This is a genomic window from Adlercreutzia sp. ZJ138 (assembly GCF_011038935.1).
Lineage (GTDB): Bacteria > Actinomycetota > Coriobacteriia > Coriobacteriales > Eggerthellaceae > ZJ141.
In genome coordinates this window covers 1-52,795 of the sequence record NZ_JAAKEA010000020.1, presented here as the reverse complement: position 1 = coordinate 52,795, position 52,795 = coordinate 1, and the positions used below count along the sequence as shown (strand labels likewise).

The window sequence follows — 52,795 nt, the reverse complement described above, 5'->3', positions numbered from 1 at the left end:
TTGTGGGTTCATTTTGGCATCTCCGTATGTTTCCGCTTACATGCTAAATGATACCGCTTGGCCCCGCTTGTAACTACACTTCCCACAGTTGGCACCCTGTGCTACCCACTAAAAACCGCGAAGGGCCTTATTTTTGTTGCTGGTGTTGACGTCATTGCGATTACTGTTGTTTGAATGGAGCGAGTGATATGAGTGCTGTGAGTTCTGTGAGTGACGTAAGTGACATGAATGGGCAGCAAGAATCGTTGCGTGATCAGGTTTTCGACGTTGCAGAAAGCCGTTATGGGGCGAAGCTTGTCCGTAAGTGGCCCGACAAGAATCCCGGTTACGTAGTGCTCATTCATCCGGTTAGCCGCAAGTGGTTTGGTCTGGTTGCAGATATTCCTGGTCGCTATATTGGGTTAGATAACATCGAAAAGCTTGACATTCTTAATGTTAAGGCCGACCCGTTGCTTGTTTCTAGCCTGCTGCACGAAGAGGGTTACCATCCTGCATGGCACATGAACAAGGAACATTGGGTTACTATTCGTCTCGATGGCTCGGTGTCATTCGAGCAGATAGAGGGCCTGCTTGATATGAGCTTCACACTTGTTGGTTGATTGCATGCAGGAAAGGGGGTGGCCATGCGAAACGATCCGGCGATGCTGGGGAAAGATGATTCGACGTCCGGTTTGCGAAACGATTCGGTAACCAGTTTGCAGTCACACCCACAAACCGACTTGATACTCGAAGACGGTCTTGTGCTCGAGCCGTGGGAGGGGCCGGCTATCCTGCTTGTTGATCTTGATGCGTTCTTTGCATCGGTAGAGCAGCTCGATCATCCAGGATGGCGGGGGAAGCCGGTCATCGTTGGCGGCGACGCTGACAAGCGTGGCGTGGTATCAACCGCATCGTACGAGGCGCGTGCCTTCGGGGTACACAGTGCCATGCCTTCATCGCAAGCGGCGCGCTTGTGTCCGCAGGCCATCTGGACGCGCGGGCGTTTTACGCGCTATCGCGAAGTATCGAACCTTGTCATGAACATCCTGCGCGACGAGACTCCGCGCGTGCAACAAGTGAGCATTGATGAGGCATTTCTCGATGTGACGCCCACGCGATGCAATCGCGAACACCCCGTGCTCATCGCGCAACGCATCCAGCGTCGCGTTCGTGAGCTGGGGGTAACGTGTTCGGTGGGGGTGGGAACTTCGAAAACGGTGGCGAAAATCGCTTCCGACATGGACAAACCCTGTGGCTTGACCGTGGTCTATCCGGGAAGCGAAAAGGCGTTCTTGGATCCGCTTCCCGTGCGAACACTAAGCGGCGTGGGAAAGGTTGCCGAAGAAAAACTGCACTCGCGTGGTATTGCAACACTCGGCGACTTAAGCCGTGCCGACGAGCGCATGTTGGTGCGTCTGTTCGGGAAAAATGGCCGCACCATGCACCTGCGCGCGCTTGGGGCTGATGACACGCCTCTGATCGATGACAGTACGGTGAAGTCGGTGTCGAACGAAACGTCGTTCGCAGAAGACCTCGTGCTTCGCTCCGACGTAGAATCGGCGTTGGCAGCCATGGCGGCGAAGGTTGGTCGCCGACTTCGCAAGAAGGGCCTTGCCGGAACGTGTCTGGGCTTGAAGCTACGCCTAGGCGATCGGGCGGTCCGGTCGGCGCAATGTCAGCTACCCGTTCCCACCGATGATGAGTTCGTTATGCTGCCCGAATTGCGGCGTCTGCTCTCTGGTGTGTGGCAGGAAGGAATTCCCGTGCGCTTGGTGGGCGTGTCAATGAGCGGGTTTTCCGATTATGCCTGCGTACAGGAAAGCCTGTTTGAGGAAAGCCTGTTTGGCGATGATACCGCTGCTTTTGAAAGCAGTTCTGCCGGCACCACTCAGCGGAAAGAGCCGGCGCTGTTTGATGAACAGCGCCGGCGCGGTTTGCTGAAGGCGACTGACTCGGTGCGTGATCGTTTCGGCGAGAGCGCGGTTGCATTCGGCAGCGAACTGCGCACCACTCAAAACACCACGGGCAGTGCAGCGAAGAATCCAGCCGACTACAAATAAGGGGCAGCATCGTGCATTATCGCGCGCGACCTCGCGTGTTTCCGCTCGCAACGAATTGAAGCGTTACGGACGCAGACCCATGCCGCCTTCGAGCGTGACAGTTTCGCCGCTCATGAACTTGAAGTCGGGGCTGGCGAGCTGCACGACCACGCGGCCGATTTCGGTTTCGACGTTGCCATAATGACCCATGGGCGGCATCTTTACGTTCGCCTCAAATGCCTCGGGATACTGGTTCTTGAAGCCCTCGAGTGCCGCAGTCCAAGCTAGCGGGCACACCACATTCACGTTGATGCCGTCGGGGCCCCACTCGGTGGCAGCTACGCGTGACAGACCGCGGATGCCTTCCTTGGCGGCGGCGTAAGCGCATTGGCCGTAGTTGCCGAACAGACCCGCGCCGGAAGCGAAGTTGATAACCGAACCCTTCGTCTCTTTCAGGTACGGATAGCATGCCTGCATGTAGTAGAAGGTGGCGTAGAGACCCGAGTACAAGGCCAAATCGAACTGCTCGGGGGTGTGGTCGGCCAGCGTGACGCCCGACGCGGAAGCCTGTGCGTTGTTGACCAGCACGTCGATGCGACCAAACTTCTCGATAGCGGCGTCCACGACTCCCTGCGTGACGGCCTTATTGTCAGCCCCTGCATTCACGTCGGCGGCGACGGTCAGCACCTGGATGCCATGCTCTTCCTCCAAACGACGCTTAGCCTCGTCGAGTTTCTTCGTGTTGCGGCCGGTGATGACCAGATTTGCGCCTTCCTTGGCGTAGGCTGTCGCGATGCCGTAGCCGATGGAACCCGCCGATCCGTCGGTGAGCGCCGCGAAGCCAGCGCCGGTGATGATGGCGGTCTTACCCGTGAGAAATCCCATAGTTGTCCCCTTTCAGTGAAGAGATCATCGTGCATTCCAATGCGGTGCGACTGCGGGGCTCCTGCGAAGAGTGCGGGGGTTCTCTCAATCGCTGATCGCGATTATACGTGCATTTCTCACGCCGTTTCCTGTCGGGGGTCGTGCACTCGGCAGACGGGGGGATGCTTTGCGGTGGGCGGGCGCTACGTATGCGGTGGGCGGGCGTCACCTGGCTGTGTGCGCTATACTTATCGCTGTGTGAAAAGCTCGTGAGGAAAGGGAATACCGATGTCTCAGTTCAAGAAGCTGATGCTCATCATCTTGAGTGTGGTTGCCGTAGCCGCGCTGCTGGTGCTGTCGAAGGCGCTGCTGCTGCCAAACGGCATCAATGGCTAGGCGAAGATAAGCGGCTTTTTTGCGGTTTCCCTCGTGTCGGCTCGTGCTGGCCCGTGTTGGCCCGTGTTGGCCCGTGTTGGCCTGCTCGCTTCTCCTATGCAGCAATTCTGGAATCGAGCATCCGAAAAGCGTGGTGCATGCGGTATCGCCTATACTGTCCAAGTTTGGATGAAACCGTGCGCAATGGTGCGTACGTGAGTGAATTGGAAGGTGCGGCGAAACCATGGCGAACAGCTACAAAGGAACCATGAACTTGCCCGAAACCGATTTCCCCATGCGAGCGAATCTGCCCGAAAACGAGCCGAAACGCCTGGAGAAATGGGAAAACGAGCGTATTTACGAGCGCGTGCTCGAGAAGAACAAGGACGGCGAGCCCTTCGTCTTGCATGACGGCCCCCCGTACGCGAACGGGCCAATACATATCGGCCACGCCTTCAACAAGATTCTGAAGGACTTCGTGAACAAAAGCCACGCACAACGCGGTTATTTCACGCCCTACATTCCCGGTTGGGACTGCCATGGTCAGCCCATTGAGCACATGGTCGAAAAGACCTTAGGCCCTGATAAGATGGCTGCTACTAGTCAGCCCGAGTTGCGTCGTCTCTGCCGTGAATGGGCCGAGAAGTACGTGGGCGTGCAACGCGAGGGGTTCAAGCGCTTGGGCGTAAACGCCGATTGGGAACATCCCTATCTGACGTTTCTCCCGAATTACGAGGCCGGAAACGTCGAGATTTTCAAGACCATGTATCTAAACGGCTCGGTATATCGCGGCCGCAAGCCCATCCACTGGTGTAAGCGCTGCCATACCGCACTTGCCGAGGCGGAAATTGAGTACGGCGACGAGGTTTCGCCGTCTATCTTCGTTCGCTTTAAGATGGATACCATGCCCAGCGTCTACGAAGCCGCCGGTGTTACGGGCGAGGCATGGGTGCTCATCTGGACCACTACGCCCTGGACGTTGCCTGCGAACGCCGCGGTGTCGCTTGCTCCCGATGCCGACTACGTGATGGTGCAGGTGGATGGCGTCAACATGATCATGGCGCACGATTTGGTGACATCGGTTGCCGAGATCGCCGGCTGGCAGGGCTTCTCGCTTGTGTCGGATGCTGCAGGCGAGCCAGTGGTGTTGAAGGGACGCGAGTTCTGCGGCATGACGTATACGTGCCCGGTGCGTCGCGACCTGAAGGGCACGATTATCTACGGCGATCATGTAACGCTTGACACGGGCACCGGTTGTGTTCACACTGCGCCGGGTCATGGTCAGGACGACTATCTGGTGGGGCTTGAGTTCGGCATTCCCATTCTCATGCCTGTTGATGACAACGGCTGCTTCACCGATGAGGGCGGTCAGTTCGCCGGAATGAACGTGGATGACGCAAACCCGAAGATCATCGAATGGTTGCGTGAAGAAGGCACGCTGGTCGCCGAGCGTAAGATCGAGCATAGCTACCCGCATTGCTGGCGCTGCCACGAGCCGGTCATCTTCCGTGCTACCGACCAGTGGTTCGTGTCTATGGATGAAAACGACCTACGCGCGAAGGCGCTCGACGCCATTGACAACCAGGTTACCTGGGTACCCGCGTGGGCGAAAAACCGCATTGGTTCGATGGTGGCCGAGCGTCCCGACTGGTGCATCAGCCGCCAGCGCTCGTGGGGTGTGCCTATCCCCGTGTTTAAGTGTGCGAAATGCGGCAGCACGGTGGCAACCGAAGCCACGTTCGACGCGGTGATTGACCTGTTCTATCGCGAGGGTGCCGACGCGTGGTTTACGCGCAAGCCCGCCGAGTATCTGCCGGCTGACACAGTTTGTGAGGTGTGCGGCTGCACTGAGGTGCTGCCCGAGAAAGACATCTTGGACGTGTGGTGGGAATCAGGTGTGTCGCATACCAGCGTGTGTCGCCATCGCGCCAGTGAGGGCATGCACTTCCCGACCGAGTTGTACCTAGAAGGCTCCGACCAGCATCGCGGTTGGTTCCAGTCGTCGCTGCTCACGAGCGTGGGGGCCTACGGGGTGCCGCCCTACCAAAGCGTCATGCACTGCGGGTTCACCGTTGACGAGCAAGGCAGAAAGATGTCGAAATCGCTTGGCAACGGCATCGATCCGGCTGACATCGTAGGCAAGTACGGTGCCGACGTGCTGCGCCTGTGGGTGGCAAGCGTTGACTATTCACAGGATGTGTCCATCTCCGACGGCATTTTGAAGCAGGTATCAGACGCTTACCGTCGCTTCCGCAACACCTTCCGCTTCCTGTTGGGGAACTTAAACGACTACGATAACAGTATCATGGCGGAGGTTACCTGGGACGATCTGGAGCCCATCGACCGCTACGTCATGGCTAAAACCGCCGGACTTTTGCGCGAGGTGGAAGATGCCTACGCCGCATTGCGCTTCAACGCGGTGTACCGCGCTACCTACGATTTTGTGAACGACTTGTCCGCCGTGTACATGGATGTTACGAAGGATCGTCTGTACTCCGAGGCTCCTGCATCTCCGCGTCGCCGTGCGGTACAGACCGTGCTTATGAACGTGCTTGAGGTACTGGTGCGTGTGTTGTCGCCTATCCTGTCGTTTACCTGCGACGAGGTGTGGGAGCACTTCCCGCCGGCTATTCGCGCGCTCGATTCCCACGTGTGCAACGTGCAGCTGGCCGGATGGCCCAAGGTGAGCGATTTCACTCCGGCGCTTCCTGCCGACGGCGGTGCGGCGGCGCTTGCGGCGTTCGAGCCGGCTATGGCCGTACGCGACGTGGTGACCAAAGCGCTTGAGGACGCGCGTACTGCCAAGACGGTAAACAAGAGTCAAGAAGCTGCTATTAAGGTGTCCGCCCCTGCTCATGTGCTCGATTCGCTGCGAGCGTTTGATGAAGCTGTACTCGAAGAGCTATTCATTGTTTCCGGTGTTCAGCTTGAGGAAACCGATGAGCTGTCCGCCACAGTGATGCCTGCAGAAGGAGAGAAGTGTCCGCGTTGCTGGAACTACCGTACACTCGGCGGCAATGCTGCGCATCCCGACGTGTGTGAGCGCTGTGGAAACGCTCTTGACGCAATGAGCTGCTCGGCGGAATGAACGAGCGAATGACAAACGACGCGCTGAGCGAGGACGTGCGGAAAGGCGCGTCCTCGCCGGCGTGTGAGCCGGTGTCCTCTTCGGAAAAAACTGAGGTTTTGGGGAATTCCGCGTCTTCGGAAAGCCCGGTGGCGTCTGCGGAATCCGCAGTTTCGGGCGCGGCTTCAAAGATAGCTGCCGCTTCACCACGCGGGCTATTGCGCGGCGCTCGTGGGCACAGCGTGGTAGTGTTCTCTTTTGTTGCCATTGTGTGGCTTGCTTTCGACATGCTAACAAAAGCGTTTTTCAATACGTTTGAAGTGGGGGAACTCATCGGTGGCCCGTATTTGGGGCTCTTTGAGTTCCGTTTGGTGCACAACACAGGTGCAGCATGGGGTATGTTTGGCGATTCAACATTTGCCCTTGGTGTGTTGTCCGTGGTTGTTTGTGCGATGCTGATTGCATTTTTGTTGTTGGTTGATCCGCCGCTCAATTCGGTATGCACCGTAGGGTTGGCGCTGGTGTTCGCGGGTGGTGTGGGCAATGCGATCGACCGTTTCTCGCAAGCTTACGTGGTTGATTTCATTAACGCGACGTTTATCGATTTTCCGGTGTTCAATATTGCTGACATTGGTGTGACGTGTGGTTTTGCGTTGCTCTTCGTTGGCTTTTTTATTGCTGAGCGCGCTTCGTCGGCGTGCGACGAGGAACGCTCGTGACGCATTACAAGAGTCATACCGTGCGGCGCGAGCAGGCGGGCGATCGCTTGGACTCCCTACTTTCTGCTGTTGGGGCGTATTCCAGTCGCAGTGCTGCGGCGAAAGCTGTTGAGGGGGGTCGGGTTCTTGTCAACGGTGCTGAGGTTGCCAAGAAACACCTCGTGCGCGCAGGTGATGTCGTTGTGTATGAGCTTGATTGCGAAGTGCCCGCAGGTGTGGTGGAAGGTGAGCGCATCCCGCTTGACATCAGGTTCGAAGACGACCATCTGCTGGTGTTGTCGAAGCAAGCCGGTTTGGTGTGCCATCCTTCTGTCGACCATTTCGGTGGCACGTTGGTAAACGCGCTTGTTTACCATTGCGGGTTCGAACACCTATGTAACGTGCAGGGGGACGACGACCGGCTGGGTATCGTTCACCGGCTTGATCGGGATACGACGGGGCTTATGCTGGCCGCGAAAGACGATGCGACTGGCTATGCGCTTATGGCTGACATCCGCGACCGGGCAGTTGACCGGCGCTATCTTGCGCTCGTGCATGGCGTTATCGCTGCTGATACCGGCATGATTGATGCGCCGATCGCGCGTTCCGATCGCGATCGGTTGCGCATGGCTGTGCGTGACGTGCCGTCGGCGCGCGATGCCGTGACAACGTTTCGCGTGCTCGAGCGTTTTGATCCCAAAGGGAAAGACGACGGGTATACGCTGATTGACTGCAAACTGTTCACTGGGCGCACGCATCAGATCCGTGTGCACATGGAATACACGAAGCATCCGCTGGTGGGTGATCCGGTGTATACGGCCTGTGCTCCTGGTAATCCCGCTGCAGGGCTGGGGCTTTACCGTCAGTTCCTACATTCGTTCAAGCTAGGGTTCGATCATCCGATGACGGGAGAGCGTCTCGCCTTCGCCGATCGGTTACCCGACGACTTGCAGCAGGCGTTCGACGGCCTTGCTGACAGAAGTTGCGGTAGAACGGCTGCGGGTGCAGAAGTGTTTGACGAGTTGGACGCAGCGCCCGCCCCGAGCTTGAGTGCCATTGCGGCGATGGACGAGATACGATCTGGCACGTAAACTGCGCACGTTGGGTAGGCATGTTGGTACGGGCGCGATGACACGGTAGCGAGATGCACGGTAGTGGCTGCGAAATGAGGAAGGGCAGAAAGCATGGCTGATTCCCAGAAACGATGCGGGGTGCTGCTGGTGAACACTGGCACGCCATCGGCTCCCGAGCCGCGGTCAGTGCGCCGGTATCTGGCGAAGTTCCTGATGGACAAGCGTATTAGGCCCATGAATGCAGTTGTCTGGTGGTTTATTCTCCATTTTTTCATTTTGCCCAAGCGGGGTCGCGTATCGGCGGAAAAGTACCGCGCTATTTGGAGCGATGAAGGTTTCTTCTTCGCAACCACCCATGAGAAGATTGAAGTAGGGCTTCAGGCAGCACTTGATGCCGCTGGGCACGATGCAGTGGTACGTTGTGCAATGAGCTATAGTGAGCCAACTATTCCCCGCGCACTTCGTGAGATGAAACGCCTGGGTTGTAATCAGCTCGTGGTGTTGCCTCTGTATCCGCAAAGTGCGCACTCCACGTGCGGTGCGGTGCGCGATGGCGTGAAGCGGGGATTGCGAAAGGCGCGCTGGCAGGTGGAACACGACGTCATAGACAATTACCACGACAATGGCACATACATCAGGGCTATTGCCGCTTCGATTCGCAACGCTGGTTTCAATCCCGAATCTGACGATCGGTTGCTGTTTTCGTTTCATTCCATTCCGATGATTGATATCGAAAACGGTGACACGTACGAGCTGCAAACGAGCGCAACGAGTCTTCAGATCGCAAGCGAGTTGGGTATCGAACGACGTCGTTGGACCATTGGTTATCAATGTCGGTTCGACAAAAGTAGGCAGTGGCTTGCGCCGTTCACGCGCGACGTGCTCGCGCGCTGGTCGCAGGTTGACGGGCCGCGCATATTTTGCGTGTGCCCCAACTTCGCTGTTGATTGCCTTGAAACGCTGTACGACGTCGATCACGATTTGAAGCCGTACTATTTCGACATGGTGCGGAAGGCGGGACGCGAGCCTGATTCAACCAAGTTCACGTACGTCCCTTGTCTGAATAGGAGTAAAGCGCACGTGCAGGTGCTGATGAGTGTACTTGGGCCTTATATGAGGTAGCGAGCATTGTGTCGAAGGGATGTATTGGATCAACGCGGGTGAGCCCTTTGACACTCTTCGAGACAGTGACGGTTGTCTTAGTGATGTTGGGGAAGGATAGAAAGAATGGAACAGAAAACAGTCCTCATTGGGGTGACAGGATGCATCGCGGCATACAAGACGTGCGAGATTGTGCGCGGCTTGCAGAAGGCCGGTGTGCGCTGCAAGGTGGTCATGACCGAGCATGCCACCCAATTCGTTGGTCCGCTGACGTTTCGCTCGCTCACGCATGAGCCGGTTGCCGTAGGGCTGTTCGACAACCCCTCCGACCCGATTCACCATATTTCGCTTGCTCAGGAAGCCGATTTGTTCCTCATTGCGCCGTGTACGGCGAACGTGCTGGCCAAGGTGGCAAACGGCATTGCTGATGATCTGCTGACCACGACCGCACTTTCCACAACAGCGCCGCTCGTTATTGCTCCGGCCATGAACGTGCACATGTACGAGAATCCTGCAACCATCTACAACATGGGCAAGCTCGAAGCGCGTGGCGTGCGCATTATCGAGGCGGGAAGCGGTTATCTCGCGTGTGGCGATGTAGGTCGTGGACGCTTGGCTGACGTGAGCGACATCGTGTCGGTTGTACTGGCCGAGCTGGGTATTCGTCGCAATCTCGAAGGACGACAGGTTATGGTGACTGCTGGCCCGACGGTGGAGCCAATAGATCCGGTGCGGTACCTTTCGAACCATTCGTCGGGAAAGATGGGTTACGCGCTTGCTCGCGCTGCTGCCGTGCGGGGAGCACGTGTAACGCTCGTGTCGGGGCCAGTATCGCTACCAAAGCCGGAAGGCGTGCGGGTAGTTCAGGTGCGCACGGCGTGCGAGATGCTTGCCGCGGCCGAAGAGGCGTTTGCTGTAGCCGACCTAGGTGTGTTCGCTGCGGCAGTTGCCGACATGCGTCCGAAGCAGGTCGCAGCACACAAGTTGAAGAAAGGGGAGTCTGATAGCGCGCTCTCATGCATTGAACTTGTGCGCAACCCCGACATCCTTGCCACGTGTGCCGCTTCAAAAGGAAGGCGAGTGATTGTTGGATTTGCCGCCGAAACCGACGACGTGGTGGCGTACGCCAAGGGTAAGCTGGCTTCGAAAGGGGCTGACCTTATTGTGGCGAACGAAGTGGGCGAAGGTAAGGTGTTTGGTGCCGACAGTAATCAGGCATGGTTGATTGACGCACATGGCGCCGAGCAGCTGCCGCTTATGTCGAAGGACCGCCTAGCAGATGTTATCCTCGATCGAGCCGTATCGTTGCTTCCGTAGTGCGCTTGCCTACGCGGCGTGATGCGAGTTCGTTCGTGCGTATGCTTCACGGGTGAGGTGGCGTGCGAAATGGTACGTCGCGTTCGTTGCGTATGTGTCGTGCTGCATATCTTGCGCACGCCACACACTCACATGCTGCACGTGTGGCGTTGACGTGCGATTTGCAGATTTTTCTTCAAATCGCTTGCCAAAGTAGCATGTTCTGGGTAGTATACCGTCTTGCGTTTGAACAAGGCGCGTTTCGGGTTGTGGCGCAGTTTGGTAGCGCACTTGACTGGGGGTCAAGGGGCCGCAGGTTCAAATCCTGTCAACCCGACCAGCTAAAACAGCAGGTCAGAAGAGTAAATCTTCTGACCTGCTTTACGTTTTGCGGGTGAATTGTGCAAGATTGACAATCGTTTGTTCCCTCTGAAACGTGAGAAATCGGTCTGGTATGCAATCTGCACTTATATTGGTGCCGAACATGCATCATAATGGCTTCTTGAGACGTTTCGCCGCTTTTGGCGTTGCTTGTGCGCTGCCTTTGCTGCGTTGTTCGCGCGGCGTGTGGTGCGCAGCGTCTCTCACATTGTCATACGTGCCTGGGACGTCTTGCTAAGGACGGGTTCATCCTGTGCGGGAGAGGCTGGCGTTTTCGATGCCCGCTGCTTTCGGAGTGTGAGTGTGTTCGGGTGCGACCACGTGAAGGATGCGCCTATGTACGAGAATCTGGTCAGACATACTCCCAAAATCAACCAGCAGCTTGCTCGATACGGGGTGAAGTTCGGCATCTATAAGGACAACGTGTTCTCGGAGCGCCTGTTTCCCTTCGACGCCGTTCCCCGCATCATTTCTGCCGAAGCGTGGGATGTGCTCGAGCGCGGGCTTATCCAGCGCGTTGATGCGCTGAACGCCTACCTGCGAGACTTGTACGGTGATAAGCAGATTATCGCCGACGGGGTGGTTCCGCAGGATTTCGCGTTTGCGTCGAGCGGGTATTTGCCACAGTGTGAGGGCATTGTGCCACCAAAGGGTATTTACAGTCATATTTCCGGCATCGACCTGGTTGAGGGTGACGATGGGGAATGGTACGTGCTTGAAGACAATCTGCGCATACCGTCGGGCGCATCGTATCCGCTGGTCGCGCGCAATTTGTGTCGCCGATGCGATGCCGAGACGTTCCGTGGATCGGCCATCCGCGACAACCGCGACTACGGCGAGCGCCTGCGTGCCGTAATGGATAACGTGAATTGCGGCGGCATCAACGTGGTGCTCACACCGGGCCGTTTCAATGCAGCATATTTCGAGCATTCGTATCTGGCCGAACATGCAGGTGCGGTGCTGGCCGAGCCGAGCGAGCTGTTTGTCGATAACGAAACGCTCTATTTCCGTGATGCTACGGCAAACCGCAAAGTGGGTGCGGTGTATCGCCGCTTGTCGGATGAATACCTTGATCCGTTGTGTTTCTTGCCGGAAAGCCTGATCGGTGTTCCCAACATCATGAGCGCCTACCGTGCAGGCAACGTGGCTATTGTGAACGCGCCCGGTAACGGCGCGGCCGACGACAAAGGCATCTACTACTTCGTGCCGAAGATGGTCGAGTACTACTTGGGCGAGAAGCCTCTGCTCAAGAACGCGCCAACGTATCTGCCGTTCTACGATGACGACATGGCCTACGTGATGGACAACGCCGATACGCTGGTCATCAAGGATGTTGCGGAAGCGGGCGGCTACGGAGTGGTGTTCGGCTCGACGCTCGCTCCGGAAAAGCTCGAAGAGTTGAAGGCTCTCATCCGCCGCGAACCGCGACGGTTTATTGCACAGGAGGTCATCGACTTCCTATGTCTGCCCACCTATATCGGCGGGGAAATGGTGCCGCGCAAGGCTGACTTGCGTGCATTTGTGCTGTCGGGCGAGAAGACGAGCGTGTGGCCGAGTGGCTTGACGCGCTACTCGCGCGAAGAGGGTTCTAGTGTTGTCAATTCGTCCCAAGGAGGGGGGTTCAAGGACACATGGGTTCTTTGTCGATAGAGAAGGTTGAACACCTGCTGTGGCTGGGCCGTTACGTCGAACGCAGCTACACCACACTGCGGTTCATCTTGTCAACCTATGATGCCGCACTCGATTCGCTCGAGGGAAACTGGAAAGGTCAGCTCGAAGAACTGGGCTTTGATGCGAGCAACGATGATCCGCTGTCGTTCTTTAACAACTGCTTGTTCGATTTAAGCAACGCATCATCGCTGAAGTACTCCATGAATGCAGCGTATGACAACGCTGTGCTGCTGCGCGACGTAATAGGAACGGAAAGTATCGCCTATGTGCAGATGGCGGCCGACGCGGTTGACGCTGCCGAAGTGTCTGACGCGCCGCTACTCGACCTGCAGCTGGTGCTCGATTACATTATGGCGTTCAAGGGCTGCGTTGATGACTACATTGCCGATGATTCGGCGCGCAATATTATCAAGAGCGGTATTAGTGTTGAGCGCTTAGACTTGTATACGCGCCTGTCGTTTCGGCTTGACCGGCTGCCGAAGGAAACGCATCGGTTGGCCGGCCGCATCGACCGTATTGGTATACCGTACAACAAAGACGCGTTCAAGCGAGTGATTGCCTGTGTGTTTGATCAGGGGTTTCCTGAGAATATGACCTACGAACGTTTGGGTGACTTGCTTGCTGACATAGCGGGCATCTTCTAAGGAGGGCTTGTGCGGATACTTTCGTTCTCCTTCGAAACGACGCTGCAGTTCAGCGATCCGGTAAGTGAGCACAGCTTCGTGCTGCGCTGCTTACCGAAAAGCTGTGCTTCGCAGACGGTGCTCGACTCTCAAATTATCATCACGCCGCATACGACCGTTGCCGCGCAGGTTGACGGGTTCGGCAATTTGTTACAGGTAGGTCGCATCGCTGAGCCTCACAGCGAATTTAACTTCATATCGTCGGGTATGGTGGTGGTCGACACCGAGAACTGTTCGGCGGAACCGGCGCATCCCATGTTCCTTCGCGATTCGAGTTTTGCGGCAACAAGCGGGGCTATCCGCACTTTCGCAGCCGATGCGTTACGGGTGGCGTGCAATGCGCCAGCGTGGGATAAGGCGATGAAGCTATCTCATGCCTTGCACGAGCATCTATCTTACAAGCCGGGCGCTACCGACGTGTCAACGACGGCTGCTGAGGCGTTCGAGCTGGGATGCGGTGTGTGTCAAGATTACGCACATATTCTCATTGCTGCCTGCCGCACGGAAGGTATTTGTGCACGCTATGTGAACGGCCTGATTGTGGGGGAAGGAGCTACACATGCGTGGGTGGAAGTACACGACGGCGACCATTGGCGCGGTATTGATCCCACACATGACTGCGCGGTGACCGATGAGTACATTGCGCTGTCACGCGGCCGCGACTTCTCGGATTGCGCTATCGAGTCCGGCGTGTTTCGCGGTGGGGCGCAACAGAGCCAGAACGTCATCGTGCACGTAGTCGACCAAGCATCACGTCTGTAGCAATCGCCCGTAAAGGCTGTAAAGGTGTGATGCACACGAAGTACACCTTCTACTGTAGCGTGTAGGGGACAACGGGGACGTAGGTTATTGTCCCGTTCTGTTCTGTTTTAAAACAGAACAGAACGGGACAATAACCTACGTCCCCGTTGTCCCACCCCCGTTGTCCGTTGTCCCCTACGTTCTGTTACTGGAGCGTGTACCAAAGGTTGCTTCTAATAAGACCCCTGTTGAACAGGTTGTCGTATTGTAAGATGCGCAGGTTTTGCAGTCGCTCTTCAGCAGTGGCTGCAAACTCGCTCTCGCTGCCTTCGCCGTTGAAGCGATGCCAAGTGCCGTCGGCAAGCAGGTATCCGTTTAGGTTGATCGCGGGTATCAGCTGGCTGGTTTCAGCGAGGCAGCTCTGATACGGCGTAAGCGGCAGCTCCGCTGCGCCTAAAAGTCTCACTCCAAGATAGTTGAGACTGATTCTGTTGGTATGCGTCTCGCCTTCGGGAAGTGTTGGTTCGTTAGGCTCGTCAGATCTTTCTTCACTGGTGTTTTCGCTGGTTTCATTGCCTTCGCCTTCGGTGTCGTTATCGACACTGTCTTCGAAAGCGTATTCCTCGCTGCTTTCTTCCTCATTGTCTTGCACGGCGTTTCTACCGAGAGTTCGTTGTAGCTCAGCAAAGTCGGTCGGCTCGATCTGATGATCTAGCTTTGAGCGTGCGCTCGCGTTAGCCCAGATCATGTATGGGGTGTTCCAGCATTCCTGCAGCGTTTCAAGGTCGGCACTACTAATTCGCTGGCTGTCGTGCGTTTCTTCCCATAAAGCTTCGGTGAACCCTGGTTGGTGGTCGCCGAAAAAGCACAGCACAATGGGTCGCTCGGTTAGCTCGAGTGCTTCTAAGAAGTCAAGCAAATCGAGTTGCGACTGCCTGACAACGCTTGCATATTCGCTGAGTTCGGGCGCGGTTGTGCCAGATGGAGTATCCACGTTCAGGCTCACATTATGGGGAACACCTTTTTCATAGCCGCCATGGTTTTGCATGGTCACGTCGAAGATGAACTGGGGCTGTGTGTTCGCTTCAAGCATTTCGAGGATAACGTTGTAGGTTTCCTTGTCGGTGACCATGTCACGTAGCGTTTCGGCACCTTCGAATGATTCAATGCTGGTGAAACTGTCGAAGCCAAGCTGCTGGTAGATACGGTCACGTCGCCAGTTGGTCGCCTCATTGGGATGGATGGCGTGCGTTGCGTAGCCCAGGTTCGAGAAATACGACACCAGGCTTTCGGTTCCTTCGAGGTTATACTGAACGTACGGGTACGCACCGGCACCCAGAAAACCATTGGTTGAACAGGTAAGGAATTCGAACTCACTGTTGCAGGTGCCGCCACCTTTGGCCGACACATAGGTATAACCGCTCTCTATGGCCCCTTGTGCCAGCTGGTAATACAGCTCGGGTTTTGCCTCGGATGCTTCGAGTGTTGGAAACGATGACAAGTCGGAAAACGACTCATTCATGATGGCGATAACCGTAGGCGTCGCGTTTCCGATGACTCCTGTAGCCTCGGCAATTCCTGTAGCCCCTGTAGCCTCAACAACCCCTGTGACTTCGGCAGGCTCCATCGCCTGCTCAGCTGCCAGGTCTGGCTCAAGCTGATCGGCGTAGGCGAGGGCGGGGGCTAGTGCGGTGTTATCCGGCGCTGATTCGATTGACAATGCAGTGCTTTGCTGGGCCAGAAGAGCGTCGGCGTTCGGAGGGCTGTAGCCGTCAGGTGCCTTGGGAACGAGATCCTGCATCTGCTTCATGAAGCATGCAGCGGAACCTTTACTCTTGTAGGCGTCTGTTGCGTTCCAGACGTCAATTTGCACACCAAAGTCCTCTTCGAAATCAAGGTGCTCGAACGCGGTGTATGCGCCGCCTACAATGCTAGCTGCTACCAGTACGCTAGCAAGTGCGCCGCCGAAATTCGCTTTAACCTTTGGCACGTATGCCAACGCCGCCAAGCACGCAGCGAATACGCAAATCGATTCGAGTAGGGGCCACCCGAGCGTATAGGAATACCCGCCGCTCACCGTAAGTGCCGTTGAGAACGCCATAACGTCGGAAGGCAGGATTGGTTGTCCTTTGAATAACGTGACGAAGTAATTTGCTATACCAATGAACAGGCATGAACCCAAAAACAGTGCAATGGCGGCGCGCGAGCGCTGTAAGAGAACGAAGAGGACGGTAAACACAACCGCCAAAATGGCCAGGCTAACCAGCATGCCTTGAGCCTCCATGAAAGGAAAGCTGTCGTTGTACGGCCGCTCGATCAGGTAAAACCCAATCGGTACTGCTAATACTGCTGCAATGGGGCGGAAATGCTTCCATCGCGAAAGCGGTGCTGCACTTCGAGCATCTCGCGTAAGGCAGAGCATTCCCAAAAAGCTGAACAGCATACAGCTTGCGAGAGTTGCTGGCACCGGCGCGCTCACGAATCCAGCCAGCGCGGCGAGCGCGAGAATAACTGCAGCGGCAACAAAGCCAGCGCAAGCCGCCTTCGACCATGTGCAAGCCTTCTTCCACTGATGGGCAAACCACCGGCTCGGCTTAATTGGGCTGTCGGTGGCGTATCCCGGTTCAACGGCGTCACAAGACGCCGCATTGACGGTGCGCGTGGGGTAAGCCGTTTCAGCGAGCGTTGTTTTATCTGGCACGATGTCGCATACCTCATGAGTCGGTGACGTTGCCGTAAAGCAACCATTGTACCGGTTTTGCAAAGCCTGCGTAACCCAAAAGGAACCAATCGGCCTATTGAGGCATGTTTTGTTAAGGAACGGTTCAGAAAAGGTTTTGAAAAGGTTTAAAGCTTGTGTGGGTATTCCTGTGAGTGTTTTTCCAATGTCGTTCGCGGGAAAGGGGTGCGCGCGAAGGCAAAAAGAGCTAGCTATTCTGATTGTATGCTCCTAAAATGGGCGTGTTGGTCATTTTCCCGTTCAGAATGCCTAACGGAAAGATGACCCGGTTATGTATCCGATCGAGAAGGAGGATTCAAGTGACGTTGTCAGTCGCCTGGATGGCCCCGGTTTGCGCTCTTATCGGCGTTGCTGTGGCTGCGTACCTCGGGTCGTGGGTCTTAAAGCAGGACCCCGGTTCCGACAAGATGAACGGCATCTCGCTCAAAATCCAGCAGGGCGCCAAGGCGTTCCTGATGGCCGAGTACAAGCTGCTCATTATTTTTATGGCGGTTGTCGCCATTATCATGGCTGTGGCGCTTTCGCCGTGGACCGCTGCTGCATTTATTACCGGCGGTGTTATGTCTGCTGCTGCCGGCTACGTTGGCATGCATGTGGCAACTCGCGCCAACACGCGTACGGCTCATGCCGCTGAGGAATCGGTGGCCAAAGCGCTGAACATCAGCTTTAAGTCGGGCTTGACCATGGGCCTGTGCGTTGCGTCGTTCGCGTTGTTGGGCTTGTCATTATGGCTGGTGTTGCTCGTATTTAGCGCTGCTACCGGCGTTGATATTACGGCAGAAATTGCTGCCAAGATGCACACCAACATTGGCATGGTTGAGGGCTTCGCCACCGGCGCCTCTGCTGTCGCTCTGTTCGCCCGTGTTGGCGGCGGTATTTACACCAAGGCCGCTGACGTCGGTGCCGACCTGGTTGGCAAGGTTGAGGCGGGCATTCCCGAAGACGACCCCCGCAACCCCGCCACCATCGCCGACAACGTAGGTGACAACGTGGGTGATGTGGCTGGCATGGGTGCCGACCTGTTCGAATCATATACGGGTTCTATTTTGGCTCCCACCATTTTGGCTGCCACCTTTGGCGCGCTGGGCTATTTCACTAATAGCATCGATCTTGTGTGGGCGCTTGTGACTCCGGTGATCATCGCTGCTTGCGGCATCATTACCTCCATCATTGGATTGTCTGCCGTGCGTGCTAAGGAAGGTGCTGCCCTGCACAAAGCGCTCAACCGTGGCACTTACGTTGCTGCCGGCATTGAGATCGTTATCATCTTCTGTATCTTCCTCATGTGGAACAACTCTGGTACCGACGCTCAGCCGCTGTTCCTGTTCGGTTCTGTACTGTGCGGTCTTCTGGCTGGCCTTGCTATTGGCAAGATTACCGAGTACTTCTGCTCCGATAAGTATAAGCCGGTTCATGGTATCGCTGAAGCTGCCGAAACTGGTGCCGCAACCGTCATCATCGAGGGCCTGGGCACGGGCATGCTGTCCACCATCGCTCCTATTATCTTAGTTTCGCTCGCCATTATCGGCGCGTACACGTTCGGCAACATGGCCTTTGCAGGTGCTGTTTCGGTGACTGAAGGCGGTATTGCTGCTGGTCTTATTGGCGTTGGCTTGGCTGCTACTGGCATGCTGTCCAACACCGCCATTACCATCGGCGTCGACGCGTATGGTCCGGTGGCCGACAACGCCGGTGGCATTGCTGAGATGGCTGGCTTGCCCGAGGAAGTTCGCGACCGTACCGACGCACTGGATGCCGTGGGTAACACCACCGCTGCTATTGCGAAGGGTTTCGCCATTGCTTCTGCTGGTTTGTCTGCCATTTCGCTGTTTGTTTCCTATCAGGCAACCATGCATCACGCCATCCCGGGCTTCGAACTAACGCTCACTGACCCGATGATCGTTGCGGGCATCTTCTTAGGTGCTATGATGCCGTTTATGTTCGCCGCGCTGACCATGGGTGCTGTGTCGCGCGCCGCTCATGCAATGGTTGAAGAGGTTCGTCGCCAGTTCCGCGAGATCAAGGGCATCATGGAATACGAGGCCGAACCCGAATACGACAAGTGCGTTGCAATTTCTACCAGCTCTGCACTGAAGGAAATGATGACCCCGGGTATTCTTGCTATCGTGGTTCCGGTGCTTATCGGCTGCTTCAACCCGGCTATGCTCGGCGGCTTTTTGGCTGGCGCCGTGGCAACAGGCATGTTGATGGCAATCTTTATGAGCAACGCCGGTGGCGCGTGGGATAACGCGAAAAAGTACATTGAACAGGGCTACCATGGTGGTAAGGGCTCTTCGGCTCATAAGGCTGCTGTTGTGGGTGACACCGTGGGCGACCCATTCAAGGATACGTCCGGCCCGTCGATGAACATTCTCATCAACTTGATGACCATTGTTTCGCTGACCTTCACCCCGCTCTTTGTGATCGTTCAGAACCTGCTCTAGTTCCTTGTTGGTGTAATCCGACATAGGTTGGAATCAGGTAGTTTAGCTCGTAGGCCCCGGGTTTTGCCCGGGGCCTACGTATGAGATGACGCTTAGTTTTGCTTGCTGAGCCGTTTTGCCTACGTAGGCGCTTAGTCGTTTGTACTCCCACGCTCTGTTGTTTTTTCGACTTCTTCGACGTCTTCGGCTTTTGCCACCTCGATCTCTGCGGCAGCCGTCCCCTCGCCCTCTCCGTCCACCGTTTCTTTAGCCTTCGCTTCTATGGCTTCGACTTCCACCGTTTCCGCTTCTACAACTTCCGCCTCCACAACTTCCCAGTCTTCTTCGGATTGGTAGGATGGCACGGCGCCGCTTTCTTTCAGCTCGCGCGCTTCCTCAAACTTTGTCTTCATCGTGGGGTTTTTGCGTGTGAGACGCTTTACGGTAAGGTCGTTCAGCTTGTTGTTGGCAAGACGCAGGTTGTTATCGGAGCTCATCAGTTCTTCACGGATCTTCTCGAGCTTCTTGATGGTGGCGTTGATGTCGCGAATGGCATCCTGGAATTTGCGGCTGGCAAGCTCGCAGTTTCTCCCGAATTTGCCTTTGAAGTCCTCAAGCTGATCTTCGAAGTGGGTGACGTCTATGTTTTGCTGGCGCACTTCGGCAAGCTCGCGGCGGAAGCTCAGCGAGCGCGTAGCAGCGTTTCTGATCAGCGTAATCAGCGGAATGAAGAACTGCGGGCGAATCACATACATTTTCTCGTAGCCCGAAGCAAACGACACATCAACAATGCCGGTGTTGTAGTAGTCGCTGTCGCGTTCGAGCAGTGACACGAGCACGGCGTACTCGCAGTTTTTCGCGGTGCGGTCGTGATCGAGTTTCTTGAAGTGGTCTTCGTTGCGCTTGCGGTGGGTTGAATCGTCGGCTTCGTTTTTCATCTCGAACATAATAGACGTAATTTCGTTGCCATCTTCATCGAGTTCGCGGTATATGTAGTCGCCTTTCGATCCGCCCGTTGCGTCGTTGTCTTTCTGGAAGTACGCGTGTTGAAACGCTGTTGCGCGCAACTTGTTAAACTCGTCTTCGCAGAACTGCTCGAGGCTTTCGCCGATCATCTTCACGGTCAGTTCGGCGCGCATGTGCTTAATGTTGTCGATCTCGCGGTCGCGCGCGTCAATTTGTTCTTGCATAACGGCCATGCGAGACGCAAGTTCAATTTGGTGCTGCGCCTCGGCGCGTTCATGTTCGGTGAGCTGCAGGTTAATCTGCGCTTTCAGCTCGTCGCGTTCGCGTTCGATGGTACGGCGCTGTTCTGCGGCAGATTCCGCCGCTTTCTGTAGGGCTATTTCTTGGGAAAGGCGCGCGTTTTCCTCTTGGGCACCCAAGCGCGCTTTCAGTTCGTCACGCTCGCGCTCGGCGTCTTGTGTAGTAGCCAAAAGCGCTTGTTCGGCAGCTTGTACGGCAAGCTGCTTCTCGGACTCGAAGCGGTCGGTCTGTGCAGCAAGCTTTGCAGTAAGGGCGTCTATCTCGCGGCGCGCATCCGCCAGCAGCGTCGCTTGCTCGTCGGACGCTTTTCTTACGGCCAGCTCACGCTCAGCTTCGGCTGATTGCTTCAGTGCGGCAAGTTTAGCAGCAAGCTCGGCCGCGCGTGCATCTTTCTGGGCAATTGTCTCGCGCAGCGTACTTTCGGCTTGTGCGGAAATAAGCGCTTCGCGCGCGGTTGCAGCTTCCTCAACCTGTTTGGCATGGGCGGCTACCTGGCGTTCGAATTCCGCATCGCGTGCCTGCTTGACAAGCTCGGCATAGCCGCTTTCGTCAATAGCGAACGGTTTTCCGCAATTCGGACAGGTAATTTCGCTCATGGCGTGCCTTTCTTCGAGGGAACGTATCTGTCGTTATACCACCAACAAGTTCGTATGCTGCGCAAATGCATCGAAACCATGCAGGGAGGCGGGATGATGGGATGGCAAGATAGCGGTCACTTTGCTTTCCAGGTGGCCACAAAAAGACACTTGACGGTGGTTTATACGCCCTCACTCACGATCCGCTTCTTGATGGTCCATCGACTGTCGAACCGCTTGACGAGCCGTCGACTTTCGGTCCGCCGTCTGACGAGCTGCTGACTGACGGGCCGCTTGACGAGCAGCTTCGCGTTCGGCGCGGTGCTTTTCTTCGTCTTCCCGTGCGATAGCATCCATCACCTGTTCCACGCGGCTCGGTATGCCGAAAAGCGTGCGCTGCGAACACACTACCGGCGGACGGTCGCCACGCGCCTCGACGCCAAGCATATCCTGAATGCGCTTCCAGCGCTTCTCAAAATCGTCCATATAACTGCGCCTTCTTTCCGCTGTGTTTGTTTCCGTTCGGTTAAACGTGCCGCGACGAATGTTTCCACTCGTTTAAATAATCAAATCGCCTATTTATGCCAACCTATAATGCCATTATGACCCAATTAGGCAAGTGCTATAAGGAGGCAACATGGGCTATGTAGAAAACGTGCTTGAAGACCTGAAAGCGCGCTACGGTGCCGATCAGCCGGAGTTTATCCAGGCAGCAACCGAGGTTCTGACCACCATCAAACCCGCCGTCGAGGCTCATCCCGAGTATGAGGCTGCCGGCCTGCTCGAGCGTCTGGTTGAACCTGAGCGCGTGATTATGTTCCGCGTTCCCTGGGTTGACGATGCTGGCAAGGTGCAGGTCAATCGCGGCATGCGCGTTCAATTCAACAGCGCCATTGGCCCCTACAAAGGCGGCCTGCGTTTGCATCCTTCCGTGAATCTGGGCATCATTAAGTTTTTGGGCTTCGAGCAGATTTTCAAGAACAGCCTCACCACGCTACCCATGGGCGGCGGCAAGGGCGGCAGCGACTTCGACCCGAAGGGCAAGTCCGACATGGAGGTCATGCGTTTCTGCCAGTCGTTCATGACCGAGCTGTCCCGTCACATTGGTGCTGATACCGACGTTCCCGCCGGCGACATTGGCACGGGCGCGCGCGAAATCGGCTACATGTTCGGTCAGTACAAGCGCCTGCGTAACGAGTTCGTGGGCGTGCTCACCGGCAAGGGGCTAACCTTCGGCGGCTCGCTCACCCGCACCGAAGCTACCGGCTACGGTCTGGCCTACTTGGTCGAAGAGCATCTGAAGTGCATCAACGACTCCTTCGAGGGTAAGACCGTGTGCATTTCTGGCTCAGGCAACGTTGCTATTTACGCAACCCAAAAGGTTCAGCAGCTTGGCGGCAAAGTGGTCACGCTGTCCGACTCCACCGGTTGGATTCACGACCCGGCAGGTATCGACGTGGCACTGGTGAAGCAGATTAAGGAAGTTGAGCGCGCCCGCATTTCCGAGTACGCCGCTCGCCGCGAAGGCGTTGAGTACCACGAGGGACGCGGCGTGTGGTCAATTCCTTGCGATATCGCGCTTCCCTGCGCAACCCAAAACGAGCTGCTTATCGAAGACGCCAAACAGCTGGTTGCGAATGGCTGCAAGATTGTTGCCGAGGGCGCCAACATGCCCACTACGCTGGATGCCACCGAATACCTGCAGGAAAACGGCATCTCCTTCTTCCCCGGTAAAGCTGCAAACGCCGGTGGTGTGGCAACCTCTGGCTTGGAGATGTCCCAGAACTCCGAGCGCTTGGCCTGGACGTTCGAAGAGGTGGACGCAAAGCTCAACGGTATTATGGTGAATATTTACCACGCCATCGACGACGCCGCGAAGCGCTACGGCATGGAGGGTAACTACGTTGCAGGCGCGAACATTGCCGGCTTCGAGAAGGTTGCCGAAGCCATGATGGCGCAGGGCATCGCGTAAGCTCGAGTAATCTCATCACCGTTGTCGCGCACGACACATGCACGACGCATTTGGAGCCGCCTGCATCATGTGGGCGGCTTTTTTAAGCCGATTTACCTTTACTGTCGATTCGCTCTACGATCCATGATTTGATGATGGCCTGCCGTCCAACACCTATACGTGTTGCTTCCTTGTCGAGTTCATCGACAACCCATTGTGGAAAGTCGACGTTCACTCGCTTCACATCGCAGTTCAGATGCGTAACAGCCGATGTGTCGAAGTATTCGAGGACGTCTGCTCCCGCATCGAATAGCTCTTCGAGATTCTCTGAATTAACGCTGCGAGCTTTCATAGAGAGATACCTCCTTGTCGTGTGATCGTCGGACAGATATGATACGCACGGCTTCTTTTATACTATATAAAATAACAATCAAGAAGGTATAGAAATGCAATAAGAATCTAGTAATCATCAGAGTATTAGCTCGCTTGAAGTCCAGTCTGCCACTTTATTTATGAAATGTACGAATTGCAAGGTGCTATTGGGAATGGTTACGCGATGTGGAAAACGGCATGGCCTTTTGACCAGGGGAAATACATTTCATAGTTCTAGAAAAGGAATCTGTGTGTGATCTTTTACACCTTTGAATCGCGCATTTCGTAGAAAAAGTGGCAGAAGGCGAGGCTAACTTTGAAGAATCGCGCATATCGTGGCTTTTTTGGCAGGTTCTTGGTTCTCTCGGGGTGCGGTGGGTTCGAAGTGTGCTTGCAGAGCTGAATTGAGAGGTTGTTGTACGGACAAGGTGAGGGAGCTTAGGAAGCTTAAAGCATTCTGTTCGTGACGCTTGCGTGGGGGAGTGCTTGAGTGCGGGTGTGAGCGGCTATAATTCTCAGCATGAGAGACACCGAAAAAGACAATGGAAACGATACTGGAATTGGTGGTGAAGTCCCCGCTCCCGACGCTGCGTCTACGCTCGCCACCGCATCGCCCGAGTCCGCCGAAGACAAGCTCGCTCGCATCAAGCGCGAACTTACCGCGGTGCCGACGCTTCCTGGCGTGTACCTGTGGAAAAACGCGCAGGGAGAAGTCATCTACGTGGGCAAGGCGAAGCAGCTGCGCGCGCGCATGCGCCAGTACGTGAACTTCCAAGACGATCGCGCGAAGATCCCGCTTCTGGTCGACCAAATACACAGCTTCGACTACATTGTGGTGGAAAGCGAGCACGAATCGCTGGTGCTGGAGAAAAACCTGATCAACCAGCACAGCCCGTTCTTCAACGCCGACTTTAAAGACGACAAAAGCTACCCGTTCATTGCGCTTACGAAAGGCGATGTGTTCCCGGCCATCAAGTATACGCGCGAAAAGCACAAGCCAAACACGCGCTACTTTGGCCCCTACACCGACAGCCGCGCCGCGCGCGCCATGGTGGACATTGCGCGCAAGGTAGTGCCACTGTGCTCGGCGAGCTGCGCCGACTGGCGGCGCTTGCAGCGGCAGCTGGCTAAAAGCGACTTGCGGACCTTCCTGTCGGAAACGGGCACGCGGCCATGCTTCGACGCTCATGTGGGCCTGGGGCCAGGCGCCTGCTGCGGAAAAATTACGCCCGAATCGTACGCCGAAAACGTGCGCCGCGTCGAGCGTTTCTTAGCCGGACACCATCGCGAATTCGTCACCGAGCTCACCGACGAGATGCAATCCGCCGCCGCCGAACTCGATTTTGAGCGTGCCGCCCGCCTGAAGCAGCGCATCGACACCATCAACGGCTTGGCCTCGCGTCAGCATGCGGTAAGCGCACACAACCTGGATGCCGACGTCATCGGCTTTTTCCGTGAAGAAACGGTGGCCGGCGTGCACGTGTTCATGGTGCGCGAAGGGCGCATTGTGAACAGCAACGAGTTCGTGCTTAACCGCGGCACTGACGTGCCCGATGTCGACCTGCAGCACAACTTCCTGTTGCGCTACTACGACGCCACCACCAGCATCCCGCACGAGGTGATCGTGCGCGACCTCCCTGAAGACGCAAGCGCCATGCAGGTGTGGCTCACTGACAAACTGGCAAGCCCGCACGGCGCGAAAGTGCGCTTCACCGCCCCCCAGCGCGGCGAAAAGGCCGAGCTTATAACCATGGCGGAAACCAACGCCAAGCACACGCTTGCGCGCTACAAAGTGCGTACAAATTACGACGATACGCGCATCAACAACGCGTTACTGCAGCTGGAAAGCGCACTTGCACTCGACGCCCCGCCGATGCGCATCGAATGCTTCGACATATCCACCATCCACGGCTCCTACACGGTAGCTTCCATGGTGGTGTTCACAAACGGCAAGCCCGACAAAAACCAGTATCGACGCTTCAAAATTAAAACGCCGCTCGATGAAGCAAACGACTTCCTAAGCATGCAAGAGGTTATGAGTCGCCGCTACGCACCCGAGCGCATGGCCGACGAGCGCTTCGGAAAAAAGCCCGACCTGATTATCCTCGACGGCGGCAAGCCTCAGCTTTCCGCTGTGATGGACATGTTTGATCGTATGGGCGTACGCGACATCGCGCTTGCTGGCCTGGCCAAACGCGAGGAAGAACTGTTCGTCCCCTGGCAAGACACGGGGCCGGTGGTGCTGCCCGGCGGCAGCGCCAGCTTGTATCTGGTGAAGCAGGTGCGCGACGAGGCACATCGCTTTGCCATCACCTACCACCGCGAACTGCGCGGCAAGGGCATGACCGCAAGCATCCTCGACGAGGTTGCAGGGCTCGGCCCGGTGCGAAAAAAGGCGCTGATGAAGCACTTCAAAAGCTTCCGCAATCTGAAAGCCGCGTCGCTTGACGACATCTTGGCCGCGCGCGTGCTGCCAGCCGAGGTGGCCGAGGAATTATATCGCGTGCTGGCGCAGTATAATGAGAAAAGCAAGGGGGAAACAAGCGGGAAACGCAATGGGGATAATAGTAGGGAACGGAATGGGGAAAACGAAGGGAAGAACGCGGCGCGCTCGGCACCGGTTGGGCAGGGCACGTCGCGCATTGATTACGCCGTCGTTTCGACAGGCGAGAAATCGGAGGACTGATGGATCGAATTGTAGCGCCAGAAGCTATGCCTGAACTGGTTGTTCTTACCGGCATGAGCGGCGCAGGCCGCACCGAGGCCATGCATTCGTTCGAGGATTTGGGCTACTTCTGTGTCGACAATCTTCCTTCAAGCTTGCTTGGCGACCTGGTTGATCTTGAGGGTATGCCCGGGCAAGCCGATGCGCGTCGCCGCATTGCCGTGGTGTGTGACATGCGTAACAGCGAGTATTTCTTCAGCCTGCGCGATGAGCTTGATAAGCTGAAAGAACGCGGCGTGAAGGTTCGCATTTTGTTTCTCGACGCTGACGACGAGAAGCTGGTCGCCCGGTACAAGTCGAGCCGACGCAGGCATCCGCTGTGCGCCGATGGCGGTTCCATTCTGCAGGGAATCCAGCGCGAACGTGAGCTGATGTATGGGCTGCGCGAGCTGGCGAACAACGTTATTGATACCACCGATTTGCTGCCGCCGCAGCTGCGCTCGACCATTCGCGCGCTGTTTGCGCCGGGCTCCGAGCAAGAAGGGCTATCGGTAACGGTATACTCGTTCGGCTTCAAGCACGGGGCACCCGCCGATGCCGACCTGGTCATTGACGTGCGCTTTTTGCCGAACCCGTACTATGATCCAGCGCTTCGCAGCTTAACCGGGCTCGATGCTGCTGTGCGCGATTTTGTTATGCTGCGCGACGAAACCATCGAGTTCACGAAGCGTTGGTATGCGCTACTCGACTGCGTAATGCCGGGCTATGTTTCAGAAGGGAAGCAGCAGCTGGCTATAGCCGTAGGGTGTACGGGAGGTCAACATCGAAGTGTCGCGTTGGCCGAGGCCACAGGGGATCATCTGAAGGCCCGTGGGTACCGGGTGAGCGTGGCGCACCGCGATCTTGCATTCGCCGAGAGCGTAGCGCAAGCTGCCGCACCTGCTGACGCCGGCGACGCGGCAACCAATCCGGCGGCCGTGCAGCGCTAGGGGCCGCCATGGTCAAGCCATTCACCCACGACCCCTCGGCCACAGCCGCATTCGCCGCGTTGAGCGACCGCGACCTCGCCGGCCTGCCGCAATACGTATCCACAGCACCCGGCAACCACGGCGAGCGCGCTCCCATGCGCCCAATCCGCGCGGTCGTCATCGGCGGCGGCACGGGCGCGCCGGTATCCATTCGTACGCTGCTCTCACTTGGTTTCAGCACATCTGCCGTGGTGGCCATGGCAGATGACGGCGGCTCAACCGGCATCCTGCGTGAAGAAGCCGACGTCACCCCGCCGGGCGACGTGCGCAAATGCATTGCAGCCATGGCTGCCAACCCCAACGACCCGCTCACACGCGCGTTCAAGTACCGTTTCTCTTTCGCGCGCAACCATACGCTGGGAAATCTCATGCTGTCGGCGCTCGAGGACGCGGCAGGCTCGTTTCCTGAAGCTATCGCCATCTGCGAACGCCTGCTGTGCGCGCGCGGGCACGTGTACCCCTCAACGCTCAGCCGTGTGACGCTCGATGCGGTCACCTGCGACGGCCAAACGCTGCGTGGCCAGGCGGTCGCGTGCCATTCGGGCACAGCGCTCTCGCGCGTGTGGTTGCGCTCGCATGATCGCATCGAGCCGTACCCGCCGGCTCTGCAAGCCATCCGCGAAGCCGACCTTATTGTGCTTGGGCCGGGGTCGCTCTTTACGTCCATCATACCAAACCTGCTGGTTCCGGGCATTATCGACGCCATCCGGCAGTCGGCGGGCGCCGTGGTGTTTGTGTGTTCGCTTGCCGATATGCAAGGGGAAACCTGGGGCCTTACCGCAGCCGAGCACGTGCAGGCGCTCATGAACCACGACATGCGCGGTTTGGTGGACTACGTGCTGGTGCACACTGAGCACCCGCTGCGCTCGCCCGGCCTGGTAACAGAAATGCTCGATGGCATGGGGCATGCGGAAGTGGTCGACGCCGACGTAACGCCCGCAACCGATCTCCAGCTGTCGGGAGGCGTGCGCCCCGTGCGTATCACTCATCAGGACGCGCGGGCCATTCAGGCGATGGGCGCCGTGGTTATCGCACGCAACCTGGTCGATCCCGTTCGCCCAACGTGGCATGATCCCGCCGCCCTGCAAGACGCGTTTTTGGGGGTGCTGAAACTGTGTCGTTCACGACGGATGTGAAAGAAGAGCTCTCGCACGTAGAACCCACCTGCCCCCACTGCGAACGCGCGGTGCTAGCGGCGTTGGTGCGCATCGAAGGAACTCTGTTTGTAAGCGGACAAAACCGCTACCGCATGGAGTTAGCCACCGACGCGCCACACGCAGCGCGCCTGATCATCAGGTTGCTCCACGAGCTCTATCACCTGAAAACTAACCTGGTGGTGCGGCGAAGTGTACTGCACAAAACGCCGAACTACCTCATAGAAGTTCCCAGCCAGGAAGGTATGACAGAAGCGCTGTCTGACTTAGGTGTGCTTTCCGAAGGGAAGGGGCTTGAGCTAGGCATCAAGCCCGAACTGGTGTCGCGACGCTGCTGTGCGGCGGCCTACCTGCGCGGTGCGTTTTTGGGTAGCGGTTTCGTGGCCGACCCCAAGGGTGATTTCCACTTCGAAATAACGGTGGAGAATAGCCAGCTTGCCGAAGGAATTGCAGGAATCCTTGAGCAGCACGACATCAACGCGCGCATCATGCACCGGCGAAGCTCGTACATGGTGTACCTGAAAAGCGGCAGCGCCATTTTGGAGTTTCTGGCGTTTGCCGGAGCGCACACATCGGCTCTTGCTATGGAAAGCGCCCGCGTGATCAAAAGCGTGCGCAACGATGTGAACCGCCAGACCAACGCCGAGGTGGCGAATCAGGCGAAGGCCGTCAGTGCCTCGGTTGATCAGCTCTACGCCATTCGTGCGGTGCTTGCAGCACACGGAATGGAGAATCTATCGCCCGCATTGCAGGAGTTCATTCGCCTGCGTGTGGCATACCCCGGCGCCACGCTGAAAGAGCTTGGTGAACGGGCGAACCCGCCGCTGTCGAAGAGCGCGGTGTATCATCGAGTCCGCCGCATCGAGCAAATGGCCCGCGAAGTCGCCCAAGCCCGGCGCGGGACAACGGGGACAACGGGGACAACGGGGACGTAGCAGGACAACGGGGACGTAGCCTATTGTCCCGATTTAGATAACGGTTCAGCTTCCTGTTGTTCCATTACAAATCGGGACAATAGGCTACGTCCCCGTTGTCCCTGTCACACACCTACTGCCACACTCATACTCAGCCCCAGAAGCGCGGTAAGGCGCATCCGCCGATCGATAATGCCGTTTGTCGGTCGGTTGCGGGCTCGTCGGTGTAAAATCTGTTCGTTTCCGTGCGCTCGCCTGCGGGCGCTCGGTCATGCTATCCTGTTTGAATCAGGTTAGTTGGCTCCCAGGAACCACTAGTAAGGGCCGCCCCGCAAACGAAGGGCAGTCAACATGAATCAGCGGTTTCCAAGGGAGCATGAACAATAGGGGTATCTGAAAGGAGATACGCATGACAACCAAGGTAGGCATCAACGGGTTCGGCCGCATTGGCCGCTTGGTCTTCCGCGCGATGGTAAACGATCCCGAACTCGAGGTTGTTGCCGTCAACGACCTGGGCGACATCCCCACCATGGCACACCTGCTGAAGTACGACTCAGTACATGGCCGCGTGTTCGACACGGTTGAGGTCACCGAAGACGGCTTCGTGGTGGACGGCCGCGCGGTAAAGGTGCTTTCCGAGCGCGAGCCCTCCAACCTGCCGTGGGGCGAGCTGGGTGTTGACGTGGTAGTCGAGTCCACCGGCATCTTCAAAACTGGCGAACTGGCAAACAAGCACATCGAGGCCGGCGCCAAAAAGGTAGTTATCACCTGCCCGGCGAAGGGCGAAGACATCACCATCGTCATGGGTGTGAACGACGACAAGTACAACAAGGATGAGCACCACATCATCTCGAACGCGTCGTGCACCACGAACTGCCTGGCTCCGTTTGCGAAGGTACTGCTGGAGAACTTCGGCATCCGTCGCGGTTACATGAACACCATCCACGCCTACACCAACGACCAGAAGATCCTCGATCTGCCTCATAAGGACCTACGTCGTGCGCGTGCCGCTGCCATGTCTATGATCCCCACCACCACTGGTGCCGCGCGCGCCGTGTCGCTGGTGCTGCCCGAGCTGAAAGGCAAGCTGGACGGCTTTGCCACCCGTGTTCCCACGCCGGACGGCTCGATGGTCGACCTCACGGTGGAACTCGATCGCGAAGTAACCAAGGACGAAATCAACGCTGCCATGAAGGCTGCCGCTGAAGGCCCCTTGAAGGGTATTCTGGAATACCAGGAAGACCCCATTGTGTCTATCGACATCGTGGGCGACGCGCATTCATCCATCTTCGACTCGGGTCTGACCATGGTCATGGGCGAGAAGAACAACCTGGTGAAGTGCGTCAGCTGGTACGATAACGAGTGGGGCTACTCCAACCGCGTGAAAGACCTCGTGAAGATTCTGCTGTAGTTTTTGTTCCGCTGGCATTACAAACGACCTGTGATCTGCGGTCTACGAAGCCCCCAGGACCGATATCGGTTCCGGGGGGCTTTTCTGTAAAGGAAGTGAACGATGAGTACTATCAACACCGTTGACGCGCTTGATGCGCGCGGTAAGCGCGTGCTCGTGCGCGTAGATTTCAATGTGCCGGTAAAAGACGGCGCGGTTGCCGACGACACGCGCATCCGTGCGGCACTGCCCACGATTTCGTACCTTGTGGAACAAGGCGCGCGCGTTATTCTTATGAGCCATTTGGGCCGCCCGAAGGGCGAGGGCTTCGAGGAAGCCTACACGTTGGCTCCCGCGGCGGCGCGCTTGGGCGAGCTGCTGGGTCGCCCCGTGGCGTTTGCAACTGATACCGTGGGTGCTGATGCCCAGGCTAAGGCGGCCGCGCTTGCCGACGGTGAGGTGCTGGTGCTAGAAAACCTGCGCTTTGATAAGCGCGAAAAGAAAAACGACGCCGCATTCTGCGCCGAACTCGCAGCACTCGCCGATGCTTACGTAAACGACGCCTTCGGCACCGCACACCGTGCACACGCATCCACCGCAGGTGTGGCAGCGCTGTTGCCGGCATACGCGGGCTACCTAATGCAGCGCGAGGTGGCAACCCTTACCGGTATGCTGGATGAACCCAAGCGTCCGTTTGTGGCCATATTGGGCGGCAGCAAGGTATCCGACAAGATAAAGGTCATCGATGCGCTCATGGACAAAGCCGATACCCTTATTATCGGCGGCGGCATGTGCTTTACCTTCCTGCTGGCGCAGGGCAAGGCTGTAGGCACGTCGCTGAAGGAAGAAGACTGGGTTGAGCGCGCTGCCGGCATGATAGCCAAGGCGCAAGAGCGCGGCGTGAAGTTGCTCCTGCCCGTTGACGTGGTATGCGCCGATGCCTTTGCCGAAGACGCCAACACGAAAACGGTGTCGGTGGACGGCATTCCTGAAAACATGATGGGCCTTGACATTGGACCTGAAACCGCAGCACTTTACGCCGAAGCTATTGCAGGTGCGCAAAGCGTGTTCTGGAACGGCCCCATGGGCGTGTTCGAAATGCGCGCGTTTGAGGCAGGCACGAAGGCTGTGGCCGAAGCGGTGGCGGCAAACGAAGCGGCCGACACCATCATCGGCGGTGGCGATTCCGTGGCAGCAGTGAACAAGTTTAACTTGGCCGACCGCATGACCTTTATCTCCACTGGCGGTGGCGCCTCTATGGAACTCGTTCAAGGCGAAACATTACCCGGCGTCGAAGCGCTTAACGTTCCGTTGGCCTAACGGCCAACGGAACGTGTCGACGCTGCGAGGCACCAAGGCGCGCTGTCTTGCCGCTCCAGGCTTGGCTCACGTATAGGAGTACGCTTCACCAAACCTTCGCGGCAATTCAGCACATCTTGGCACCTCTCGCTGACTTTGTCGGATATGTTTCTCGGTTTTTACTGAGAGAGAAGAAACACGTACGTGCTGAGCAATGCATAAGGGATAAGACAATGTGTATTGACCTCGCGCAGCGGCAAGTCGTTCCGCCGTTCGGCAGAACGGCGGAAGGGAATAAAATGACTAGAAGACCAATGATGGCTGGCAATTGGAAGATGAACAACACTTACGGGGAAGCGGTGGTGCTCGCCCAGGAGATTTCGAACCGCTACGAGCCGCGGTGGAGCGACCGCATGGACGTGGTCGTGTGCCCGCCGTACATCGACCTCAAGCCGGTGAACACCGTGCTCGAGTTCGACAAGTCGCACATTGCCGTAGGCGCTCAAAACGTGTACTGGGAGGCGTCGGGCGCGTATACGGGGGAGATTTCGGTTCCCATGCTCAAAGAAGTTGGCTGCACGTACTGTATCGTGGGCCATTCCGAGCGCCGGGGGCTGTTCGGTGAAACGAACGAAGACGTAAACCGCAAGGTGAAGGCGCTCATTGGCGGCGGCATTGCACCTATCGTGTGCGTGGGTGAGTCGCTTGCTGTGCGTGAGGAAGGCACCACCGACGAATTCGTGTGTGCACAGGTGAAGGCCGCGTTTGCTGGCCTTGCCGAACATCAGGCGGCGAAGTGCGTGGTGGCCTACGAGCCCATTTGGGCCATCGGCACCGGCCGCACGGCTACGCCGGAGCAGGCCGAGGCGGTGTGCGCAGCTATCCGCGCTACCGTGGCGGAAATGTTCGGCGACCAGGTGGCTGAAAACATGCGCGTGTTGTATGGCGGGTCCATGAACCCGGGTAACGTGGAGGGGCTCATGTCACAGCCTGACATCGACGGCGGGCTCATCGGCGGCGCGGCGTTGAAGGCCGACTCGTTCGAGCAGCTGATCAAAGCCTGCTTCTAGAAAGGGGAGCACTGGTTATGTCTTCCTTGCAAGCGAAGGACGCAGCACCTCTCGCGCCGGCGTGCCTAATAATCATGGACGGCTTCGGCCTTGCTCAGCCGGGCCCAGGAAATGCCATCTCACGTGCGGCAACGCCGTGCCTCGATAAGCTGTTTGCCGCACCCGGTGCGTTCATGAAGCTTGAGGCATCGGGTGCTGCCGTTGGTTTGCCCGATGGTCAGATGGGTAACTCCGAAGTGGGGCACCTCAATATTGGTGCGGGGCGCGTGGTGTTTCAGGAGCTTACGCGTATTAACAATGCGTGTGCTAATGGCTCGCTTGCGCGAAACGGCGTGCTTGCGGCTGCGTTTGAAGCGGCTCGCAAGCCTGGCGCAGCGCTGCACCTCATGGGGCTGTTGTCCGACGGTGGCGTGCATTCCAGCAATGCTCACTTGTACGCACTGCTACGTGCCGCGCGCGATGCCGGCGTGGGGCACGTGATGGTGCACTGCTTCATGGATGGCCGCGACGTTCCGCCAAAAAGCGGCAAGGGCTATATGGAAGAACTCGTGCGCGAAATACATGCCATTGCCGCAGAAGGTACCGGCGCGGGTGCTGACGAGTCTGCGAGCGAAGGCGCGGCCGCTTCCGCCGCGCCAGCGTGCAAGCTGGAAATAGCCAGCGTGTCGGGCCGCTACTACGCCATGGATCGCGATAATCGCTGGGAACGTGTCGAACGGGCCTGGCGCGCCATAGTGGAGGCAATCCCGCTTGCTAACGTGGCCAGTGTGGGCGACGCGCCCGATGCCAGCGCATCCGCCGTCACCGATGCGGCCACTGCGCCCGAAGCACGTGCCGCAGAAGGCCGCGCCACCCCCGCCCCCGCAGTTACCGCCATGGTCGCTTCCTACGACGCCGGCATCACCGATGAATTCGTAGAGCCAGTGGCACTTTCCAGCCGCGGCGTGCAAGATGGCGACGCCGTGGTGTTCTTCAATTTCAGGCCCGACCGCGCACGCGAACTCACGCGTGCCATAGTTGACCCAGAGTTTTCGGGCTTTACGCGCACGAGTACCCCGCAGGTGGAGTTCGTGTGCCTGACTGAATACGACCCCGAGATTCCCGCACCGGTGGCCTTCGCAAAGGAATTCCCGGCCGACGTGCTGGCCGATGTGCTGGCTCGCGAAGGGCTGCGACAGTACCACATTGCCGAAACCGAGAAGTATGCACACGTTACCTTCTTCTTAAACGGGGGTATCGAAGAGCCGAAGCAGCGCGAACAGCGCTCGCTTATTGCCAGCCCGAAGGTGGCCACCTACGACTTGCAGCCCGAAATGAGCGAACCCGAAGTGGCAAACACGCTAGCCGCTGCCATTGATGCCGATGAAGCCGACGTGTACATTGTTAACTTCGCAAACTGCGACATGGTGGGGCACACTGGCGTAATACCTGCGGCAGTAGCTGCGGTTGAGGCGGTAGACGCAGGTGTGGCAAAGGTGCTTGCCGCTATCGAACGCGCAGGTGGCGTGGCGCTCGTAACGGCCGACCACGGCAACGCCGACAAAATGCTTGCCGACGATGGCTCGCCACACACGGCCCACACTACAGCACTCGTACCGCTTGCTCTGGCCGACTTTACCGGGCGTGGTCGATCGCTGCGTGGCGGGGTAGGGGCGCTTTGCGACATTGCACCCACACTGCTTAACCTCATTGGTGTGGAAGCGCCCGCCGCTATGACAGGAACAAGCCTTATCGCGTAGCGGTCATTGCGCATCAAACAACGCTATCAGAGGGCTTACAAACACATCTTCATAACCCCATAATTTAGAGCGCTTGTGCCGTCTTATCTTGGGCAACACAAGCGCTTATTTGTGTGTAAGCCGTATGTCGCAACGCTTTGAACGAATGCCGAATTTTGTTGACAAACCGTTGTATGCATGCGACATATGCGTATAATATGGCGTTGGAAGTTCTGGAAATGGAACACATGAGCATGTACGTGTTGCGTGTTCGTATGTTTCATTTGTTGTATACAAGCAACAACCAGACACAGCGATCGTAAGGTCGCAGGGGCGTGTAACCCCCCATACATATCTTGAGATGGCGAAATCGTCGCAAAGCGCGTTCCGTCGATCGAAGAGAGGATGAATAGCTTCGTTGTGCTTGGGAAAGCAGCCGCCGCATGGGCGGTAGCGCAGCTATTCACCCTCTCTTTTTTGTTCGACGGACGTTTGATAAACAAACAGTAGAGCAGCAGAAAAGGAGCAAGCGGGCATGTGGTACGTAGCGCAGGTGCAGGCGGGTCGCGAGACCGCCACGCGAAACCTGTGCAAGCTCATGGTTTCCCCTCAGGCCATGGAAGATTGCTTCGTGCCCGAATACGAAACCATGTGGAAAGTGCGCGGCGAATGGAGGCTGGTGCACCGTCTGCTGTTTTCAGGATATGTATTCTTCGTAAGCGACGACCCCAAAGAGCTACACAAACAGCTTTTGCGGGTACCCATGCCTATCCGCATCTTAGGAAACGAGAAAAACGCATACTTCCCGCTTACCGATAAAGAACGCGACTGGTTTTTGTCGTTCATGGACGGAAACCACGTGGTGCGCATGAGTGAGGGGTATATCGCAGGCGACAAGGTAACGGTCACGCGCGGCCCGCTGATGGGGTTTGAGGGCAGCATCCGCAAGATCGACCGTCACAAGCGCCGTGCATACTTAGACGTAAAGCTGTTCGGCCGCACCGTCCCCGCAAGCGTGGGCCTGGAAATAGTGAGGAAAACCGCGTGAGCGAAAATACCCGCATGATCCAAGCGCAGCTCGGGGGGGGCATTGAGAGCCAGCAGCGTACGGTAGCAGCGGAAGCTATGGGGCGCAGGTTACCTGCGTCCTTACTTATGCTCAGGGTCGCCGAAAACCCACAAAGTTCAGAAGTATGACAAGCAAGCTTACAAAACGTGGATTCTTGCGAGCTTTGCCGCTGGTGCTTATCGACGCGGTGGCTACCTTTGCGGCCTACGCCGTGGCGGCGTGGGGCACCCAGGTGGGCACAACGCTGGCGCAACCCAGCTCGTTTGGTCACATCGCCTTCTTCGCCCTGGTAAACGTTGTTGTTTACGCGGTGTGTCGCATGTACAGCTGCCTGTGGGAATATGCCAGTATCGACGAGGCAATGCGGCTTATCTCAGCATCGTTTATCTCGTCGCTCGCAGGAGGCATCTTAGGCTTTAGCCTTTTGGGAGCACGGCTTCCGCTGCGTGTGTATGTGGTTGCATGGCTGCTCTTTTTGGGTGTCACAGCGGCGGCTCGCTTTGCGTTACGTGTATATTCGGGCCGCAAGAGTTGGTCGCTCTTTGGAGCATCGTCCGAAGGTATGCCACGTACACTTGTGGTGGGTGCGGGGGAAAGCGGCTCCATGACAGTGAAGCGTATGCTGTCGTGCGATCAGAGCATCGTGGGCTGTCCAGTTGCGCTCGTTGATGACAATCGAATAAAGCTTGGTACCTACGTGCATGGCGTAAAGGTTATGGGGACGTGTGACGACATTGAAGCACTTTCGAAGCGACTCGGTGTCGAGCAGATTGTTATTGCAATACCGTCTGCAACACGAGAACAGCGCGACCGGGTTTTGGCGCAGTGCATGAAAACAGAGCTTCGGGTGCTCACGCTACCCGATATTAAGGACATCCCCGCAGGAGAGCTAGACCAAGCCATACTGCGCGAGGTTGAAGTAGCCGATCTGCTTGCCCGTGACGAGGTGGAGCTTAACCTGGGCCAGATGGCTTACGTGGCGGGCAAGCGTGTGCTGGTAACAGGTGGGGGAGGCTCTATTGGAAGCGAGCTTGTGCGCCAGCTGTTGCCCGCTAAACCCGAGAAGATTGTTTTGTTTGATATTTACGAAAACACTACCTACGAATTGCTGCACGAGGTGAAAAGCCAGGCGGCTGATTTAGGTGTGCAAACTGCGGTGGAAATCGGCTCAATTACCCACATGCCTGCGCTTCAGAAGTGCTTCAACGATCACAAGCCACAAGTGGTGTTCCATGCGGCGGCTCACAAACACGTGCCGCTTATGGAGGCGAATCCACGTGAAGCCATAGAGAACAATGTGTTTGGCACCCTGAACCTTGCACGCATTACACACGAGCAGGGCTGTACGCACTTCATTTTGATATCAACAGACAAGGCGGTGAACCCTGTAAACGTTATGGGTGCTACCAAGCGCATGTGCGAAATGATTGTGCAGTGTTACGCAAGTATGAGCAACACGGTGTTTGCCGCCGTGCGTTTTGGAAACGTGTTAGGCAGCCATGGCAGCGTGATCCCGCTGTTCAAGCGCCAATTGCGCGAGGGTGGGCCTATTACGGTTACGCACAAGGACATTACCCGCTACTTCATGACTATTCCCGAGGCAAGCCGTTTGGTTATAGCGGCCGGTGCATTGGCACGTGGGGGAGAAATATTCATCCTAGACATGGGTGAACCAGTGCGCATTTGGGATTTGGCGGAGAACCTGGTAAGGCTTTCGGGGCTTAAACCCGGACGCGATATTCAGATTGTCGAGACAGGCTTGCGCCCCGGCGAGAAGATGTTCGAAGAGCTTCTCATGGATGAAGACGAACCACTGCCAACCGATAACCCAGGCATAACCGTAAGCCGTGCATCAGCACCTGAGATCGATGACGTGCGTGCGCGCATCACGTTACTGGAAGGCAGCCTGAACGGCACGAACGACACTATCAAGCGAGCACTCGCCGAAGCCGTGCCGACGTATCGGCCCGAACTGAATGACAAGAAGGCGGGTTCGCATGCTGCGTAGCCTTGAGGGCATTGTTCCTTTCGAGCAGAAGGTGTGGCTGAGTTCTCCCACTATGCACGGAGATGAGCTGCGCTATATCACCGAGGCATACGAGACTAACTGGATGTCGACCGTTGGTGAGAATATCAACGAAGTTGAGCGACTCATCTGTGAGAAGGTCGGCTGCAAGCACTCCGTAGCTCTTTCAAGTGGCACGGCCGCACTACACTTGGCAGTGAAACTCGCCGGTATGAAACCAGGGGATAAGGTTCTCTGCAGCGATGTGACGTTTGACGCCACAGTGAACCCCGTAGTATATGAAGGCGGAGTACCCGTGTTCGTAGATACCGAGCGCGACACCTGGAACGTAGATTCGGTCGCACTTGAGCGCGCTTTCGAGCTGCATCCCGAAGCAAAGGTTGTAGTAGTAGCTCACCTCTACGGTGTGCCCGGCAAGATTGACGAGATAGCGGCGGTAGCGAAGGATCATGGTGCAGCCATTATCGAAGATGCTGCTGAGTCACTCGGGGCTACCTACAAGGGTCAACAGACCGGCACCTTTGGTGATATTAACTGCATCAGCTTCAATGGAAACAAGATCATAACCGGATCATCTGGCGGCATGTTGCTTACTGACAACAAGGAAGCAGCCGACAAGGTTCGCAAGTGGTCAACTCAGGCACGAGAAGCCGCACCCTGGTACCAGCACGAAGAACTAGGCTACAACTATCGCATGAGCAATGTCATAGCCGGCGTAGTTCGCGGGCAGATACCCTACCTCGAAGAGCACATTGCTCAGAAAAAGGCCATCTACGAGCGCTACAAGGAAGGTCTCAAGGAACTTCCCGTCTCTATGAATCCTTACGACGCTGATAATTCTGAGCCGAACTTCTGGCTAAGCTGTTTGCTTATCGATGAAAACGCTATGTGCCGACAAGTACGCGGTGAGCGCGACGTCCTGTATGTGAGCGAGTCTGGTAAGAGCTGCCCACACGAGATCCTAGACGCACTGGCTGCAATCAACGCCGAAGGCCGCCCCATCTGGAAGCCCATGCACATGCAGCCGATCTATCGTAACCACTCCTTCATTACTCGAGAAGGCAACGGCCGCGCCTGCACGAATGCCTACATCGAAGGTAAAACACTCGACGCAGGAATGGATATCTTCCAACGTGGCGTATGCCTACCTTCAGATAACAAGATGACGCCCGATCAACAAGACGTCATCATTGAGGTCATCAAGAGGTGCTTTGAGTAGTCGTGTACGAACGCTACGTGAAAAGAGCACTTGACTTTGCCATCGCATTGGCTTTCCTTGCCCTGTTTTGGTGGCTTTACATCATCTTGGCCGTTCTAGTGAGAGTAAAGCTGGGTAGTCCGGTGTTTTTTACCCAGGAACGTCCCGGTAAGAACGAGAAGATTTTCAAATTGTACAAGTTTCGTACGATGACCGATGAGCGTGACGAACATGGCGATCTACTGCCCGACGAAGTGCGCCTGACGAGATTCGGTAAAGCTCTACGCTCCACCAGTCTCGATGAGCTCCCGGAACTGTTCAACATCCTCAAAGGCGATATGAGTCTCATCGGCCCGCGTCCGTTACTGACAGCGTATCTGCCCCTATACAGCGAAGAGCAGCGGCATCGCCACGATGTGCGCCCTGGCATGACCGGACTTGCGCAGGTGAATGGCCGCAATGCCCTCAGCTGGGAGGACAAATTCAAGTTCGATGTCGAGTACGCCCGCAACTGCACTTTTGCCATGGATGTGAAGGTGTTCATCGCCACGTTCAAGATCCTCCTCTGTCGCACCGGTATCAGCAGCGAAACCTCTGCGACCATGGAGGAGTTTGCAGGGATGTCGTCTGATAAGGCAACGCTATCGTGAGGATTCTCTACGTCACGACTATCGGCGCCACCATGGTGTTCTTCGAGAAGTTGATCAGAGAGCTGATCGCCGAGGGGCATACGGTTGACATCGCCAACGGTGACTCTGGTGCCCCCGTCCCCTCTTGCTATGGGGAATGGGGATGTCATGTCTACCATTTGAGCTGCAGCAGAAGCCCGCTCAGCTGGGGCAATGTGAAAGCCGTGCGCCAAATCAGAAGGCTGGCGGAAGGGCAGGCGTACGACATTGTCCACTGCCATACTCCCGTTGCCGCAGCGTGTACGCGCCTCGCTTGCAGGAAGCTAAGGGGCAACGGTTTGCGGGTGTTCTATACGGCGCACGGCTTTCACTTTTATAAGGGATCGCCGATCCTGAACTGGCTTGTCTACTACCCAATAGAAAGGCTGTGTTCGCGCTGGACGGACACCCTGGTCACCATCAATCAAGAGGACTATGGAAGGGCACAGCGTTTTAAGACCGAAAGCGTAGTTCTCGTCCTAGGCGTAGGTCTCGACAGAGAGAAGTTCCATGAGGGTCTTCTGGGCGAAGAGGAGCGCTCTCTCAAGAGGGGACTCATGGGTCTGGCACCCGACGACGTTCTTATCTTGTCGGTTGGCGAGGTTAACGCCAACAAGAACCACAAGCTGGTAATAGATGCGCTAGTCAATCTGAAGGACGAAAGGTTCCGCTACTTTGTTGCAGGCGAAGGCCCCCTCCTGGGTGATTTGAGAAGATACTCAGAGTCCTTGGGGCTCGGGCACAGGGTTTCTTTTCTCGGTAGAAGGGAAGATGTCGCCGAGCTCTACTCGATCGCGGACTACTACGTGCATCCCTCGTTCAGGGAGGGGCTGCCGGTCAGCCTTATGGAAGCGGTTTCAAGCGGTACGTATGCGCTGGCATCTGATATCAGGGGCTGCCGGGACATACTCCCGGGTGTCCGACTGTTCTCCCCGCGCTCTCCTGACAGCCTCGTTGACCTCATCAGAGCAGGGGAGGCGAGCTCACGGAAAAACGACCTGAAGCTTGACGAGAAGTTTTACCTCGAATCCGTCATTAGCGTAATGAGGACCATTTATGCGACGTCAGGCTAAGAAGGCGGTCCGATGGTCGAAGGCGATCCTTGTTTTGGAAATGCGGGGTCGAAGCAGATTCGGCTTAGAGCATAGGAAGAGGGGGTGTGCAAGTGACTGAAAGCAAAAGAATCATCCCGTGTTTTAGGATGCAAATCCAGCCATCAGCAATCAAACCTCAACTTAGCCTAATGCTCTTATCGAGAGCTTGTTTCTATGCGTTTATCATTTTGAAGCCATTTTACCTAATGAAATCGGGGTCATTTCAACTCGGTGATTTGTTTCTAATGCTGTCTTTGCTAGCCCTGCTGGTTGCGCAGGGGTTCTCAGTTGTCATTAAACGCTCCGATGGCTGGCTCGTTTGCTTTGTCGCATTGACTTTTGTGGTTAATGGCGTCTATGCTGCCCAATATGGGAATATAGGCATTATCGGCGCGTCACTTATGTATCTCTACAATTTGTTTGCCGTTATAGTATTTGGTTACCATGCTGATAATAGGACCTTTTTAAAAGCGACGATCATCCTCTTGCGGTTTGATCTCCTGATTCAGCTCTTGATTTATTTCACCGGACTCGGGAGTACTTATGGCGGCTCTCGGTACATGGGCACGTTTAACGATCCTAATCAATTCGGCGTTTTTGTCTTTTTTGCGTTTCTCATTATTAAGATGGGAGAAAAAAAGCTAGGAAAGAGAAGCACTTTCTTTGATGATGCGGTAGCTTTGTTTCTTGTCTACCAATCTGTTTCGGTCGGCATGTTTCTCGGTTTCGGCGCTTATTACGTCTGCCTTGTCGTGAATGCTATATTGTTTTTGCGTCTTTCCGCAGGAAAGTGGCTATTTCTGGCGTTCTTGGGGATGGCTTTGTGTATTGCTGGCTTGTCTGTTGGGCTGAGTGTCGGCTCAGCTGTATCAGCATTGTTCGGCGATAGCCTTGCCCATAAATTTCTTACCAAGTTTAACGGCGGTTCGTTGGTAGAGAGCTTTATCGCAGATCGTCAGTTGGTCAAGGTTGTTGAGCATCCAGAGTATCTTGTCTTTGGGAGCGGGGAGGGCTTCATGTGGCGTTTTGCCTCAGGTGGGCCTGCCCTTGAGATTCACTCGACACCGATAGGCATCATTTTCTATTACGGACTAATCCCTTCTGTCGTTCTTGCGGTGTGGGTTGCTGCCAAGATCAAAAATGGACGGGTGGGGGGGTACTACATGGGTGTTCCTCATCCCTGTCTTGATCAAGTGCTTGGCTCTCGCGAACCAAAGGCAGCCGCTCTTTTGGATGCTCGTGGTGCTGGCGGGTGCCCAGATGGGTGTCGATTGTGACAGCCTATCTAGTCCTGCTGCTGCTAGTTTTCCTGGTGTTCCTTCTTATAGGAGGGGTAGCAAAAAGGCAAAAGGGCGCCCTGTGTGTCATATTTGCGATGCTGGCTGTCGTGATGGCCTGCAGAGCGCCATCAGTTGGGACCGACACCATGACTGCGATCTCGGTTATAAAGCAGGCGATTATGACTCCGTTTCCTCAGTCATGGCGCTTCGTGGGCGGAGTATTCGAGTACGCGCCTGTTTATGCTCTTTGGTGCAAGGGCGTTTGGGCTGTTGTGCCTTCGGTTCAGGCCGTTTTGGCGGCAAACTCACTTGTGATTTGCTTGTGCTTCGCTTTTTTTTTCCGAGAGTTTTCCGAAAACCCCGCAATGGCAGCGGTCTTGTTTCTGCTGTCTTATACCTATTTAACAGCGTTCAATATTATGCGTCAAGAGCTTGCCGTTGGGGTGTGCCTGGTGGCCTTTGTTCTTTGGTCGAAGAGGAAGAGGGCGGCTGCGATACTCTTGGCTGCTCTGGCTATAGGTATTCACGGCACCGCCGTCGTCTTTGCCTTAAGTTGCGTTGTTTTGCTATCTGTGCTTAGAAAGAGAGATGTTGCTCCGTCAAGAATGCTGGCGTGGGCTTTGGCCATAGGCTTAATTCTGAGAATTGCCTACATTCCGCTGACCTCTGTTTTCTTCGGAATATTTTATCGCTATGGGGAAATGTACTCGATAAGCTCTACCACGTATACATCTCAGGGGAGAGCGTCCGTATTGTATCTCGCTATCCTGATGTACTTTGTGCTTGAACTTGTCAGAAGAAGGGAAGCGTTTCTTGTAGGGGGCGTGCAAAAGCAAGTTCTTTTCTTTGCTTTCTTAGCCATATCGTTGCGACTGCTATTCTTCGACTTGGCGTTGATGGTTAGAATTGCTGGGTATTTCACCCCTTTCTTGCTGTGCTCTCTTTCAAATGCGCTGCAGGAAAATATCAGGCGGGATCGCGATGTCTTCTTACCCTATCTCTTGATTTCATTGATGGTGGCCTATTACGTTGCTCTGCTGCTTTCGAACAGCGGAGGCGTCGTGCCATATGAACTTTGGTCGGGTGTCTGATCTGAATTTTACTTTTGATGCCGCTTTTTTTGGAAGCGAGGAGGCTGAAACGACAACAAGAGCTCACAACGATCTACCGCTCATTAGCGTTGTAGTGCCGGTTTTTAATACGGAGAAATATCTCAAAAAATGTCTCGAAAGCGTAAGGGCCCAGACTTATGAGCATTTGCAGATAATCCTGGTAGATGACGGTTCTTCTGACGCGTCGGGTGACATTTGCGACAGCTATCAGCGCCTAGATGGCCGCTTTGTTGTGATCCACCAAGAAAACAGGGGGTTGAGCGCGGCGAGAAACGCTGGCACTGCGATAGCAGATGGCACGTACGTGGCGTATGTAGACAGCGACGATTATGTCGCACCCGGCTTCATATCGGTTCTCTATGACGCGATTATGACGACTCGCGCGGACATCGCGGCAATTCCAGCGCCAGTTGTATTTTCGGATGGGGAGGAGATAAGTCTTTGGGACGACTTCGGTGCTGCGGCAACGACGCCCCGTGTCCAAAGAGTGCCAAGTGTAGCGTATCAAGAGAGACTCCTGTATCAGCGATACGCCAATGGTGCCCAATTCAGGTTATATCTGACGGACATAATGAAGGAGCACCTGTTTCCCGAAGGTTTATTGTACGAAGACATGGCAACGATCTATCGCGTTATTCGCGCAGTGGATTCTGTTGCTGTCGTTAACGCCCCTTCGCTCTACGCGTATCGAAGCAACCCGATAGGCATCACGCAAATGAAATATACGCGCAAGAAAATGAATTCGATCTTGCATGTCACTCGAACAATGAAAGAGGACATCGTTGATTGGTATCCCGAACTCGAGAAGGCATGCGCATCGAGGTGCTTTGCCTCTCTCCGTGCGGTCTATGCTCAGGTACCTGCGGAATGCGTTTATGACTCGGAATCACTGTGGTTAGAGCTTCAATCGTATAGTGACTATGTAATTAGGGATAAAAGCGCAAGGCGTAGAGAGCGCATTGCGGCTGTTATTTCTAATGCGGGGAGAGCTTGCTTCGATATGTTCTGTAGATGCTGTCGTCTGCTTGGTCTAATGAGGTAGAGAGTATCGAGCTCATGGGCTGTTCAGAAAACGTGCGATTGAATCCAGATACAGATGCGTCCCAGTTGGGGTAAGTCTTAATTCATGTGGGAAAAACAGTCAAATCTAATGACTGAACAGGTAAAACAAAGAGAATCTAACCCCGAGTTGTCACTTGGGAGCAAAAAGAGGGCACACTCACGTAAGCCCCTCACAGAGTAGCTTCAAAAAAGATGACCAAAAGCCAGAAAATCGAACATGTTACAACCTGTGTGGGGGAGACCTTGTGCCCATCGCACTTGACCTATTCGCTAGTTAGCACCCTCCTTTCTCTTGTCGCTTCTTGTAAACAGCGGGATGGGCTTGTTGTGTTCTCGTTTGTGCCCAAGTACCAACAAACAACGGCATTTCAAAGTCTCAAAGCTCATAAAGCCTCGGCACGTGCGAATGGCCGGTTAAGCGAGAGCCTAATCGCTATGCGCTCGTATAGACGCACTTTTACTCCTTCGGTGGTATTGCCTGTGTTCTCCATGATCCTCTTACTTTCCGAGGGTACGGGCTGCCATAGGGGTCTTTGGGGAGGTGCTAGCTTCCCTAAGACCCCGATTAGATCAGCGGACGGGCATGGTATCTCGTCCCTCTATTCGTTGAATAATAACACCCGTCCAGCTTTTCAGACTGTAAGGCTTGGGGGCATGGGGAGACTCAAAAAACGGCCCACCACGCAAAAACAGGGGTGTCCAGGATTTAGTGTGGACGATTTGAGTAAAAGCTTAGCCTGATCTGCGATGATGAAAGCAAAACACATAAAAGTCGATGGTGAGTCACCCAAATTAGCCCGCTATTAGGGCGCACCTACCTAAGCCCCTTGCAGGGGAATTTCAAAAAAGTGGTGTTAAACCTTAAAAATCTAGACCAAATGCCTCACCTCCAACAAGTTGGAGGGTTCGCAATTTGCGGCCTACTTGTTGTGGTTGGGCAGTGTCACTCCTCCCTTATCGAGTGCAGGATAGCCATATGCAAGCAAAAGGCGACGTCTCATGCTCTTGTAGTTTGTAAACCCACAAGCTCGGCGTTTCATGTCCTTGATCTTGCGGTTGACGTTTTCGGCATAAGCGTTGGTCTTTCCCGTCATATAAGCGTTTACGATGTATTCCTTTACGCCCTTGATACTGTTTGCAGCAGTAGCAAAATCTTTAATCCCGCAGTTTTGAGCCTGGCTTATCCAGTTACCAAGGGCTCTTTTCATTTCGCGTTCGTTGTCTCATTTTGGCAACGAACATACAGGTTTTCAACGGCTATGAAATCCTGCACACAGGCTTTGTTTGTCTCCATTCTTTCTAAGGCAAGCTCTTCTCTCGATGTTGCCTTTCGCGGATCCAATACCGCGGTATCAATGTTGACGGTTCCCTTGCGTCCCATATTGGGCTCCTTTTCCGGGATGCAGGGTGCCAGCCCGCGGCGGCGGGTGCTGTCCGCTGCCGCGGGATCAATTATAGGATGCAGGTTTGTGGCGCCTTACACCCCTTGCTTTCAGATGGTGATATGTAGCCCGCATCCGGTGTCTTATGGTAGGACGCATGATGAGGATTTCGCACACACTCAATCCAGAAGGGTTCGGTGTGCACACAAAACCTTATGGGAAAGCTGTGTACGACTTGGAAAAGGTCAGAAATGAGGACTGAACCACATGAAATCCAGAACACCCATAAGAGGGATGGTTCTCTGCAGTCGAAGATGCTTGGATTATGCTGCATGTCCTGGTATTGCAAGAAAAATAAACTCACAAGTTAATGTGTTGAGCAAAGTCGGCGATTCGCTCGACTTGAATACATATGACACTCCTTATTCGATTGTATTGAAGATACTTCATCGGTTACCGGGATGTAGGGGACTTGAAGTTTGGCCAAAGATTTGCGGGAACTCTATTGATTACATTTACATAAGAAAACCGGCTTTAACTGCGTCCTGCATTCAGTTTCTCTCGAAGTTGAAAGGCGACAACCCAGCACTGAAGATCTTGATGGAAATTCCGACGTATCCTTACGATAGTGAGATGAAAACGCTGCGGACTTGGCCTCTTCTAGTGAAGGATGGGTATCACAGACGTTATCTAAAGAACTACGTTGATCGAATTGTTGATTTGTCGGGACATGATAAGATCTTTGGCATACCAACCATTCAGATTATCAACGGCATTGATTTAAGGTCCATTAGTCCCAGGACACCAAGCGGCATATCTTCTGTAGGCACTCTAAACCTTGCGTGTGCTGCAACCTTCGCAGGATGGCATGGTATTGATCGGCTGTTAGCCGGACTCGCTAAGTATAAGCAGTCGAGAGGGGGTCGAAAAATTAGGCTTCATCTGATGGGAGCAGGGTCGGAGCTGCGCCGCTTGAAGGGGATGGCAGAGGGGCTTGCCCTTGACGACTCTGTCGCGTTCTACGGACAGTGCGATCGCGCGCAGATGGACGAGGTATACGATCGCTGTTCTATGGCAATAGCTTCGTTAGGGCTTCATCGAATAGGAATTGATCGCGCTTCGACACTGAAGACGCGAGAGTATTTGGCGAAAGGGATCCCTTTTGTCTACTCTGGGGAGATCGATGTATTTAAGAGCTATCCGGTTGATTTCTGTCTTCAAGTTCCTGCCGATGAGTCTCCCGTTGACGTGGGTAAGTTGGTGGAGTTTCACGACGAGCTCTACCGTCGGGAAACCGAGCGAGGACTTATTTCTCGCATTCGGCACTACGCCGAGGAACATGTAAGCATGGATGCAGCTATGGCGAATGTCGTCGAGTATATCAAGGAAAACTGCCGGTAGTCATGCCGAGTACTTTGACAATCGAATAGGAGGGTTTGTAGATGAAGGAATCGCTTTTGGAGAAGGTGGCGGATCGTGGCTTGATCTGCGGCACGGTGGGGCTTGGCTACGTCGGTCTGCCGCTGGCGGTTGAGAAAGCGAAGGCAGGCTTTAAGACCATCGGCTTTGATGTACAAGCCGAGAAGGTTGACATGGTAAACCGTGGCGAGAACTACATCGGCGATGTTGTTCAGGAAGACCTTGCCCAGCTGGTGGGTGACGACATGCTTGAGGCTACCACCGACTTTACTCGCATTTCCGAGTGCGACTTTGTGGCAATTTGTGTTCCCACTCCTCTTGATGTGCACCAGCAGCCCGACACCTCCTATATGGAAGCATCGGCAAAAGAGATTGCGCCCTACCTCAAAGAAGGTGTGGTGGTGGTGCTTGAATCCACCACCTATCCCGGTACCACCGAAGAACTCATCAAACCCATCCTTGAGAAAGGTTCAGGACTCGTTTGTGGTGAGAGCTTCTATCTGGGCTTTAGTCCCGAGCGAGTTGACCCGGGCAACCTCATTTACAAGACAAAGAACACCCCGAAGGTTGTGGGTGCCATCGGCGAAGAAGCCCTTGAATGTATTGCAGCAGTGTATGAAGCTGTACTCGAGGGTGGTGTGACTCGTGTGTCTAGCCCTGCTGTGGCCGAGATGGAAAAGATACTTGAGAACACTTATCGCAACGTCAACATAGGGCTTGTGAATGAAATGGCGATGCTATGCGATCGCATGAGAATCGACATATGGGAGGTCATCGACGCTGCAAAGACCAAGCCCTATGGCTTCACGGCATTCTACCCTGGCCCGGGTCTCGGTGGCCACTGCATACCACTTGATCCCTACTACCTGTCTTGGAAGGCACGTGAGTATGGATTCCATACGTCCATGATAGAAGCATCCATGATGGTAAACGACCGAATGCCTGAATACTGCGTAGATCGAACAGCTCGCGTTCTCAACGAACATGAGAAGTCACTTAAAGGTGCTAACGTTTTGGTCTTAGGTGTGGCCTACAAGCAAGACATCGATGACTACCGGGAAAGCCCTGCTCTTCGGGTTATCGAATGCTTGGAAGCGCGGGGAGCGAACGTGACCTACTACGATCCATGGGTGCCACAATACTGCTACAAAGGCAAAACACGTAAGAGCTTGTCTGAGCTATCGGCCGAGGCAATTGCCTCGGCCGATATTGTTTTGGTCACCTGTGCACACACCAACGTTGATTACGACTTCGTTCAGAAGCATGCCAAAGCAGTGCTTGACACAAAGAATGCCATGAAGGCGGTTGAGTCTCGCGACAACATCGAGGTGTTGTAAGTGACTGCCAAGATCATGACTGTGGTGGGCGCACGTCCACAGTTCATAAAAGCTGCGGTAGTTTCCCATGCTCTTTCAGAATATGAAGGTGTAAAGGAAGAGATTGTCCACACAGGGCAGCACTACGATGCGAACATGTCACAGACCTTCTTTGATGAGTTGGATATTCCTGAGCCGAAGGTGAATCTGGGCGTGTCGGGTGGCACGCACGGACAAATGACGGCACGCATGCTCGAGGCACTCGAGACGCAAATGATAGAGAGCAATCCCGCTGTGGTGTTGCTGTATGGTGATACCAACTCGACGCTTGCGGCAGCGCTTGCAGCGGCAAAGCTGCATATTCCTATTGTGCATGTTGAGGCGGGAACGAGGACGCATTCGGCGACGAATCCTGAGGAGATTAACCGGATTTGTACCGACCACGTTGCTACGAAGCTCTTGTGCTGCACGCAGGAAAACTTCGACAACCTTAAACTAGAAAACCTCGCCGATAGGGCAGAATTCGTCGGCGATCCTATGTATGATGCATTCCTGCGTTATTCGGAGGTAGCAAAAAAGCCGAGGCTCACAGGTATTCTCGGTGAGGGTGCAAGCTTAGAGCTGCCTGAGGAGTTCTACTACGTCACCTGCCATCGCGAGGAAAACACAGGCGTGGATGAGACGATGTCGGGCCTTCTTGATGCTTTGTCGAGCTTAGACTCACCAGTTGTGTACCCCGTTCATCCTCGTAACCGCTCAATGGTGAAGCGCTTGGCTGCAAAAGACAGTCTTTCAAACATTCTCTTCGTGGAGCCGGTGGGGTATCTCGAGAGCGTGTATCTGGTCAACCATGCAAAGCAGGTGATCACCGACTCAGGTGGGTTGCAGCGCGAGGCGTTTTTTGCTGGTGTTAAGTGCACGACGATACTCGATTTTAAGGTGTGGCCGGAAACAATGGTAGACGGGCGCAACCTTCTCGCACGTCCCACCAGGGAGTCGATACGTACTGCAATGGAAAAGCCGCAAACAATAGATAGAGACTACCAGCCCTTCGGAGACGGGAATGCGGCAAAACGAATTGCCGACAGCGTTGTTGGCCTTGCGAAAGGATGCTCTAGATGAAGTACGCAATCATTGGGTGTGGGCGCATCGCAGTAAACCACATCAAGGCAGTGGCGAACAACAGTCTTGACCTTGTGGCAATGTGCGATATTGACAGCTCCAAGTTCGACATCATGCTAGAAAAGGCAGGCTGTGGATGCTTCCCAGAAGCTAAGCGTTATGCCGACTACAAGCAAATGCTTACAGATCACCCTGAGATCGAACTTGTGGCTATCGCTACCGAAAGCGGCAAGCATGCACGTATTGCCCTTGACTGCATTGACGCCGGTAAGCACCTCATTATCGAAAAGCCCATGGCAATGTCGATAGCTGATGCTGATGAGATCATTCGGCGTGCGGATGAGAAAGGTGTGAAAGTATCGGCCTGTCATCAGAACCGCCTTAACGTGGCCGCTTAAATGAGAGAATGGCGGCGATTAGTTGCATATTTACAGAAGAAATAGATGGGTGAATTAAGGGAGAACCAGATGAGCGAAGCAACAACTTGCACGCGCTGCGTTATGAACGACGCTGCTGATCCATATATTAGGTTTGACGAAAGCGGTGTTTGCAATTATTGCACAGATGCGATCGAGCAAGGGGAAGCCACTTATTTCCCTGATGAAGATGGCGCAGCCAAGCTGGAGACGCTAATAAGGCAACTGAAAGAACAAGGTAAAGGCAAAGAATTCGATTGCCTTATGGGCCTGTCGGGAGGACTCGACAGCTCTTATCTTGCTTACCTCGGAGCCTCTCAATGGGGATTAAGAATTGCCGCTGTTCATATTGATGATGGCTACGATACCGAGATTTCGAAGGAAAACATTCGGAAATTATGCGAGAAGTCGGGCATCAGGCTCGTTGTCATTTCGCCTGATGCGCAGCAGTATAATGCGCTTACTCTCGCTTACATGCGTGCCGGCGTCCCTAATCTGGCTGTGCCTCAGGATAACATTCTATTTGCAGCCCTCTATGATTTCGCGCGAAAGAACAGTCTCGATACTTTTCTTTCGGGCGGGAATTATGCACTCGAGTGCATTCTTCAGGTTGGGAACACTTGGGATCCGTATGACTTGGTTAACTTGCGTGATATTCAAAAGAGGTTTGGGGCTTCGTCTATTGATAAGCTTCCCTTTATCTCTCGCTATCGCATGAAGTGGGACAGGATCGTGTTAGGGCAAAAGACGATACGTCCGCTTAACATGCTTGACTACAATCGCGATCGTGCTTTTGACGAGCTTAATGAATACTGCGGATTCGAATACTATGGACGAAAGCACTTGGAGAACTACCTTACTGCTTTTTTGCAGCTATGTTGGTTGCCGGAGAAATTCGGGGTTGATAAGAGGACATCTCATTTGTCTAGCATGATCGTATCTGGCCAAATGAGCAGAGACGAAGCGCTAAGGGAACTGTCTGAACCCATGTGTGAAGAGGGGTATCTTGCTAGAGTAAAGAGCATGCTTTGCGACAACATGTCGATTTGCGAGCAAGAACTTGAAGAGCTAATTCATTCACCTGGCCATCAGCATGATGAATACAAAACAGATTGTTTGCGAGGTATTTGGAGAAAAATCCATGGTTAAACTTGTTGAGGCAAGTTGTGGTGTTTTAGAGAGCCAAAGGCTCTGCGCCTTGATGCCACAGGTCACCCAACTTTATTGATTGTGATGGTTCTGGTAAACAAACTTGGTTCTAAATCGCAATATTCAACTCGCCATCAGGCAAAACATTCGGAATTGAACGTATCTTTGACAACTAAAACCCCTGTACAAGCTCAAATTTGGGCACAGTGGCTCATGTCCTTGATGGGGCGGTTTTACGAAAAGTCGGTTCTCAGAGCCCTATGGGCGCAGATCGACCAGGAACATCACTGCTTTCTTGCACGGCAGCGCGGCGTTGATCAAGGACATCACCTCCGTTTCCCGAGCGATTCACTAGAGACTTGGATACTCGAACTTGACACCGTTAATCTTGACGCCGCGCTTGATGATTCTTATGTATCCCAAAGACAACAAACAACGCATATGCATTCGTTCAAAGGTCTTAAACTCATAGCACATGCGTTTCATTACCTTGATCGAGTTGTTGAGTCCCTCAGCTGTGGCGTTGGTCATATTGAGCTTGTATCCGGCAAGCACACCTTCTCGGTTGCGTTTGATGCTCTTGGCAGCTCGCTTCATCTCAGGGATACCGCTTTTGATGGCAAGGTTTGTCCAATTGGAAAGAGAGTCGCACTTTTCAGCGCACTATATCATGTTGGTCCAGTCGTGGCTAGTTTCTCTTTAAGTACCTTCCTTGCAAACACACGCCTTCGTGGTGTGTTCTCTTCAATCGGTGTCATCTCGTGCTTCATGGCATTACTCCGTTCTGCTATTGACACGGGCTATCTTAGGGCAGGAAGGGGAGCTGCATCCTCTCCTTTCTACCTACCTTCCCGACGCGCGGGCACACCTGCATCCACAGCGAACAGTTTACCTTTGTGCGCCGGACGGGATGACCATAGGGCACAAGGTTTGGGAGTAGTCCTGCGTTTTGATACCGCAGGTCGCCCAACTATATTAGGAGGTCAGAAGATTTGTGCGAATCAGCGAAGAAACGCGGGGGAGGCCGCATAAATATCCTGAAACAGGGAAATTCTTCAACTTTTTAGAGACCCCAATCCTAACTAGGATAAGTCTTAATTCGTGTGGGAATAATAGCCAAATCTAATGACTGAGCAGGTAAAACAAAGAGAATCTAACCCCAAGTTGTCACTTGGGGGCAAAAAGAGGGCACACTAACCCAAGCCTTCCATAGAGTAGCTTCAAAAAAGATGACAAAAAGCCAGAAAATCGAATATGTTACAACCTGTGTGGGGGAGACCTTGTGCCCATCGCACTTGACCTATTCGCTAGTTAGCACCCTCCTTTCTCTTGTCGCTTCTTGTAAACAGCGGGATGGGCTTGTTGGGTTCTCGCTTATGTCCAAGCACCAACAAACAGCGACGTCTCAAAGCCCCAAAGCTCATAAAGCCACGGCATGTGCGAATGATGTCTTTGATCTGTCGGTTCAGGCTTTCTGCAATAGCGTTAGTACGTTCGTATTCCTAGGCGTTTACGATGTAGGTCTTACGTTTGCTTATGGTGTTAGATACAGAGCGCACCTCAGCTACATCAGTGCGTCGAGCGATAGATATCCATCGCTTCAAAACGGTTTCCATATCGTCTCGGCTTTCAAAGGTTGTATCAGACCATTCGAAGAAAAGCTGGAGGGCAAGATAGGCTCGTTTCAGATCATCTGCCCCGATAGACTCAAGGGAACATCTTACGCATTCACGTTCTTTTTGCCGTTTGAGCATGTCTTTTCTGGTGAGCATGAGTTTGGCAGCCTTGCGCAAGATACGTCTTTGTTCTTTGTGGTCTATGTCATCTTCGATTGTACGAGTAAGCCGACGTCGTACATCATCAACAGCTTCTGTTACAAGCTTTGCTACATGGAATTCATATGTCCCGAGCCTTGTCAAGAGGCAAAGTCCTCCCGGCCCGGATTTTCC

Annotated in this window: 40 protein-coding genes, 1 tRNA gene and 2 pseudogenes; 34 read left to right on the top strand and 9 right to left on the bottom strand. The window is 55.0% G+C overall.

What is annotated here, in order from left to right; translation table 11 throughout:
* Positions 1 to 188 precede the first annotated feature (188 nt).
* Positions 189 to 599, top strand: a complete 411-nt coding sequence (locus G7Y43_RS08675; RefSeq protein ID WP_165046008.1) for an MmcQ/YjbR family DNA-binding protein — start codon at positions 189 to 191, stop codon at positions 597 to 599.
* A gap of 24 nt (positions 600 to 623) precedes the next feature.
* Positions 624 to 2,039: a DNA polymerase IV gene (dinB, locus tag G7Y43_RS08670; protein ID WP_241158218.1), complete on the top strand. Its 1,416-nt coding sequence runs from the start codon at positions 624 to 626 to the stop codon at positions 2,037 to 2,039.
* Positions 2,040 to 2,102: 63 nt separating this feature from the next.
* Here dinB and G7Y43_RS08665 read toward each other — a convergent pair whose 3' ends face one another.
* Complete coding sequence (locus G7Y43_RS08665) at positions 2,103 to 2,903, bottom strand: SDR family NAD(P)-dependent oxidoreductase (protein ID WP_165046007.1); 801 nt, start codon at positions 2,901 to 2,903, stop codon at positions 2,103 to 2,105.
* Between the two features lie 598 nt (positions 2,904 to 3,501).
* On the opposite strand from G7Y43_RS08665, the gene ileS reads away from it, so the two are divergent.
* The 9 genes from ileS to G7Y43_RS08620 all read left to right on the top strand — a co-directional run bounded on the left by ileS (position 3,502) and on the right by G7Y43_RS08620 (position 13,989).
* On the top strand, positions 3,502 to 6,345 hold the full coding sequence (gene ileS, locus G7Y43_RS08660; protein WP_165046006.1) for an isoleucine--tRNA ligase: 2,844 nt from the start codon (positions 3,502 to 3,504) through the stop codon (positions 6,343 to 6,345).
* Between the two features lie 8 nt (positions 6,346 to 6,353).
* The gene (lspA, locus tag G7Y43_RS08655; RefSeq protein ID WP_165046005.1) at positions 6,354 to 7,043 is read left to right on the top strand and encodes a signal peptidase II; all 690 of its coding nucleotides are present in this window, start codon (positions 6,354 to 6,356) and stop codon (positions 7,041 to 7,043) included.
* Entirely contained in the window at positions 7,040 to 8,113 is a 1,074-nt protein-coding gene (locus G7Y43_RS08650; RefSeq protein WP_165046004.1) for an RluA family pseudouridine synthase, read from the top strand. The genes lspA and G7Y43_RS08650 overlap by 4 nt, the downstream gene beginning before the upstream one ends.
* Positions 8,114 to 8,206: 93 nt before the next feature.
* Positions 8,207 to 9,217, top strand: coding sequence for a ferrochelatase (hemH, locus tag G7Y43_RS08645; RefSeq protein ID WP_165046003.1), 1,011 nt, complete (start codon positions 8,207 to 8,209; stop codon positions 9,215 to 9,217).
* A gap of 105 nt (positions 9,218 to 9,322) precedes the next feature.
* Positions 9,323 to 10,513 carry a bifunctional phosphopantothenoylcysteine decarboxylase/phosphopantothenate--cysteine ligase CoaBC gene (gene coaBC / locus G7Y43_RS08640; RefSeq protein WP_206215111.1) on the top strand — a complete coding sequence of 397 codons (1,191 nt, stop codon included), beginning with the start codon at positions 9,323 to 9,325 and terminating at the stop codon, positions 10,511 to 10,513.
* A gap of 242 nt (positions 10,514 to 10,755) precedes the next feature.
* A tRNA-Pro gene (locus G7Y43_RS08635) sits at positions 10,756 to 10,832 on the top strand.
* Positions 10,833 to 11,209: 377 nt separating this feature from the next.
* The gene (locus G7Y43_RS08630) at positions 11,210 to 12,523 is read left to right on the top strand and encodes a circularly permuted type 2 ATP-grasp protein (RefSeq protein ID WP_165046002.1); all 1,314 of its coding nucleotides are present in this window, start codon (positions 11,210 to 11,212) and stop codon (positions 12,521 to 12,523) included.
* Positions 12,505 to 13,188, top strand: a complete 684-nt coding sequence (locus G7Y43_RS08625) for an alpha-E domain-containing protein (protein WP_165046001.1) — start codon at positions 12,505 to 12,507, stop codon at positions 13,186 to 13,188. The genes G7Y43_RS08630 and G7Y43_RS08625 overlap by 19 nt, the downstream gene beginning before the upstream one ends.
* Positions 13,189 to 13,197: 9 nt before the next feature.
* On the top strand, positions 13,198 to 13,989 hold the full coding sequence (locus G7Y43_RS08620; RefSeq protein WP_165046000.1) for a transglutaminase family protein: 792 nt from the start codon (positions 13,198 to 13,200) through the stop codon (positions 13,987 to 13,989).
* Between the two features lie 184 nt (positions 13,990 to 14,173).
* On the opposite strand, the gene G7Y43_RS08615 is transcribed toward G7Y43_RS08620, so the two are convergent.
* Positions 14,174 to 16,669 carry an LTA synthase family protein gene (locus G7Y43_RS08615; RefSeq protein WP_165045999.1) on the bottom strand — a complete coding sequence of 832 codons (2,496 nt, stop codon included), beginning with the start codon at positions 16,667 to 16,669 and terminating at the stop codon, positions 14,174 to 14,176.
* A 359-nt stretch (positions 16,670 to 17,028) separates the two neighbouring features.
* On the opposite strand from G7Y43_RS08615, the gene G7Y43_RS08610 reads away from it, so the two are divergent.
* Positions 17,029 to 19,152 (top strand): sodium-translocating pyrophosphatase, encoded by a 2,124-nt coding sequence (locus G7Y43_RS08610; RefSeq protein ID WP_206214451.1) that lies wholly within the window; start codon positions 17,029 to 17,031, stop codon positions 19,150 to 19,152.
* A 131-nt stretch (positions 19,153 to 19,283) separates the two neighbouring features.
* Here the strand turns inward: G7Y43_RS08610 and G7Y43_RS08605 are convergent, their stop codons facing one another.
* Together G7Y43_RS08605 and G7Y43_RS08600 are read right to left on the bottom strand one after the other, a co-directional pair.
* Entirely contained in the window at positions 19,284 to 20,993 is a 1,710-nt protein-coding gene (locus G7Y43_RS08605; RefSeq protein WP_165045997.1) for a DUF2130 domain-containing protein, read from the bottom strand.
* A 171-nt stretch (positions 20,994 to 21,164) separates the two neighbouring features.
* The gene (locus G7Y43_RS08600) at positions 21,165 to 21,458 is read right to left on the bottom strand and encodes a hypothetical protein (protein WP_165045996.1); all 294 of its coding nucleotides are present in this window, start codon (positions 21,456 to 21,458) and stop codon (positions 21,165 to 21,167) included.
* Positions 21,459 to 21,609: 151 nt separating this feature from the next.
* Here G7Y43_RS08600 and gdhA point away from each other — a divergent pair, with 151 nt between their 5' ends.
* Positions 21,610 to 22,944 (top strand): NADP-specific glutamate dehydrogenase, encoded by a 1,335-nt coding sequence (gdhA, locus tag G7Y43_RS08595; RefSeq protein WP_165045995.1) that lies wholly within the window; start codon positions 21,610 to 21,612, stop codon positions 22,942 to 22,944.
* 82 nt (positions 22,945 to 23,026) lie between these two features.
* Here the strand turns inward: gdhA and brnA are convergent, their stop codons facing one another.
* The gene (gene brnA / locus G7Y43_RS08590; RefSeq protein WP_165045994.1) at positions 23,027 to 23,275 is read right to left on the bottom strand and encodes a type II toxin-antitoxin system BrnA family antitoxin; all 249 of its coding nucleotides are present in this window, start codon (positions 23,273 to 23,275) and stop codon (positions 23,027 to 23,029) included.
* 540 nt (positions 23,276 to 23,815) lie between these two features.
* Between brnA and uvrC the strand changes: the two genes are divergently transcribed.
* The 16 genes from uvrC (at position 23,816) to G7Y43_RS08510 (ending at position 44,022) form a co-directional block, all read left to right on the top strand.
* Positions 23,816 to 25,981 carry an excinuclease ABC subunit UvrC gene (uvrC, locus tag G7Y43_RS08585; protein ID WP_165045993.1) on the top strand — a complete coding sequence of 722 codons (2,166 nt, stop codon included), beginning with the start codon at positions 23,816 to 23,818 and terminating at the stop codon, positions 25,979 to 25,981.
* A complete protein-coding gene (gene rapZ, locus G7Y43_RS08580; protein ID WP_165045992.1) occupies positions 25,981 to 26,949 on the top strand; it encodes an RNase adapter RapZ in 969 nt (322 codons plus the stop codon). The genes uvrC and rapZ overlap by 1 nt, the downstream gene beginning before the upstream one ends.
* Positions 26,950 to 26,957: 8 nt before the next feature.
* Positions 26,958 to 28,124, top strand: coding sequence for a gluconeogenesis factor YvcK family protein (gene yvcK, locus G7Y43_RS08575; protein ID WP_165045991.1), 1,167 nt, complete (start codon positions 26,958 to 26,960; stop codon positions 28,122 to 28,124).
* A complete protein-coding gene (gene whiA / locus G7Y43_RS08570) occupies positions 28,103 to 29,077 on the top strand; it encodes a DNA-binding protein WhiA (RefSeq protein WP_165045990.1) in 975 nt (324 codons plus the stop codon). Before yvcK ends, whiA begins: the two co-directional genes overlap by 22 nt.
* Before the next feature lie 388 nt (positions 29,078 to 29,465).
* On the top strand, positions 29,466 to 30,467 hold the full coding sequence (gene gap, locus G7Y43_RS08565) for a type I glyceraldehyde-3-phosphate dehydrogenase (protein WP_165045989.1): 1,002 nt from the start codon (positions 29,466 to 29,468) through the stop codon (positions 30,465 to 30,467).
* A 102-nt stretch (positions 30,468 to 30,569) separates the two neighbouring features.
* On the top strand, positions 30,570 to 31,766 hold the full coding sequence (gene pgk / locus G7Y43_RS08560) for a phosphoglycerate kinase (RefSeq protein WP_165045988.1): 1,197 nt from the start codon (positions 30,570 to 30,572) through the stop codon (positions 31,764 to 31,766).
* Positions 31,767 to 32,044: 278 nt separating this feature from the next.
* Positions 32,045 to 32,815 (top strand): triose-phosphate isomerase, encoded by a 771-nt coding sequence (tpiA, locus tag G7Y43_RS08555; protein ID WP_165045987.1) that lies wholly within the window; start codon positions 32,045 to 32,047, stop codon positions 32,813 to 32,815.
* 17 nt (positions 32,816 to 32,832) lie between these two features.
* Positions 32,833 to 34,554: a 2,3-bisphosphoglycerate-independent phosphoglycerate mutase gene (gene gpmI / locus G7Y43_RS08550; protein WP_165045986.1), complete on the top strand. Its 1,722-nt coding sequence runs from the start codon at positions 32,833 to 32,835 to the stop codon at positions 34,552 to 34,554.
* Between the two features lie 514 nt (positions 34,555 to 35,068).
* On the top strand, positions 35,069 to 35,581 hold the full coding sequence (gene loaP, locus G7Y43_RS08545; RefSeq protein ID WP_165045985.1) for an antiterminator LoaP: 513 nt from the start codon (positions 35,069 to 35,071) through the stop codon (positions 35,579 to 35,581).
* A gap of 145 nt (positions 35,582 to 35,726) precedes the next feature.
* The gene (locus G7Y43_RS08540; RefSeq protein WP_165045984.1) at positions 35,727 to 37,610 is read left to right on the top strand and encodes a nucleoside-diphosphate sugar epimerase/dehydratase; all 1,884 of its coding nucleotides are present in this window, start codon (positions 35,727 to 35,729) and stop codon (positions 37,608 to 37,610) included.
* Positions 37,600 to 38,847, top strand: coding sequence for a DegT/DnrJ/EryC1/StrS aminotransferase family protein (locus G7Y43_RS08535; RefSeq protein ID WP_206215110.1), 1,248 nt, complete (start codon positions 37,600 to 37,602; stop codon positions 38,845 to 38,847). The genes G7Y43_RS08540 and G7Y43_RS08535 overlap by 11 nt, the downstream gene beginning before the upstream one ends.
* Before the next feature lie 2 nt (positions 38,848 to 38,849).
* Entirely contained in the window at positions 38,850 to 39,476 is a 627-nt protein-coding gene (locus G7Y43_RS08530; RefSeq protein WP_165045983.1) for a sugar transferase, read from the top strand.
* Entirely contained in the window at positions 39,473 to 40,567 is a 1,095-nt protein-coding gene (locus G7Y43_RS08525) for a glycosyltransferase (RefSeq protein WP_165045982.1), read from the top strand. Before G7Y43_RS08530 ends, G7Y43_RS08525 begins: the two co-directional genes overlap by 4 nt.
* Positions 40,568 to 40,659: 92 nt before the next feature.
* Positions 40,660 to 41,865: a hypothetical protein gene (locus G7Y43_RS08520; protein WP_165045981.1), complete on the top strand. Its 1,206-nt coding sequence runs from the start codon at positions 40,660 to 40,662 to the stop codon at positions 41,863 to 41,865.
* Complete coding sequence (locus tag G7Y43_RS08515) at positions 41,862 to 42,959, top strand: EpsG family protein (protein ID WP_165045980.1); 1,098 nt, start codon at positions 41,862 to 41,864, stop codon at positions 42,957 to 42,959. Before G7Y43_RS08520 ends, G7Y43_RS08515 begins: the two co-directional genes overlap by 4 nt.
* The gene (locus G7Y43_RS08510) at positions 42,937 to 44,022 is read left to right on the top strand and encodes a glycosyltransferase family 2 protein (protein WP_165045979.1); all 1,086 of its coding nucleotides are present in this window, start codon (positions 42,937 to 42,939) and stop codon (positions 44,020 to 44,022) included. The genes G7Y43_RS08515 and G7Y43_RS08510 overlap by 23 nt, the downstream gene beginning before the upstream one ends.
* Positions 44,023 to 44,962: 940 nt before the next feature.
* On the opposite strand, the gene G7Y43_RS08505 is transcribed toward G7Y43_RS08510, so the two are convergent.
* Together G7Y43_RS08505 and G7Y43_RS08500 are read right to left on the bottom strand one after the other, a co-directional pair.
* Positions 44,963 to 45,250 (bottom strand): transposase, encoded by a 288-nt coding sequence (locus G7Y43_RS08505; RefSeq protein WP_165045978.1) that lies wholly within the window; start codon positions 45,248 to 45,250, stop codon positions 44,963 to 44,965.
* Complete coding sequence (locus G7Y43_RS08500) at positions 45,247 to 45,423, bottom strand: hypothetical protein (protein ID WP_165045977.1); 177 nt, start codon at positions 45,421 to 45,423, stop codon at positions 45,247 to 45,249. The genes G7Y43_RS08505 and G7Y43_RS08500 overlap by 4 nt, the downstream gene beginning before the upstream one ends.
* A 601-nt stretch (positions 45,424 to 46,024) precedes the next feature.
* Between G7Y43_RS08500 and G7Y43_RS08495 the strand changes: the two genes are divergently transcribed.
* From G7Y43_RS08495 to G7Y43_RS08475, 5 genes are all read left to right on the top strand, one after another.
* The gene (locus G7Y43_RS08495; RefSeq protein ID WP_165045976.1) at positions 46,025 to 46,825 is read left to right on the top strand and encodes a glycosyltransferase; all 801 of its coding nucleotides are present in this window, start codon (positions 46,025 to 46,027) and stop codon (positions 46,823 to 46,825) included.
* Between the two features lie 41 nt (positions 46,826 to 46,866).
* Positions 46,867 to 48,180: a nucleotide sugar dehydrogenase gene (locus G7Y43_RS08490; protein ID WP_165045975.1), complete on the top strand. Its 1,314-nt coding sequence runs from the start codon at positions 46,867 to 46,869 to the stop codon at positions 48,178 to 48,180.
* Positions 48,181 to 49,281, top strand: coding sequence for a non-hydrolyzing UDP-N-acetylglucosamine 2-epimerase (gene wecB, locus G7Y43_RS08485; protein WP_241158217.1), 1,101 nt, complete (start codon positions 48,181 to 48,183; stop codon positions 49,279 to 49,281).
* A complete protein-coding gene (locus G7Y43_RS08480) occupies positions 49,278 to 49,679 on the top strand; it encodes a Gfo/Idh/MocA family protein (protein ID WP_165045974.1) in 402 nt (133 codons plus the stop codon). The genes wecB and G7Y43_RS08480 overlap by 4 nt, the downstream gene beginning before the upstream one ends.
* 69 nt (positions 49,680 to 49,748) lie before the next feature.
* On the top strand, positions 49,749 to 50,846 hold the full coding sequence (locus G7Y43_RS08475) for an N-acetyl sugar amidotransferase (protein ID WP_165045973.1): 1,098 nt from the start codon (positions 49,749 to 49,751) through the stop codon (positions 50,844 to 50,846).
* Positions 50,847 to 51,197: 351 nt separating this feature from the next.
* On the opposite strand, the pseudogene G7Y43_RS08470 reads toward G7Y43_RS08475, so the two are convergent.
* Positions 51,198 to 51,479 (bottom strand): annotated as a pseudogene (locus G7Y43_RS08470) (transposase); the annotation flags it as partial.
* Positions 51,480 to 52,153: 674 nt separating this feature from the next.
* Positions 52,154 to 52,765, bottom strand: a pseudogene (locus G7Y43_RS08460) (transposase).
* Between the last annotated feature and the right edge of the window lie 30 nt (positions 52,766 to 52,795).

Coding starts and splice junctions, on each gene's coding strand:
- dinB (WP_241158218.1), top strand. CDS start 624: ATGCGAAACGATCCGGCGATGCTGGGGAAAGATGATTCGACGTCCGGT.
- gpmI (WP_165045986.1), top strand. CDS start 32,833: ATGTCTTCCTTGCAAGCGAAGGACGCAGCACCTCTCGCGCCGGCGTGC.
- ileS (WP_165046006.1), top strand. CDS start 3,502: ATGGCGAACAGCTACAAAGGAACCATGAACTTGCCCGAAACCGATTTC.
- G7Y43_RS08630 (WP_165046002.1), top strand. CDS start 11,210: ATGTACGAGAATCTGGTCAGACATACTCCCAAAATCAACCAGCAGCTT.
- loaP (WP_165045985.1), top strand. CDS start 35,069: ATGTGGTACGTAGCGCAGGTGCAGGCGGGTCGCGAGACCGCCACGCGA.
- G7Y43_RS08600 (WP_165045996.1), bottom strand. CDS start 21,458: ATGGACGATTTTGAGAAGCGCTGGAAGCGCATTCAGGATATGCTTGGC.
- gdhA (WP_165045995.1), top strand. CDS start 21,610: ATGGGCTATGTAGAAAACGTGCTTGAAGACCTGAAAGCGCGCTACGGT.
- rapZ (WP_165045992.1), top strand. CDS start 25,981: ATGGATCGAATTGTAGCGCCAGAAGCTATGCCTGAACTGGTTGTTCTT.
- G7Y43_RS08610 (WP_206214451.1), top strand. CDS start 17,029: ATGGCCCCGGTTTGCGCTCTTATCGGCGTTGCTGTGGCTGCGTACCTC.
- G7Y43_RS08535 (WP_206215110.1), top strand. CDS start 37,600: ATGCTGCGTAGCCTTGAGGGCATTGTTCCTTTCGAGCAGAAGGTGTGG.
- G7Y43_RS08505 (WP_165045978.1), bottom strand. CDS start 45,250: ATGAAAAGAGCCCTTGGTAACTGGATAAGCCAGGCTCAAAACTGCGGG.
- G7Y43_RS08510 (WP_165045979.1), top strand. CDS start 42,937: ATGAACTTTGGTCGGGTGTCTGATCTGAATTTTACTTTTGATGCCGCT.
- G7Y43_RS08675 (WP_165046008.1), top strand. CDS start 189: ATGAGTGCTGTGAGTTCTGTGAGTGACGTAAGTGACATGAATGGGCAG.
- brnA (WP_165045994.1), bottom strand. CDS start 23,275: ATGAAAGCTCGCAGCGTTAATTCAGAGAATCTCGAAGAGCTATTCGAT.
- lspA (WP_165046005.1), top strand. CDS start 6,354: ATGACAAACGACGCGCTGAGCGAGGACGTGCGGAAAGGCGCGTCCTCG.
- tpiA (WP_165045987.1), top strand. CDS start 32,045: ATGACTAGAAGACCAATGATGGCTGGCAATTGGAAGATGAACAACACT.
- G7Y43_RS08490 (WP_165045975.1), top strand. CDS start 46,867: ATGAAGGAATCGCTTTTGGAGAAGGTGGCGGATCGTGGCTTGATCTGC.
- G7Y43_RS08540 (WP_165045984.1), top strand. CDS start 35,727: ATGACAAGCAAGCTTACAAAACGTGGATTCTTGCGAGCTTTGCCGCTG.
- yvcK (WP_165045991.1), top strand. CDS start 26,958: ATGGTCAAGCCATTCACCCACGACCCCTCGGCCACAGCCGCATTCGCC.
- pgk (WP_165045988.1), top strand. CDS start 30,570: ATGAGTACTATCAACACCGTTGACGCGCTTGATGCGCGCGGTAAGCGC.
- gap (WP_165045989.1), top strand. CDS start 29,466: ATGACAACCAAGGTAGGCATCAACGGGTTCGGCCGCATTGGCCGCTTG.
- G7Y43_RS08480 (WP_165045974.1), top strand. CDS start 49,278: ATGAAGTACGCAATCATTGGGTGTGGGCGCATCGCAGTAAACCACATC.
- hemH (WP_165046003.1), top strand. CDS start 8,207: ATGGCTGATTCCCAGAAACGATGCGGGGTGCTGCTGGTGAACACTGGC.
- G7Y43_RS08605 (WP_165045997.1), bottom strand. CDS start 20,993: ATGAGCGAAATTACCTGTCCGAATTGCGGAAAACCGTTCGCTATTGAC.
- G7Y43_RS08665 (WP_165046007.1), bottom strand. CDS start 2,903: ATGGGATTTCTCACGGGTAAGACCGCCATCATCACCGGCGCTGGCTTC.
- G7Y43_RS08625 (WP_165046001.1), top strand. CDS start 12,505: ATGGGTTCTTTGTCGATAGAGAAGGTTGAACACCTGCTGTGGCTGGGC.
- G7Y43_RS08475 (WP_165045973.1), top strand. CDS start 49,749: ATGAGCGAAGCAACAACTTGCACGCGCTGCGTTATGAACGACGCTGCT.
- coaBC (WP_206215111.1), top strand. CDS start 9,323: ATGGAACAGAAAACAGTCCTCATTGGGGTGACAGGATGCATCGCGGCA.
- G7Y43_RS08500 (WP_165045977.1), bottom strand. CDS start 45,423: ATGGGACGCAAGGGAACCGTCAACATTGATACCGCGGTATTGGATCCG.
- uvrC (WP_165045993.1), top strand. CDS start 23,816: ATGAGAGACACCGAAAAAGACAATGGAAACGATACTGGAATTGGTGGT.
- G7Y43_RS08495 (WP_165045976.1), top strand. CDS start 46,025: ATGGAAATTCCGACGTATCCTTACGATAGTGAGATGAAAACGCTGCGG.